General features: G+C 58.0%; 54 protein-coding genes (2 of these 54 cut by a window edge). 20 read left to right on the forward strand and 34 right to left on the reverse strand.

The features are described from left to right. The 5 genes from hycE to hycA form a co-directional block, all read right to left on the reverse strand. Positions 1-1,377, reverse strand: the 5' portion of a protein-coding gene (gene hycE / locus ACERY3_RS18775) for a formate hydrogenlyase subunit HycE (RefSeq protein WP_047059952.1). The gene continues 333 nt to the left of window position 1, outside the view; the window shows 1,377 of its 1,710 coding nt (coding positions 1-1,377); it begins with the start codon at positions 1,375-1,377; its stop codon lies off the left edge, out of view. 15 nt (positions 1,378-1,392) lie between these two features. Next, a complete protein-coding gene (locus ACERY3_RS18780) occupies positions 1,393-2,316 on the reverse strand; it encodes a respiratory chain complex I subunit 1 family protein (protein ID WP_373226239.1) in 924 nt (307 codons plus the stop codon). A gap of 1 nt (position 2,317) precedes the next feature. Continuing rightward, positions 2,318-4,132 carry a formate hydrogenlyase subunit 3 gene (gene hycC / locus ACERY3_RS18785; RefSeq protein ID WP_373226240.1) on the reverse strand — a complete coding sequence of 605 codons (1,815 nt, stop codon included), beginning with the start codon at positions 4,130-4,132 and terminating at the stop codon, positions 2,318-2,320. Beyond that, entirely contained in the window at positions 4,129-4,737 is a 609-nt protein-coding gene (locus ACERY3_RS18790) for a 4Fe-4S dicluster domain-containing protein (RefSeq protein WP_023308971.1), read from the reverse strand. Before ACERY3_RS18790 ends, hycC begins: the two co-directional genes overlap by 4 nt. Positions 4,738-4,807: 70 nt before the next feature. Continuing rightward, a complete protein-coding gene (gene hycA, locus ACERY3_RS18795; RefSeq protein ID WP_023333209.1) occupies positions 4,808-5,272 on the reverse strand; it encodes a formate hydrogenlyase regulator HycA in 465 nt (154 codons plus the stop codon). A gap of 211 nt (positions 5,273-5,483) precedes the next feature. Here hycA and hypA point away from each other — a divergent pair, with 211 nt between their 5' ends. The 10 genes from hypA (at position 5,484) to ACERY3_RS18845 (ending at position 15,416) form a co-directional block, all read left to right on the forward strand. Then, positions 5,484-5,834, forward strand: a complete 351-nt coding sequence (gene hypA, locus ACERY3_RS18800) for a hydrogenase maturation nickel metallochaperone HypA (protein WP_047059961.1) — start codon at positions 5,484-5,486, stop codon at positions 5,832-5,834. Between the two features lie 3 nt (positions 5,835-5,837). Then, positions 5,838-6,701 carry a hydrogenase nickel incorporation protein HypB gene (gene hypB, locus ACERY3_RS18805; protein ID WP_193139887.1) on the forward strand — a complete coding sequence of 288 codons (864 nt, stop codon included), beginning with the start codon at positions 5,838-5,840 and terminating at the stop codon, positions 6,699-6,701. Further along, positions 6,692-6,964 (forward strand): HypC/HybG/HupF family hydrogenase formation chaperone, encoded by a 273-nt coding sequence (locus ACERY3_RS18810; RefSeq protein WP_023308975.1) that lies wholly within the window; start codon positions 6,692-6,694, stop codon positions 6,962-6,964. The genes hypB and ACERY3_RS18810 overlap by 10 nt, the downstream gene beginning before the upstream one ends. A 2-nt stretch (positions 6,965-6,966) precedes the next feature. Continuing rightward, entirely contained in the window at positions 6,967-8,088 is a 1,122-nt protein-coding gene (hypD, locus tag ACERY3_RS18815) for a hydrogenase formation protein HypD (RefSeq protein WP_167818888.1), read from the forward strand. Further along, complete coding sequence (hypE, locus tag ACERY3_RS18820; RefSeq protein ID WP_193139890.1) at positions 8,085-9,095, forward strand: hydrogenase expression/formation protein HypE; 1,011 nt, start codon at positions 8,085-8,087, stop codon at positions 9,093-9,095. Before hypD ends, hypE begins: the two co-directional genes overlap by 4 nt. Positions 9,096-9,156: 61 nt before the next feature. After that, positions 9,157-11,229, forward strand: a complete 2,073-nt coding sequence (gene flhA, locus ACERY3_RS18825; protein ID WP_373226241.1) for a formate hydrogenlyase transcriptional activator FlhA — start codon at positions 9,157-9,159, stop codon at positions 11,227-11,229. 153 nt (positions 11,230-11,382) lie between these two features. Next, the gene (locus tag ACERY3_RS18830) at positions 11,383-12,381 is read left to right on the forward strand and encodes an ABC transporter substrate-binding protein (RefSeq protein WP_337038032.1); all 999 of its coding nucleotides are present in this window, start codon (positions 11,383-11,385) and stop codon (positions 12,379-12,381) included. Next, positions 12,381-13,418 carry a FecCD family ABC transporter permease gene (locus tag ACERY3_RS18835; protein ID WP_373226242.1) on the forward strand — a complete coding sequence of 346 codons (1,038 nt, stop codon included), beginning with the start codon at positions 12,381-12,383 and terminating at the stop codon, positions 13,416-13,418. Before ACERY3_RS18830 ends, ACERY3_RS18835 begins: the two co-directional genes overlap by 1 nt. Then, positions 13,418-14,179, forward strand: coding sequence for an ABC transporter ATP-binding protein (locus ACERY3_RS18840; protein WP_058841079.1), 762 nt, complete (start codon positions 13,418-13,420; stop codon positions 14,177-14,179). Before ACERY3_RS18835 ends, ACERY3_RS18840 begins: the two co-directional genes overlap by 1 nt. Before the next feature lie 16 nt (positions 14,180-14,195). Further along, positions 14,196-15,416: an MFS transporter gene (locus ACERY3_RS18845; RefSeq protein WP_058841078.1), complete on the forward strand. Its 1,221-nt coding sequence runs from the start codon at positions 14,196-14,198 to the stop codon at positions 15,414-15,416. 5 nt (positions 15,417-15,421) lie between these two features. Here the strand turns inward: ACERY3_RS18845 and ACERY3_RS18850 are convergent, their stop codons facing one another. Then, the gene (locus tag ACERY3_RS18850) at positions 15,422-15,766 is read right to left on the reverse strand and encodes a nitrous oxide-stimulated promoter family protein (protein ID WP_029739543.1); all 345 of its coding nucleotides are present in this window, start codon (positions 15,764-15,766) and stop codon (positions 15,422-15,424) included. 174 nt (positions 15,767-15,940) lie between these two features. Between ACERY3_RS18850 and ACERY3_RS18855 the strand changes: the two genes are divergently transcribed. Both ACERY3_RS18855 and mutS read left to right on the forward strand, forming a co-directional pair. After that, a complete protein-coding gene (locus ACERY3_RS18855; protein ID WP_023333217.1) occupies positions 15,941-16,171 on the forward strand; it encodes a SymE family type I addiction module toxin in 231 nt (76 codons plus the stop codon). 113 nt (positions 16,172-16,284) lie between these two features. Next, positions 16,285-18,846, forward strand: a complete 2,562-nt coding sequence (mutS, locus tag ACERY3_RS18860) for a DNA mismatch repair protein MutS (RefSeq protein ID WP_058841077.1) — start codon at positions 16,285-16,287, stop codon at positions 18,844-18,846. Between the two features lie 138 nt (positions 18,847-18,984). Here mutS and ACERY3_RS18865 read toward each other — a convergent pair whose 3' ends face one another. From ACERY3_RS18865 to ACERY3_RS18875, 3 genes are read right to left on the reverse strand one after another with little or no spacing between them, the layout of a single operon-like run. Next, the gene (locus ACERY3_RS18865) at positions 18,985-19,206 is read right to left on the reverse strand and encodes a non-oxidative hydroxyarylic acid decarboxylases subunit D (RefSeq protein WP_373226243.1); all 222 of its coding nucleotides are present in this window, start codon (positions 19,204-19,206) and stop codon (positions 18,985-18,987) included. 10 nt (positions 19,207-19,216) lie between these two features. Next, positions 19,217-20,644 carry a non-oxidative hydroxyarylic acid decarboxylases subunit C gene (locus ACERY3_RS18870; protein ID WP_182382627.1) on the reverse strand — a complete coding sequence of 476 codons (1,428 nt, stop codon included), beginning with the start codon at positions 20,642-20,644 and terminating at the stop codon, positions 19,217-19,219. Further along, complete coding sequence (locus ACERY3_RS18875; RefSeq protein ID WP_373226244.1) at positions 20,634-21,236, reverse strand: non-oxidative hydroxyarylic acid decarboxylases subunit B; 603 nt, start codon at positions 21,234-21,236, stop codon at positions 20,634-20,636. Before ACERY3_RS18875 ends, ACERY3_RS18870 begins: the two co-directional genes overlap by 11 nt. A 171-nt stretch (positions 21,237-21,407) precedes the next feature. Here ACERY3_RS18875 and ACERY3_RS18880 point away from each other — a divergent pair, with 171 nt between their 5' ends. Beyond that, entirely contained in the window at positions 21,408-21,815 is a 408-nt protein-coding gene (locus ACERY3_RS18880) for a MarR family winged helix-turn-helix transcriptional regulator (protein ID WP_033146401.1), read from the forward strand. Here ACERY3_RS18880 and ACERY3_RS18885 read toward each other — a convergent pair. After that, positions 21,812-22,699: a LysR family transcriptional regulator gene (locus tag ACERY3_RS18885; protein WP_373226253.1), complete on the reverse strand. Its 888-nt coding sequence runs from the start codon at positions 22,697-22,699 to the stop codon at positions 21,812-21,814. The genes ACERY3_RS18880 and ACERY3_RS18885 overlap by 4 nt on opposite strands. A 108-nt stretch (positions 22,700-22,807) precedes the next feature. Here ACERY3_RS18885 and ACERY3_RS18890 point away from each other — a divergent pair, with 108 nt between their 5' ends. Continuing rightward, a complete protein-coding gene (locus ACERY3_RS18890; RefSeq protein WP_373226246.1) occupies positions 22,808-24,010 on the forward strand; it encodes an MFS transporter in 1,203 nt (400 codons plus the stop codon). Next, positions 24,007-24,384 (forward strand): DUF4440 domain-containing protein, encoded by a 378-nt coding sequence (locus ACERY3_RS18895; protein ID WP_221703026.1) that lies wholly within the window; start codon positions 24,007-24,009, stop codon positions 24,382-24,384. The genes ACERY3_RS18890 and ACERY3_RS18895 overlap by 4 nt, the downstream gene beginning before the upstream one ends. A 52-nt stretch (positions 24,385-24,436) precedes the next feature. On the opposite strand, the gene rpoS is transcribed toward ACERY3_RS18895, so the two are convergent. From rpoS to cysG, 13 genes are all read right to left on the reverse strand, one after another. Continuing rightward, positions 24,437-25,429 carry an RNA polymerase sigma factor RpoS gene (gene rpoS / locus ACERY3_RS18900; RefSeq protein WP_008499600.1) on the reverse strand — a complete coding sequence of 331 codons (993 nt, stop codon included), beginning with the start codon at positions 25,427-25,429 and terminating at the stop codon, positions 24,437-24,439. 59 nt (positions 25,430-25,488) lie between these two features. Continuing rightward, entirely contained in the window at positions 25,489-26,613 is a 1,125-nt protein-coding gene (gene nlpD, locus ACERY3_RS18905; RefSeq protein WP_033146405.1) for a murein hydrolase activator NlpD, read from the reverse strand. Positions 26,614-26,729: 116 nt separating this feature from the next. Next, entirely contained in the window at positions 26,730-27,356 is a 627-nt protein-coding gene (locus tag ACERY3_RS18910) for a protein-L-isoaspartate(D-aspartate) O-methyltransferase (RefSeq protein WP_023333224.1), read from the reverse strand. Next, complete coding sequence (gene surE / locus ACERY3_RS18915) at positions 27,350-28,111, reverse strand: 5'/3'-nucleotidase SurE (RefSeq protein WP_023308990.1); 762 nt, start codon at positions 28,109-28,111, stop codon at positions 27,350-27,352. The genes ACERY3_RS18910 and surE overlap by 7 nt, the downstream gene beginning before the upstream one ends. Further along, entirely contained in the window at positions 28,092-29,141 is a 1,050-nt protein-coding gene (gene truD, locus ACERY3_RS18920) for a tRNA pseudouridine(13) synthase TruD (protein ID WP_033146407.1), read from the reverse strand. Before truD ends, surE begins: the two co-directional genes overlap by 20 nt. Further along, positions 29,138-29,617, reverse strand: a complete 480-nt coding sequence (gene ispF, locus ACERY3_RS18925; RefSeq protein WP_029741541.1) for a 2-C-methyl-D-erythritol 2,4-cyclodiphosphate synthase — start codon at positions 29,615-29,617, stop codon at positions 29,138-29,140. Before ispF ends, truD begins: the two co-directional genes overlap by 4 nt. Further along, positions 29,617-30,327: a 2-C-methyl-D-erythritol 4-phosphate cytidylyltransferase gene (ispD, locus tag ACERY3_RS18930; RefSeq protein WP_058841070.1), complete on the reverse strand. Its 711-nt coding sequence runs from the start codon at positions 30,325-30,327 to the stop codon at positions 29,617-29,619. Before ispD ends, ispF begins: the two co-directional genes overlap by 1 nt. A 19-nt stretch (positions 30,328-30,346) precedes the next feature. After that, on the reverse strand, positions 30,347-30,658 hold the full coding sequence (ftsB, locus tag ACERY3_RS18935; protein ID WP_008499609.1) for a cell division protein FtsB: 312 nt from the start codon (positions 30,656-30,658) through the stop codon (positions 30,347-30,349). 166 nt (positions 30,659-30,824) lie between these two features. Continuing rightward, positions 30,825-31,151 carry a DUF3561 family protein gene (locus ACERY3_RS18940; protein WP_008499610.1) on the reverse strand — a complete coding sequence of 109 codons (327 nt, stop codon included), beginning with the start codon at positions 31,149-31,151 and terminating at the stop codon, positions 30,825-30,827. A 58-nt stretch (positions 31,152-31,209) separates the two neighbouring features. Continuing rightward, on the reverse strand, positions 31,210-31,815 hold the full coding sequence (cysC, locus tag ACERY3_RS18945; RefSeq protein ID WP_010434543.1) for an adenylyl-sulfate kinase: 606 nt from the start codon (positions 31,813-31,815) through the stop codon (positions 31,210-31,212). Further along, complete coding sequence (gene cysN, locus ACERY3_RS18950; RefSeq protein WP_023308996.1) at positions 31,815-33,239, reverse strand: sulfate adenylyltransferase subunit CysN; 1,425 nt, start codon at positions 33,237-33,239, stop codon at positions 31,815-31,817. Before cysN ends, cysC begins: the two co-directional genes overlap by 1 nt. Positions 33,240-33,248: 9 nt before the next feature. Beyond that, positions 33,249-34,157 carry a sulfate adenylyltransferase subunit CysD gene (cysD, locus tag ACERY3_RS18955; protein WP_010434549.1) on the reverse strand — a complete coding sequence of 303 codons (909 nt, stop codon included), beginning with the start codon at positions 34,155-34,157 and terminating at the stop codon, positions 33,249-33,251. A 9-nt stretch (positions 34,158-34,166) separates the two neighbouring features. Then, positions 34,167-35,525 carry a siroheme synthase CysG gene (cysG, locus tag ACERY3_RS18960; protein WP_039263355.1) on the reverse strand — a complete coding sequence of 453 codons (1,359 nt, stop codon included), beginning with the start codon at positions 35,523-35,525 and terminating at the stop codon, positions 34,167-34,169. 237 nt (positions 35,526-35,762) lie between these two features. Between cysG and ACERY3_RS18965 the strand changes: the two genes are divergently transcribed. Further along, complete coding sequence (locus tag ACERY3_RS18965) at positions 35,763-36,806, forward strand: aminopeptidase (RefSeq protein ID WP_047650262.1); 1,044 nt, start codon at positions 35,763-35,765, stop codon at positions 36,804-36,806. A gap of 71 nt (positions 36,807-36,877) precedes the next feature. On the opposite strand, the gene cysH is transcribed toward ACERY3_RS18965, so the two are convergent. Genes cysH through cysJ form a run of 3 tightly spaced genes read right to left on the reverse strand, consistent with a single transcriptional unit; the run spans position 36,878 to position 41,145 of the window. Beyond that, a complete protein-coding gene (gene cysH / locus ACERY3_RS18970; RefSeq protein WP_023308999.1) occupies positions 36,878-37,612 on the reverse strand; it encodes a phosphoadenosine phosphosulfate reductase in 735 nt (244 codons plus the stop codon). Between the two features lie 15 nt (positions 37,613-37,627). Further along, positions 37,628-39,340 (reverse strand): assimilatory sulfite reductase (NADPH) hemoprotein subunit, encoded by a 1,713-nt coding sequence (gene cysI, locus ACERY3_RS18975; RefSeq protein WP_023309000.1) that lies wholly within the window; start codon positions 39,338-39,340, stop codon positions 37,628-37,630. Beyond that, complete coding sequence (cysJ, locus tag ACERY3_RS18980; protein WP_232938785.1) at positions 39,340-41,145, reverse strand: NADPH-dependent assimilatory sulfite reductase flavoprotein subunit; 1,806 nt, start codon at positions 41,143-41,145, stop codon at positions 39,340-39,342. Before cysJ ends, cysI begins: the two co-directional genes overlap by 1 nt. Before the next feature lie 306 nt (positions 41,146-41,451). Here cysJ and queD point away from each other — a divergent pair, with 306 nt between their 5' ends. Next, positions 41,452-41,814, forward strand: a complete 363-nt coding sequence (queD, locus tag ACERY3_RS18985) for a 6-carboxytetrahydropterin synthase QueD (protein ID WP_023309002.1) — start codon at positions 41,452-41,454, stop codon at positions 41,812-41,814. A 28-nt stretch (positions 41,815-41,842) separates the two neighbouring features. On the opposite strand, the gene queE is transcribed toward queD, so the two are convergent. The 3 genes from queE to ACERY3_RS19000 are packed head-to-tail and all read right to left on the reverse strand — an operon-like array spanning position 41,843 to position 44,835. Further along, positions 41,843-42,514, reverse strand: coding sequence for a 7-carboxy-7-deazaguanine synthase QueE (queE, locus tag ACERY3_RS18990; RefSeq protein ID WP_023333236.1), 672 nt, complete (start codon positions 42,512-42,514; stop codon positions 41,843-41,845). Between the two features lie 54 nt (positions 42,515-42,568). Then, positions 42,569-43,276 carry an N-acetylmannosamine-6-phosphate 2-epimerase gene (locus ACERY3_RS18995; RefSeq protein WP_064673513.1) on the reverse strand — a complete coding sequence of 236 codons (708 nt, stop codon included), beginning with the start codon at positions 43,274-43,276 and terminating at the stop codon, positions 42,569-42,571. Beyond that, positions 43,276-44,835, reverse strand: coding sequence for a PTS transporter subunit EIIC (locus tag ACERY3_RS19000; RefSeq protein WP_048976048.1), 1,560 nt, complete (start codon positions 44,833-44,835; stop codon positions 43,276-43,278). The genes ACERY3_RS18995 and ACERY3_RS19000 overlap by 1 nt, the downstream gene beginning before the upstream one ends. A gap of 166 nt (positions 44,836-45,001) precedes the next feature. On the opposite strand from ACERY3_RS19000, the gene ACERY3_RS19005 reads away from it, so the two are divergent. After that, positions 45,002-45,826 (forward strand): MurR/RpiR family transcriptional regulator, encoded by an 825-nt coding sequence (locus tag ACERY3_RS19005; RefSeq protein ID WP_048979251.1) that lies wholly within the window; start codon positions 45,002-45,004, stop codon positions 45,824-45,826. Between the two features lie 358 nt (positions 45,827-46,184). Beyond that, positions 46,185-47,294, forward strand: coding sequence for an SDR family oxidoreductase (locus tag ACERY3_RS19010; protein WP_182071554.1), 1,110 nt, complete (start codon positions 46,185-46,187; stop codon positions 47,292-47,294). A gap of 53 nt (positions 47,295-47,347) precedes the next feature. On the opposite strand, the gene eno is transcribed toward ACERY3_RS19010, so the two are convergent. From eno to rlmD, 5 genes are all read right to left on the reverse strand, one after another. After that, positions 47,348-48,646, reverse strand: a complete 1,299-nt coding sequence (gene eno / locus ACERY3_RS19015) for a phosphopyruvate hydratase (RefSeq protein WP_023309012.1) — start codon at positions 48,644-48,646, stop codon at positions 47,348-47,350. Positions 48,647-48,727: 81 nt separating this feature from the next. Further along, complete coding sequence (gene pyrG / locus ACERY3_RS19020; RefSeq protein ID WP_023309013.1) at positions 48,728-50,365, reverse strand: glutamine hydrolyzing CTP synthase; 1,638 nt, start codon at positions 50,363-50,365, stop codon at positions 48,728-48,730. Between the two features lie 223 nt (positions 50,366-50,588). Further along, positions 50,589-51,380, reverse strand: coding sequence for a nucleoside triphosphate pyrophosphohydrolase (gene mazG, locus ACERY3_RS19025; protein ID WP_039263346.1), 792 nt, complete (start codon positions 51,378-51,380; stop codon positions 50,589-50,591). A 67-nt stretch (positions 51,381-51,447) separates the two neighbouring features. Then, entirely contained in the window at positions 51,448-53,679 is a 2,232-nt protein-coding gene (relA, locus tag ACERY3_RS19030) for a GTP diphosphokinase (protein ID WP_029741552.1), read from the reverse strand. A gap of 51 nt (positions 53,680-53,730) precedes the next feature. Then, entirely contained in the window at positions 53,731-55,029 is a 1,299-nt protein-coding gene (gene rlmD / locus ACERY3_RS19035; RefSeq protein WP_373226249.1) for a 23S rRNA (uracil(1939)-C(5))-methyltransferase RlmD, read from the reverse strand. 57 nt (positions 55,030-55,086) lie between these two features. Here rlmD and barA point away from each other — a divergent pair, with 57 nt between their 5' ends. Continuing rightward, on the forward strand, positions 55,087-56,307 hold the 5' end (the start) of the coding sequence (gene barA / locus ACERY3_RS19040) for a two-component sensor histidine kinase BarA (RefSeq protein ID WP_373226250.1). 1,539 nt of this gene lie beyond the right edge of the window; the window shows 1,221 of its 2,760 coding nt (coding positions 1-1,221); its start codon is at positions 55,087-55,089; the stop codon falls past the right edge of the window.

Here is a 56,307-nt window from a genome sequence, read left to right on the forward strand (position 1 = left end):
CACCATCAGCGGGCCGCCCGGCAGGTTATCGAGGCCGTAGTCGATCATGTTCAGGGCGGTGAACACCTCGTTGATGCGCACCTTGAGGCGCGAGATGACGTCGCAGCCCTGCTCGCTGTGCACGGTCATCGGCAGCAGGCCGTAGCCGACGAACGGGTGATCGGCACGCGTGTCGCGGGCGTGGCCGCTGGCGCGCACCATCGGGCCGACGTTGCTGAAGTCGCGGGCGATTTCCGGGTCAAGGCGGCCGATGCCGACGGTGCGCTGCTCGATGTTGGGCGTGCTGAGCAGCATGTCCACCAGCTCCTGCACGTCGCGGCGCATCTGCTGCGCCAGCTGGCGGGTCTGGATCATGTCGTCCTTCAGCAGGTCGCGGCGGATCCCGCCGATCAGGTTCAGGCCGTAGGTTTTACGCGCCCCGGTGAGGATCTCCGCCATCTTCATCGACGCTTCACGCACGCGGAAGAACTGCATAAACCCGGAGTCAAAGCCGACGAAGTGGCAGGCCAGGCCGAGGTTCAGCAGGTGCGAGTGCAGGCGCTCCACCTCCAGCAGAATGGCGCGGATCATCTGCGCGCGCTCCGGCACCACGATCCCCATGCCGTTCTCCACCGAGGTGGTGTAGGCGGTGCTGTGGGCGAAGCCGCAGATGCCGCACACGCGGTCAGAGAGGAACGTCACCTCGTTGTAGCCCATGCGGGTTTCCGCCAGCTTTTCCATGCCGCGGTGGACGTAGAACAGGCGGTAGTCGGCGTCGATGATGTTCTCGCCGTCGACGAACAGGCGGAAGTGGCCCGGTTCGTCAGAGGTGACGTGCAGCGGCCCGATCGGCACCACGTTGTTCTTCTTGCTGCCCAGCTCGTTGATAAACTCGTAGGTTTCGCTATCGGTGGTCGGCGCCGGGCGCTGGCGGTAGTCCATGCTGTCTTTGCGCAGCGGATAGAGTTCGTCCGGCCAGTCGTCCGGCAGCACCAGGCGGCGCTCGTCCGGCAGGCCGACCGGCACCAGGCCGTACATGTCACGCACTTCGCGCTCGCCCCAGACGGCGGCGGGCACGCGCGGCGTGACGGACGGGTATTCCGGCTTAGCCGGGTCGACTTCGACGCGCACGGTGAGCCAGCACTTTTCGCCCTGCTCCATCGACATCACGTAATACACCGCATAGTTGCCGCACAGCTGGCGCTCGTCGTTGCCGAACAGCACCGACAGCCAGCCGCCCTGCTGGTAGTACAGAAACTCCACCACTTCCGGCAGATAGTTCACCTTAATGGTGACGGTTACCTGGTCTTTGGTTTGCCAGGACTCCTCCAGCACCACGCCGGGGAAAGCCTGATGCAACGCGGCGAGATACTGCTGACCTTTCTTTTCTTCAGACATAAATACTCTCTTTAATCACGCCACCAGCAAGGAGACGAACGCTAAAAATGCAAAACCAAAACCGGCCCAGGTGATGCGCGACGTTTCCACAAAACGCAGGCGCGCCATGCTGTTTTCAAACAGGGCAATCACCAGCACGCCGACCAGCAGCTTGAGGGCGGCAACCACGACGGTCAGCACCAGACCGCCTGCGGAGAAGTGCGTCATCTGCCCCCACGGGAAGAAGACGCCGACAAACATCTGCAGCACCACCAGCTGTTTGAGGCTGATGCCCCACTTCAGCACCGCGAAGCCGTAGCCGCTGTACTCGGTAAGCGGCCCCTCCTGCAGCTCCTGCTCGGCTTCCGCGAGGTCAAACGGCAGTTTGCCCATCTCAATAAACGTGGCGAACGCGCAGGCGCACAGCGCCAGCACCAGCGGGATCGAGCGCGCCACCGGCCAGTGGTAAACGGTGTGGGTGATAAAGCTGATGTGGGTGGAGCCCGCGACCTGCGCGGCGACCCACAGCCCCAGCAGCAGGATCGGCTCCACCAGCACGCCGAGCATCGCCTCGCGGCTGGCACCGATGCCGGTAAACGGGCTCCCGGTGTCCAGGCCCGCAATCGCAAAGAAGAAGCGGGCGATGGCGAAGAGGTAGATAAGCGTGATCAGATCGCCGAGCACGGGCAGCGGCGACGCCACCGTCACCACCGGCAGCGCGGTGGCGATGGTCAGCATGACGCCCACCATCACAAACGGCGTCAGGCGGAAAACCCAGCCTGCGGCATCCGGCGCGACGCTCTGACGGGAGAGCAGTTTAAAGAGATCGCGGTACTCCTGGAGCACCCCGGGCCCGCGACGGTTGTGCATCCGGGCGCGCGCCACGCGCGTGATGCCCGACAGCAGCGGCGCAGCGGCGAACAGCACCAGCGCCTGAAGAATGGCCAGTAACAAACTCATGTCAGGCTCCTCGTGAAATCACAATGACCACCAGCACCGCCAGCTCGATGACCGCCAGACGGCGGAACAATACGGGCGCGGCGGCACTCTGCCAGCCGGGTACCCAGCCCACCGGGTTCAGCCAGTGGCGCAGCTTCAGCACGGCGGCGAAGTTCTCCTTCACCGGCATGGCGAAACCGTGGGCGGTGATGACCATCGACTGTTCGTGTTCGTAGCCGCAGGCCCACGCCGCACCGCGCGAGCGGGAGGCGAGCCGGTCGCGTTTGAAGAACAGCATCAGGACGAGCGGCAGCAGCGGTGCGCCAATCAGCAGCAGCGCGATCATGGGCTGAGAGACGGTGGTATTCGCCACGGTCAGCGGCAGCGGAATGGCGTTGCCCAGCAGCGGCAGCAGCCACGGCGCGGCGACGCCCCCCGCGATACAGCACAGCGCCAGCGCGACCACGCTGATGCCCATCAACAAGGGTGCGCAGCAGGCGTTTTCCGCTTCGCGGGTGCGCGGCGCGCCGAGGAAGGTCACGCCGTAGACTTTCGCCATGCACATCACCGCCAGCGCCCCGGTAATCGCCAGCCCGACCGCCAGCAGCGGGCCGAGCAGGCGTGCGATAAATGCGTCGCTCTGGCCGAGCGCGAAGAAGGACTGATAGATCACCCACTCCCCGGCAAAGCCGTTCAGCGGCGGCAGCGCGGCCATTGCCATCAGCCCGACCAGCATCGCCAGCGAAATCACCGGCATCTTTTTGCCAATCCCGCCCAGCTTTTCGATATCCCGATGACCGGTGCGGAACCAGACGCTGCCCGCGCCGAGGAACAGGGTGCTTTTAAACAGGCTGTGGTTGACGAGGTGATACAGACCGCCGATAAACCCGGCGGCAATCAGCGCCGGATGATTGAGCGCCAGCCCGGTCACGCCCGCGCCCATTCCGAGCAGGATAATGCCGATATTTTCCAGGGTGTGGTACGCCAGCAGGCGCTGGATATTGTGCTCCATCAGCGCGTACAGGCCGCCGACGAACGCGGTAATCATTCCGGCGACCAGCAGCACGACGCCCCACCACAGCGGCGGCTGTCCGCCGGTCAGCGTAATCGCCAGAATCCCGAACAGACCCACTTTCATCACCACCGCAGAAAACAGCGCAGCGGCGGGCGCGGAGGCATTCGCATGCGCCTGCGGCACCCAGCCGTGCAGCGGGATGATGCCGGCGAGCAGGCCAAAGCCGATCACGCCCAGCAGCCAGACGTCGTTCCCCAGCGGATGGCCGTTGAGCGCAGCGAAGTCCAGCGTGCCGAAGCGGTGCCACACCAGCCAGCAGGCCAGCGCCAGCAGCAGCGTCCCGAGGCGTCCCAGCGCAAACCACAGCTTGCCGGAGGCGCTGCAGCCGGTCAGGAACACGCCGCACAGCGCCATGATTTCCGCCATCACCACCAGCGCGCCGAGGTTGCTGGCGATAACGGTGCAGACCGCCGCCGCCATCAGCAGGTTAACCAGCAGGCCGTTAGCCCTGGCGTGCGGATGGCGGTGCCAGTCGATATTGAACAGGCTGATAAACAGCCCGCACAGGCCAAACGTCACCAGCCAGATGGCGTTCAGGGGCGTGATCTCAACCGTGTGGCGAATCAGCGGCATCACGGCCTCTGCGGACTGGCCGCCGAGCAGGACAACGCCGCCTGCCGCCAGCGTCATCAGGCTAGCGGCTGCCCCGCCGATCCCGGCGATCGCGCCACTGAGGGCTTTATGGAATGAGAAAATCAGCGCCAGAACAGCGGCGCCAGCAAAACAGGCTACCGCGCTGGTAATCATTATCGCCGCGTTCATTTCGCCCCCTCGTTAAGCGCCTGTAGCAGAGAAAGGTCGCCAAAATCACTGTTGATGGTCAGCTCGCGTTTACGCTTGCTGGTACGGGCGATGTCGCGAATGTTAACCAGAATCAACGCCTTAGTCGGGCAGGTGCGCACGCAGGCCGGGCCCTGTTCATCGAAGCTGCACAGGTCGCATTTCACCGCAACGGCACGGATGCCGGGCACCCAGTCCAGCAGCGTGCTTACGCGTGCCGGAGCCGGTGGCGCGGGCGGGGCTTTTGGCGAGTTGGCGTTCGCCGGAATATGCAGCGGACGGCTGCCGGAAAATTCAATCGCGCCGAACGGGCAGGCAATGCCGCACAGCTTGCAGCTTACGCACAGGCTTTCGTTCAGCTGGACAGCGCCATCCACGCGGGTGATGGCATTCACAGGGCAGACGCCCGCGCAGGGGGCGTCTTCACAGTGATGGCAGAGCTGCGGGGCAGACTCTTTTTCATTACGCATGACGTGCAGGCGCGGCATGGACTGCAGCCCATGCAGGCGATGCGTTTCCGAGCACGCCGCCTCACAGGTTCGACAGCCAATACAGACCGTCGAGTCAGCAATTACAAAACGGTTCACCGGGTTATCCTCTGGTGATAGTCATTTTTGACGAAAAACTGTCTTGTCGACACTTCTCGACACGCAGGAGTCAGGCCACGTTCGCTGAGGCGTTTCCGTCCATCAGCTGCTTCAGGTTGACCGGAAGATCGTGTTCAACGGCGGCGTACAGGCCGTTATAGACCGGCGCGATTTTTTCCAGATAGTGCTCCAGCACCTGCTGGCGATCGCGGTTGCTGACGTGGCCGTCCACCATGCCATCGGCCATCAGCTGCGCCTTCGCAATACACTGTTTTTCGCCGTCTTTTGTCTCGAGGTGGTACTCAATGGTGTGGCTGTTGAAGTTATCCGCCAGGGTAACGTTGATGATGAAATGGCCGAACAGGACGAAGCGCATGTCGCCCTGCGCCGCACAGCTCATCGCGTGGTGAAGACGCGCTTTCGAGAGGGTTATGCCCTGAACCAGAGAGTTGCAGTAGAGGTGCCACTGGTCCTGCAGCTGCTGATGACGCTGCGCGATGTAATCCGCTTTTTCGCTGATTTCCCAAATAGTCATAGAAGGTATCCGTTTAGTGGAGATAGCGGCTGTTAAGCAGATTCCATGCCAGTTTTTATCCTAATGATTTTAAATGGGTTTAATTGCAAAACTGCTGTCAACGCCGCGGTGTCGACGTGTCATTTCGACAGCGTTGACATCGTCACGCCTTAACAAAAATCAAGCTGGCAGCGTTATTGCATTCAATGGCGCAATTCATTGAGGAGGCGTCATGCACGAAATCACCCTCTGCCAGCGGGCCCTGGAGCTTATCGAACAGCAGGCAGTGCAAAACCACGCGAAACGCGTCACCGGCGTCTGGCTGAAGGTCGGGGCGTTTTCCTGCGTCGAGCCCAGCGCCCTGCATTTCTGTTTTGAGCTGGTGTGTCGCGGCACGCTGGCGGAAGGCTGCGAGCTCCATATCGAAGAGCAGCAGGCGGAGTGCTGGTGCGAGCAGTGCCAGCAGTACGTCACCCTGCTGTCATCAAAGGTTCAGCGCTGTCCGCAGTGTCAGAGCACCGGTCTTCGCATCGTGGCGGACGACGGCATGCAGATCCAACGCCTCGAAATCGAGAAGGAGTAAAGTATGTGTAGCACCTGCGGTTGCGCCGAAGGCAACCTGTATATAGAAGGGGATGAACACCGTCCCCATTCCGCGTTTCGCTCCGCGCCCTTTTCGCCTGCCCCGCGGCCTGCTGCGGCTTTAACCGGTATCACCTTCGCCCCGCAGCGCTCCGCTGCGGGCGATCTGCACTACGGCCACGGCGAAGCGGGTACCCACGCGCCGGGCATCAGCCAGCGCCAGATGCTGGAAGTGGAAATCAACGTGCTGGACAAAAATAACCAGATCGCCGCCCGCAACCGCGCGCGCTTTGCCACCCGCAAACAGCTGGTGCTGAACCTGGTCTCCAGCCCCGGCTCCGGCAAAACCACGCTGTTAACGGAAACGCTCAAACGCCTGAACGGGCGCGTCTCCTGCGCGGTGATTGAAGGCGACCAGCAAACCGTTAACGACGCGGCGCGCATTCGCGAAACCGGCACCCCGGCGATTCAGGTCAATACCGGCAAAGGCTGCCACCTGGATGCGCAGATGATTGCCGACGCCGCCCCGCGTCTGCCGCTGGCGCATAACGGCATTCTGTTTATTGAAAACGTCGGCAATCTGGTCTGCCCGGCAAGCTTCGATCTGGGCGAACGCCACAAGGTGGCGGTGCTTTCGGTGACCGAAGGCGAAGACAAGCCGCTGAAGTACCCGCATATGTTTGCCGCCGCGTCCATCATGCTGCTGAACAAGGTCGACCTGCTGCCGTACCTGAACTTCGACGTGGATAAGTGCCTGTCCTGCGCCCGGGAAGTGAATCCGGAGATTGAGATCCTGCTGGTCTCCGCCACGCGCGGCGACGGCATGGACGCCTGGCTGAACTGGCTGGAGAGTGAACGATGTGCATAGGCGTACCGGGACAAATCCATTCCATTGACGGGAACCAGGCCAAAGTGGAGGTCTGCGGCATCCTGCGCGACGTGGACCTGACGCTGGTGGGCAGCAGCGATGAAACGGGCGCATCGCGTCTCGGCCAGTGGGTGCTCGTCCACGTGGGGTTTGCCATGAGCGTGATTAACGAAGCGGAAGCCCGCGACACGCTGGATGCCCTGCAAAACATGTTCGACGTGGAGCCTGACGTGGGCGCGCTGCTGTACGGCGAGGAGCGTTAGCCATGCGTTACGTTGATGAATACCGCGCGCCCGAGCAGGTGCTGCAGCTTATCGGGCACCTGAAAACGCGCGCGGCGCTGCTGGACTACACCAAAGAGAGACCGCTGCGGATCATGGAGGTGTGCGGCGGACACACGCACGCCATCTTCAAATTTGGCCTCGACCAGCTGCTGCCAGAGAACATCGAGTTTATCCACGGCCCCGGCTGCCCGGTGTGCGTGCTGCCGATGGGGCGCATCGACAGCTGTATCGAAATTGCCAGCCAGCCCGACGTCATTTTCTGCACCTTTGGCGACGCGATGCGCGTGCCGGGGAAAAACGGCTCGCTGCTGCAGGCGAAAGCGCGCGGGGCCGACATCCGGATCGTCTATTCGCCGATGGATGCCCTGACGCTGGCGGAGGACAACCCCGCGCGCAAGGTGGTGTTTTTTGGTCTGGGGTTTGAAACCACCATGCCCGCCACCGCCATCACGCTGCAGCAGGCGAAAGCGCGCGGCGTCGGGAATTTTTTCTTCTTCTGCCAGCACATTACGCTCATTCCCACGCTGCGCAGCCTGCTGGAAGAGCCGGGAAACGGCATTGACGCCTTTCTGGCACCGGGGCATGTCAGCATGGTAATTGGCACAGACGCCTACGGTTTTATCGCTGAACAGTACAATCGTCCGTTAGTGGTCGCTGGTTTCGAACCACTTGATCTACTGCAAGGTGTCACCATGCTGGTTGAGCAGAAAATAGCGGCCCTGAGTGCAGTGGAAAACCAGTACCGCCGCGTGGTACCGGATGCGGGAAATGAGCGGGCGCAGCAGGCGATAGCTGACGTGTTCAGCGTTGAGGGCGACAGCGAATGGCGTGGTCTGGGGCTGATTGCCGAATCCGGCGTGCGCCTGACGCCAGCCTATCGCGCGTTCGACGCCGAAGCGCATTTCCGCCCGCAGCCGCAGCAGGTTTGCGACGATCCCCGGGCCCGCTGCGGCGACGTGCTCACCGGTAAATGCAAACCGCATCAATGCCCGTTATTTGGCAATACCTGTAACCCGCAAACGGCGTTTGGCGCGCTGATGGTCTCCTCCGAAGGGGCGTGTGCCGCGTGGTATCAGTATCGCAACCAGGAGAGTGAAGCATGAATACGGTTGAAATGGCGCACGGCAGCGGCGGACAGGCGATGCAGCAGCTGATTAACCGGCTGTTTATGGAAGCCTTCAACAACCCCTGGCTCGCCGAACAGGAAGACCAGGCGCGCATTGACCTTGCAACCCTCACCGCGCAGGGCGACAGGCTGGCGTTCTCCACCGACAGCTACGTGATCGATCCGCTGTTCTTCCCCGGCGGCGATATCGGCAAGCTCGCCGTCTGCGGCACGGCCAACGACGTGGCGGTCAGCGGCGCCATTCCGCGCTACCTCTCCTGCGGGTTTATCCTCGAAGAGGGGTTACCGATGGAGACGCTCACGGCAGTGGTCAACAGCATGGCGCACACCGCGCGCGAGGCGGGGATAGCTATCGTCACCGGCGATACCAAAGTGGTGCAGCGCGGCGCGGCCGACAAGCTGTTTATCAACACCGCCGGCATGGGGGCGATCCCCGCCGATATTCACTGGGCGGCACAGCATCTTAGCGTGGGCGACGTGCTGATCGTGACCGGAACGCTGGGCTGCCACGGGGCGACCATCCTAAACCTGCGCGAAGGTCTGGGGCTGGACGGGGAACTGCGCAGCGACTGCGCGGTGCTCACCCCGCTGATCCAGACGCTGAGGGGTATTCCCGGCGTGAAAGCCCTGCGGGACGCGACGCGAGGCGGCGTGAACGCCGTGGTCCACGAATTTGCAGCAAGCTGCGGGTACGGGATTGAACTCACCGAGCGCAGCCTGCCCGTGAAGCCTGCCGTTCGCGGCCTTTGCGAACTGCTGGGCCTTGACCCGCTTAACTTCGCCAACGAAGGCAAACTGGTGATTGGCGTTGAACGCGCGGCCGCGGAAGCCGTTCTTGAACAGCTGCGGGCTCATCCGTCAGGAAAAGAGGCGGCGATGATTGGTGAAGTGGTTGAGCGCAAAGGGGTGCGCCTGGCCGGGCTATATGGCGTTAAACGGACGCTGGATCTGCCGCACGCGGAACCCTTACCCCGTATTTGCTAGAACCGCGCCAAAAGCGGTCAGCACTGAATCTCTTTTTTGCCAGTTTCTATTGGAAAGCAATATGCCGTATACACCGATGAGCGATCTTGGACAGCAGGGCCTGTTTGACATCACGCGCACACTTTTACAGCAGCCCGATCTCGGCGCGCTGAGCGATGCCCTGACGCGGCTGGTCAGGCAATCGGCGCTGGCGGACAGCGCCGCGATTGTGCTCTGGCATAGCGGAACGCAGCGCGCGAGCTACTACTCGACGCGTGATAATGGCAAAACGTTTGAATACGAAGACGAAACGTATCTTGCGCACGGCCCGGTGCGCCGCATACTCTCCCGGCCTGAAGTGCTGCACTGCAACTTTGCGGAATTCCGCCAGGCGTGGCCGAAGCTGGTGGAAAGCGACCTCTATCAGCCTTTCGGGCATTACTGCATGCTGCCGCTGGCGGCTGAGGGCCAGATTTTTGGCGGCTGCGAGTTTATCCGCACGACCGACCAGCCCTGGAGCGAGGCGGAATACGAGCGCCTGCACACCTTTACCCAGATTGTGGCCGTCGTCGCGGAGCAGATCCAAAGCCGCGTCACCAATAACGTCGATTACGACCTGCTGAGCCGCGAGCGCGACAACTTCCGCATTCTGGTCGCCATCACCAACGCCGTGCTCTCCCGCCTGGACATGGACGAGCTGGTCAGCGAAGTTTCGAAAGAGATCCACCACTATTTCAAAATCGACGCCATCAGCATTGCGCTGCGCGGGCATCGCAAGGGCAAGCTGAATATCTACTCCACGCACTATCTCGATGAAGCCAACCCGGCGCACGAGCAGAGCGAGGTGGACGAAGCGGGCACCCTTTCCGAGCGGGTCTTCAAGAGCAAAGAGATCCTCCTGCTCAACCTGAACGAGCAGGACCCGGTCGCGCCGTACGAGCGGATGCTGTTTAACACCTGGGGCAATAAAATTCAGACCCTGTGCCTGCTGCCGCTGATGTCCGGCAACACCATGCTGGGCGTGCTGAAGCTGGCGCAGTGCGAGGAAGGCGTGTTCACCACCGCCAACCTGAAGCTGCTGCGCCAGATTGCCGAGCGTATTTCCATCGCGCTGGATAACGCCCTCGCCTATCAGGAAATTCATCGTCTGAAAGAGCGGCTGGTGGATGAGAACCTGGCCCTGACCGAACAACTCAACAACGTGGACAGCGAGTTTGGTGAAATCATCGGGCGCAGCGACGCCATGTACAGCGTGCTTAAGCAGGTTGAGATGGTGGCGCAAAGCGACAGCACGGTGCTGATTCTGGGCGAAACCGGCACGGGCAAAGAGCTGATAGCCCGCGCCATCCACAACCTGAGCAACCGCAACAGCCGACGGATGGTGAAGATGAACTGCGCCGCAATGCCTGCGGGACTGCTGGAAAGCGATCTGTTCGGCCACGAGCGCGGTGCATTCACCGGGGCCAGCAGCCAGCGGCTGGGCCGTTTTGAGCTGGCGGACAAAAGCTCGCTGTTCCTCGACGAAGTGGGCGATATGCCGCTGGAGCTACAGCCGAAACTGCTGCGCGTCCTGCAGGAGCAGGAGTTTGAGCGCCTGGGCAGCAACAAGCTTATCCAGACCGACGTGCGGCTGATTGCGGCCACCAACCGTGACCTGAAAAAAATGGTCGCCGACCACGAGTTTCGCAGCGATCTTTACTATCGTCTGAACGTCTTCCCGATCTTCCTGCCGCCGCTGCGCGAGCGCCCGGAAGATATCCCCCTGCTGGTCAAAGCCTTTACCGCGAAGATCGCGCGCCGGATGGGGCGCAACATCGACAGTATTCCTGCCGAGACGTTGCGCACTCTTTCATCGATGGAATGGCCCGGCAACGTGCGCGAGCTGGAAAACGTCATCGAACGCGCGGTGCTGCTGACGCGCGGTAACGTGCTGCAACTCTCCCTGCCTGAGGTTACGCTTCCTGACGCGACCGCGCCCGCCGCCGAGACCGCAAAAGAGGGAGAAGATGAATATCAGCTCATTATGCGCGTGCTGAAAGAGACCAACGGCGTGGTCGCCGGGCCAAAAGGTGCCGCCCAGCGACTGGGGTTAAAACGCACCACCCTGCTGTCACGCATGAAGCGTCTCGGGATTGATAAAGAGAGCCTCATTTAAAATCTTATTCTGGCGGTGTTTTTCTGACACCGCCTTTTGTTCCCCAGCGTAATTGTCCCTCATTGACACAAAATCGTTTCCTCTGTATAAAATTCCGCCTTAATAATGAGTTTCATTTGCATCAATAATAATTTTAATGAAGGGTAGCGTTTCATGAAAAAGGTCATCTGCGCGTTAGGCCTGGCGATTGCGTCGGTCGGTTCTGCTCTGGCAACCACCTATCCCCTGACGATTGAAAACTGTGGCTACAAAGAGACGTTCGCCAAAGCGCCGGAACGCGTCGTGGCCCTGGGCCAGAACACCGTCGAAATTTTGCTCCTGCTGGGCCTGGAAGATAAGGTGAAGGCCAGCGCCTTCTGGCCGACCAAAGTGCTGCCGCAGCTGGCGGAACAGAACGCAAAAATCAAAACCCTGACGGTCGAAATCCCGACCCTTGAATCCGTTCTTGCGCAAAATCCTGACTTTGTCCCCGCGCAGTCCCCGCTGCTGCTGGGGCCTGAAAGTAAGGTCGCAAAACGCGAAGACCTGATGACCCTGGGCGTGAACAGCTACGTGTCGCCGGGCATGTGCGCGACCAAAAAAGCCACAGGCGATATGTACGGCAGCCGCCAGAAGCTGTGGGATATGACGTATCTCTATAAAGAGATTGAGGATTTCGCCAAAATCTTTAACGTTGAAGACCGCGGTCAGGCCGTTATTGCCGATTTCAAAAAACGCGAGGCCGACCTGCGTAAGGAATTCGGCAAGAGTAAAAAAGACCTTTCGTTTGTCTTCTGGTTCTCCAGTTCGTCCCCTTCTGCTGACGCCTACGTCGGCGGTAAAAATAGCCCCTCCGGGTTTATCGCCAGCCTGATGGGCGGCCATAACGCCATTACGTCCGAGACCGAATGGCCAACCGTAGGCTGGGAAAGCATTATTGCCGCCAATCCGGATGTCATTGTGGTGTCCAGCCTGGACCGCAACCGCTGGGCGCTGGATAACGCGGAAGAAAAAATCAAATTCCTGAAGAGCGATCCGGCGGTCAGCCAGCTGGACGCGGTGAAAAAAGGCCATATCGTGGTGATGGACGGCCAGGCGATGAACCCGACGATCCGTACGATTTACGGGGCTGAGCAGGTCGGCGAACAGCTCAGAAAGCTGGGGCTGAACTGATGACAACCGCCGTTCTTCAGGCCCGGCAGAGCCTGGTTCTGACGACCTCGGGTTTGCTCGCCCTGGTACTGTTATTTCTGACGATCGCGCTGAGCGTCAGCGTCGGCGAGCTGTCCATCCCGCTGGATAAGGTGTTTTACGCCATCAGCAATAAAATGGGGCTCACCGAGGTTCCGCTCACCCGCATCTATGAGAGCGTGATCTGGGACTTTCGCCTGAGCCGCGCGCTGGTGGCGGCCTGCTGCGGCGCGGGGCTGGCTATCTGCGGTGCCGTATTGCAGAGCCTGCTGAAGAACGCCCTGGCGGAACCTTACGTGCTCGGCGTGTCGGCAGGTGCCTCAACCGGAGCGGTGTCGGTCATCGTATTGGGGATTGGCACGGGTGCGGTGTCGTTGTCTGCCGGGGCCTTTGCCGGGGCGTTCGCCGCCTTTGCGTTTGTCGCGTTTCTGACGAACGGCGCGCGCGGGGGAAATGAACGTACCATTCTGGCTGGCGTTGCCGCCTCACAGCTGTTCAACGCCATTACGGCCTACACCATCAGCACCTCCGCCAGCGCGCAGCAGGCGCGCGACGTGATGTTCTGGCTGCTGGGCAGCTTCAGCGGCGTTCGCTGGCCTGAATTCCAGCTGGCACTGGTGGTGGTGCTGACTGGATTAGCCGTTTGCCTCTACTATTCCCGGGCGCTGGATGCCTTCACGTTCGGTGATGACGCCGCCGCCTCTTTAGGTATTGCCGTCCCGTGGGTGCGCCTGACGCTCTTTACCACTACCGCGCTGATTACCGCGACGATTGTCAGCATGGCGGGCTCAATCGGCTTTGTCGGGCTGGTGGTCCCGCACGTGATGCGTTTCCTGTTCGGGCCGCTGCACCGCACGCTGCTGATTGCCAGCGCGCTGGCAGGGGCGATCCTGATGGTGCTGGCAGACATTGCCTCGCGCATGCTGATTGCGCCGCAAAGCCTGCCCGTCGGCGTGGTCACCGCGCTGGTTGGCGTGCCTTTCTTTGCCGTGATTATCTACCGTTCAAGGAATAAGTGATGAGTATCTGCGCTGAAAATATTACCTGGAAGGTCGGCAAAAAGGTCATCGTTAACAACGTCTCGCTGAAGGTGTCACGGGGCGAAACGGTAGGGCTGCTTGGCCCTAACGGCTGCGGTAAATCATCGCTTCTGCGCATTCTGGCTGGTCTGCGCCGCCCGGATGCTGGCTGCGTTACCCTGGACGGCCAGGACATCTCCCGCATCGCCAAAAAGCAGCTGGCGCGCCGGGTCGCCTTCGTCGAGCAGCACGGCATGACGGACGCCAACATGCGCGTGCGGGACGTGGTGAAACTCGGGCGTATTCCGCACCACTCCGCTTTTTCCAACTGGAGCAACCACGATGACGAAACCGTCACCGCCGCCCTGCAGCGCGTGGATATGCTGGATAAAAGCGATCAGGGCTGGCTGAGCCTCTCCGGCGGAGAGCGCCAGCGGGTGCATATTGCCCGCGCGCTGGCTCAGACCCCAACGGAAATCCTGCTGGACGAGCCGACCAACCACCTCGACATTCATCATCAGATGCAGCTGATGCAGTTGATCAGCGAATTACCGGTCACCAGCATTGTCGCTATCCACGATCTCAACCACGCCTCGATGTTCTGCGACTCGCTGATTGTGATGCAGAAAGGACAAATTGTGGCGACGGGGACACCGCAGGATATCTTATCCGAGTCTTTGCTGTGGGATGTCTTCCGGGTCAAAACCAAAATTGAGATCTCGCCGTTCCATGGCAAAAAGCACATCCACTTTATCGTTTAGGGGCGAGTGAACGACGATGCCCCTTCGCCCTGCCGCCGCGCTCTGGCCGCCCGTCTTACTGGGTAGCCAGTTTGTTTTCAACATTGGCTTTTACGCCGTCGTTCCCTTCCTGGCGATATTCCTGCGCGACGACATGCTGCTCTCCGGCGGACTGATCGGGCTGATCCTGGGCCTGCGTACCTTCTCGCAACAGGGGATGTTTATCGTTGGCGGTGCGCTCTCGGACCGGTTTGGCGCGAAAGTGATTATCCTGAGCGGCTGTATTGTTCGTGTTTCAGGCTATCTGCTGCTGGCCTTCGGGGAATCCCTGTGGCCGATTATTCTGGGCGCGTGTCTGACGGGCGTTGGCGGCGCATTATTCTCCCCCTCGATTGAGGCACTGCTGGCAAAAGCAGGCACTCAAAGCGAGGCAAAAGGCAAACGCAGCCGCGCGGAGTGGTTTGCGCTCTTTGCCGTCTGCGGAGAGCTCGGCGCGGTACTGGGCCCGGCTGCTGGCGCTCTGCTCACCGGCCTCGGCTTTCGTCAGGTGGCGCTGGCGGGAGCTGGCGTCTTTATCATTGCGCTAGTGGTGCTCTTCTTTTGTCTGCCTGCTGCTGGCCACCGTTCACAGACGCTGAAAATACAGCCCTGGTGGACAACGTTCCGTCAGCCGCGCTTTGTCGCCTTTATCATTGCCTACAGTTCATGGCTGTTAAGCTATAACCAGCTTTATCTGGCGCTGCCGGTGGAAATCCAGCGTTCTGGCGGTAACGAGAAAGATCTCGGCCCGCTTTTTATGCTGGCCTCCGTTCTGATCATCACCTTACAGTTGCCGCTGGCGCGCTTCGCCCGTCGCGTGGGCGCGGTGAGAATTTTGCCGGTGGGATTTTTGCTGCTGTCAGCCGCCTTTGCGAGCGTGGCGACGTTCGCCCCGATGACGCCGCCGGAAGGCTGGCTGCGCTTACTGCCTTCGGTCTGTTTTGTGACGCTGTTGACGCTGGGGCAAATGCTGCTGGTGCCATCGGCTAAAGATCTGATCCCTCGGTTTGCGGAGGAATCCACGCTTGGCGCGCACTACGGCGCACTCGCCACCGCCGGAGGCATTGCAGTACTGGCAGGAAACCTGGTGTTTGGCAGCCTGCTGGACCGCGCGCTGGTGCCCTCAACGCAGGCGATGTATCCCTGGCTACTGCTTGCCCTCTTCCCGCTCTGCAGCGCGCTGGCCCTGAAGGTGATTTGCCGCCCGCTGAGACGCTGAACCGATCACTTTTTCGGACGGTATTTCTCCGGCAGTTCCGGCACGGGACGACGGTCATCCATCAGATGACGAACAGTAAGAATAGGATGACGCCATAACATACGCGGGCCTGCCCAGCGCATAACCTGCTTCATCTCTTCACGTCTGGCAGGCTGGTAGCAGTGTACGGGGCACTGCTTGCAGGCCGGCTTTTCCTCACCGAAAACGCATTTATCCAGGCGCTTATCGGCATACGCGTTGAGCGCCTGATAGTGCCCTTCCTCCTGAGAGGCCTGTGGACACTGCTTTTCATACAACGCGATCATTTTCGCGATGGTCTCTTTTTCTCGTGAGATGCGTTTACCGGACATAGCGGATTACCGAATAATAAAGTGCATCGATAATACACCTTTCAACACTGGATTTCAGCGGTTGCATTTCGTTTCCTGAAGGCTGATTCCAGTTTTAGCCCTGCACCAGCGAACAATCACTGGTATTTTATACAGCATCAGAAATGACCTTTGTCCGTGTTGTCTGGAGACCCTATGCAAGAGCTCACGATCGGCAAACCCTATCGCCATTTGAAAGTGGGATATTTTAGAAAGCGCCATGAAGACCGCAATACCAAGATACCAAAGCGCTACAGCGTGCATGCGGCGCTGAGCTTGAAAGGTGACTGGCTTGAAAAGGCGGGGTTTACGACCCATTCCCGAGTCAGGGTGGGCGTGGAGCATGGAAAAATTGTCATCGAATTAATGGCGGAAGATGCCTCGTAAAGCCACGACATTTTTCTGCGCCGGACCTTTTTTTCATGCGACAATAGAAGGAACAAACGGCCATTAAGCCCATCAAAACGGTTTATTTTCAAAGAAATGGACATCATAACTCCATGAGCACAATCGACAATTTCGACGCACATACGCCGATGATGCAGCAGTATCTGAAGCTGAAAGCACAGCATCCGGAAATCCTGCTGTTTTACCGTATGGGCGATTTTTACGAGCTGTTTTATGACGATGCTAAGCGTGCATCGCAGCTGCTCGACATCTCGCTGACCAAACGTGGCGCATCGGCAGGCGAGCCCATTCCTATGGCAGGTATCCCGCACCACGCGGTAGAAAACTACCTGGCGAAGCTGGTGAATCAGGGCGAGTCCGTTGCCATCTGCGAACAGATCGGCGATCCAGCGACCTCAAAAGGCCCGGTGGAACGCAAAGTCGTGCGCATCGTCACGCCTGGCACCATCAGTGATGAAGCCCTGTTACAGGAGCGCCAGGATAATCTGCTGGCAGCGCTGTGGCAGGACGATAAAGGGTTTGGCTACGCGACGCTGGATATTAGCTCCGGACGTTTTCGTCTGAGTGAACCGGCTGACCGTGAAACGATGGCCGCCGAACTGCAGCGCACCAACCCGGCAGAATTGCTCTATGCCGAAAATTTCGCCGAAATGGCGCTGATTGAAGGTCGTCGCGGGTTGCGCCGTCGTCCGCTGTGGGAATTCGAAATTGATACCGCGCGCCAGCAGCTGAATCTGCAGTTTGGCACCCGCGATCTGATTGGCTTTGGCGTTGAAAACGCACCGCGCGGGCTGTGTGCGGCCGGTTGTCTCCTGCAGTACGTGAAAGATACCCAGCGCACCGCCCTGCCGCATATCCGCTCTATCACCATGGAGCGCCAGCAGGATAGCATCATCATGGATGCCGCCACGCGCCGTAACCTGGAGATCACGCAGAACCTGGCGGGTGGCGGAGAAAATACGCTCGCGTCGGTCCTCGACAGTACGGTAACGCCAATGGGCAGCCGCATGCTGAAACGCTGGCTGCATATGCCGATCCGCGATACCGAGACGCTGGTTTGCCGTCAGCAGACGATTGCCGCGTTGCAGGATCGCTATACCGAGCTGCAGCCGGTTCTGCGCCAGGTGGGCGATCTGGAGCGTATCCTTGCGCGTCTGGCACTGCGAACAGCACGACCACGCGATCTCGCGCGGATGCGTCATGCTTTCCAGCAGCTGCCGGAACTGCGCGCGCAGCTGAGTGACGTTGACAGCGCGCCGGTACAGAAACTCCGCGAAACCATGGGCGAATTTACCGAGCTTCGCGAACTGCTGGAGCGCGCTATTATCGATGCGCCTCCGGTTCTGGTGCGTGATGGCGGCGTGATTGCCCCGGGCTACAACGAGGAGCTGGACGAATGGCGCGCGCTGGCCGACGGTGCGACGGACTACCTCGATAAGCTGGAAATCCGCGAGCGCGAGCGTCTTGGGCTCGACACCCTGAAAGTGGGGTATAACGCGGTACACGGTTACTACATTCAGATTAGCCGCGGGCAGAGCCACCTGGCGCCGATTCACTACGTGCGTCGCCAGACGTTGAAAAACGCCGAACGCTACATCATTCCTGAACTGAAAGAGTACGAAGACAAAGTCCTCACCTCGAAAGGCAAGGCGCTGGCCCTGGAAAAACAGCTGTATGACGAGCTGTTCGACATGCTAATGCCGCACCTGGGCGACCTGCAGCAGAGCGCCAGCGCGCTGGCGGAGCTGGACGTGCTGGTGAATCTGGCAGAACGCGCTGAAACGCTGAACTACACCTGCCCAACCTTTACCGACAAGCCCGGCATTCGCATAACCGAAGGCCGTCACCCGGTGGTAGAACAGGTGCTGAACGAACCGTTCATCGCCAACCCGCTGAGCCTGTCACCGCAGAGAAGAATGTTGATCATTACCGGTCCGAACATGGGCGGTAAGAGTACCTATATGCGTCAGACGGCGCTGATTGCGCTGCTTGCGTATATCGGCAGCTACGTCCCGGCGCAAAACGTGGAGATTGGCCCCATCGACCGTATCTTTACCCGCGTCGGGGCAGCGGACGATCTGGCGAGCGGTCGCTCAACCTTCATGGTCGAGATGACCGAAACGGCAAACATTCTGCATAACGCGACGGAGCACAGCCTGGTGCTGATGGACGAGGTCGGACGCGGAACGTCAACCTACGATGGTCTGTCGCTGGCATGGGCCTGTGCGGAAAGCCTTGCGAATAAAATCAAGGCCATGACGCTGTTTGCCACCCACTATTTCGAACTTACGCAACTGCCGGAGAAAATGGAAGGGGTTGCGAACGTTCATCTGGATGCGCTGGAGCACGGCGATACCATTGCCTTCATGCACACGGTGCAGGATGGCGCGGCGAGCAAGAGCTATGGCCTGGCCGTCGCGGCGCTGGCTGGTGTGCCGAAAGAGGTGATCAAGCGCGCGCGTCAGAAACTGCGTGAACTGGAAAGCCTGTCACCGAATGCGGCGGCGACGCAGATTGATGGTACGCAGATGTCGCTGTTGGTGCCTGCAGAAGAGACGTCGCCTGCGGTGGAAGCGCTGGAGAACCTCGACCCGGATTCACTGACGCCGCGTCAGGCGCTGGAGTGGATTTACAGGTTGAAGAGTCTGGTTTAGTTTTCTGCGGTCTGTTTTGTCGGGTGGCGGCTTCGCCTTACCCGACCTACAAAACCGTAGGCCCGGTAAGCGCAGCGCCACCGGGCAAAAGACCGCACGATGTTATAGCCCGGCAAGCGCAGCGCCACCGGGCTTTTTTTACAGCAGCGGCGGGATCGTCGGCACCTGCGGCGCCTCGTCAATATCCTTCTGCGTCATGCGGAACGCTTCCGGGTAATACTCGTGGCTGGTACGGCGAAGCGGTTCGGTATCGCACCAGGTATACAAACAATGCTGGCACTGGTAAACGGTCCAGACCCCTTTTACCGGCGACGTCGCCATCACTTCAATATGCTCATCGGCACAACGTGGACAAATCATCTTTTCCTCCTTATTGACGTGCTGCCAGCATCGCGGTCAGTTTTTCAGCCCAGGCTTTGGTTTCAGGCAGATCCTGTACCGGCTGGCTGTAGTGGCCCCGGGTGTCCGGCGCGACAGGCGTGGTGGCATCGATAATCAGTTTGTCGGTAATGCCAGCCGGGCTGGAGCCAGGATCGAGTTCAAGGACCGACATGTTCGGCAGTTGCACCAGATCGCCTGCCGGGTTCACTTTCGACGACAGCGCCCACATCACCTGCGGGAGGTTGAACGGATCGACATCCTCATCCACCATAATTACCATCTTCACGTAGCCCAGACCGTGCGGCGTGGTCATGGCGCGTAAACCCACCGCGCGGGCAAAACCGCCGTAGCGTTTTTTGGTGGAGATAATCGCCAGCAGACCGTGGGTGTACATCGCGTTCACCGCCTGCACTTCCGGGAATTCCGCTTTCAGCTGCTGGTAGAGCGGCACGCAGGTGGCCGGTCCCATCAGATAGTCAATCTCGGTCCACGGCATGCCGAGGTAAAGGGATTCGAAAATCGGCCTGGTGCGGGAAGAGACTTTGTCGATACGGACCACCGTCATGTTACGGCCACCGGAATAGTGTCCGGTAAACTCGCCGAATGGCCCCTCGATTTCACGCTTGCGGCCTTCAATCACCCCTTCCAGGATCACTTCAGACCCCCACGGCACATCGAAGCCGGTCAGCGGCGCGGTGGCAATCGGGTACGGGCTTTCACGCAGCGCGCCGGCCATTTCATACTCGGACTGATCGTATTTCAGCGGCGTGGCGCCCATCAGGGTGATGATCGGGTCGTTGCCCAGCGTAATCGCAATCGGCAGGTCTTCACCGCGCTCTTCCGCCTTGTGCAGATGCAGGGCGATATCGTGCATCGGAACAGGCTGCAGGCCGAGCTTGCGCTTGCCCTTCACTTCCATGCGGTAGATCCCGACGTTCTGCTTGCCGAAGTTGTCCGGGTCGAGCGGATCGCGCGAGACAACGCACGCTTTATCGAGATAAAAACCGCCGTCACCGTCGTTCAGACGAAACAGCGGCAGGATATCGAACAGGTTAATGTCTTCACCGTCCACCGTATTCTGCGCCCAGGCCGGGTTGGCGCGACGCTCCGGCGTGACGGGGAATTTATCCCAGCGGCGGATAAACTCGTCGATCTGTTTTTTTACCGGAGTGTTCGCAGGGAGCCCCATCGAAATGGCGTGGTTCTGCCAGGAGCCGATGGTGTTCATCACCACGCGGGCATCGGTAAAGCCACGAATGTTGTCGAACCACAGCGCGGGCGCGCCGTCACCAATGCGGCCGGTCGCGTTGGCTGCCGCCGCCAGATCGGGCTCGGCGTTAACCTCTTCCTCAATTTTCAGCAGCTGCCCTTGCTCATCGAGCGCCTGCAGGAAGCTTCTCAAATCATCAAATGCCATCTTTATTCTCCTGTGAAAAATGTTTCGCCTCCCGCAGCCCGTTCCAGCGGCGCGCCTTTTTATGCTCCAGCCCGAACTGATCGAGTACGCGGGTCACGATGTGCTGGGTAATGTCATCTGCGGTTTGCGGGTGGTTGTAATAGGCAGGCATGGGCGGCACCATCGCCACGCCCATGCGGGAAAGTGCAAGCATGTTCTCAAGATGAATGGTGCTGAGCGGCGTTTCACGCGGAACCTGCACCAGCTTGCGCCCCTCTTTCAGCACCACGTCAGCCGCGCGTCCCACCAGCCCTTCGGCGTAGCCCGCGCGGATCCCCGCGAGCGTTTTCATGCTGCAGGGAATGACGATCATACCGTCGGTGCGAAACGAGCCGGAGGAGATGGTGGCGGCCTGGTCAGCCGGACTGTGGACAACGTCAGCCAGGGCAGCAACGTCCTGCGCGGTGTAGGACGTTTCCAGCTCAATGGTGGTTTTTGCCCACTTAGACATGACCAGATGCGTCTCCACCTCCGGCATTTCCCGCAGCGCCTGCAGCAGCGCCACGCCCAGCGGTGCGCCCGTTGCCCCCGTCATTCCCACTATCAATCTCATTCATCACCTCAATATTTTGTTCGTGCACGAACATTATAAATAAGCTACTCCAGGATCGTTTACCTGACAAGATCGTTCGCATACGATCACACGAATGGCTAAATGATGCCGCGTTAAAATTGACAGCAATAGCGGCTATCATAGGGGGAGATTTTTTCCGTCGGAGTGTTCATGGAACTAAGACAAGAGGCGTTCCACCTGTTACGTCAGCTTTTTCAACAGCATACCGCGCAGTGGCAACATGCCTTACCGGAACTGACCAAGCCACAGTATGCGGTGATGCGCTCTATTGCCGAGCATCCGGGTATTGAGCAGGTGGCGTTGACCGAAGTGGCGGTCAGCACGAAAGCAACCCTGGCGGAGATGCTCAGCCGCATGGAGGCGCGCGGGCTGGTCAAACGCGAGCACGATCCGGCCGACAAGCGCCGCCGGTTTGTCTTCCTGACCCCAGAAGGTGAAGCCCTGCTTGCAGGCTGTAAACCGCTTGGCAACGAGGTGGATGAGGCGTTTTTAGGACGTCTTAACAAGGCCGAGCGGGAGCAGTTCTCTGCGCTCATCAAAAAGATGATGCACGATTAATTCACGCTGGTGCGCATAAAATCGATAAACGTGCGCACCTTCGCCGTCACGTGCCGGGCATCGGGATAAACCGCATAGATGCCCTGCAGCGCAAAGGTATATCCCGGTAAAACCGGGACCAGTTTTCCCGCATCAAGCGCATCGCGCGCCAGCCATTCCGGCAGTAACGCCACGCCTCCGCCCGCGAGTGCAAAGGCCATAAGAGCCTGTGCGCTGTCGGCAAACAGGCGCGGCGCCTTTTTTATCTCCAGCGTTTCGGGCGCACCGCGGGCATCCTTCACCTGCCAGCGCAGCGGCGAGGCCAGGCGCTCGTGAATAATCCAGTCCGCGTTGGCAAGGTGCGCAAGCGTTTCGATCGGATGGTTAACGAGCCACCCGGGCGTCGCGACGGGGAGAATGGAGAAGTGCGAAATCAGCGCGGCGTGGTTGCGCGAATCGGCAAGCGTTCCCAGCCGGATAGCTACGTCAAAGCGCTCCGAGATAAGGTCGGCGTGCAGGGAGGACGAAACATGCCGCACGCGAAGATCCGGGTGCTGCTGGCTAAACCTGGCCAGCAACGGCACCACCACCTGTGAGCCATACTCGGGCGTCGTCGTGATCCGCAGTTCGCCAGTAAGCCCCGCATGATTCGCGCGGACATCATCCTGCAGCCGTTCCGCATCCTTCAGAAGCGCCACGCTGCGTTGATGAAAAAGCGCGCCCGCCTCGGTTAACGTCAGACGGCGGGTGGAGCGCAGCAGCAGCGTAACGCCCAGCTCATCTTCAAGCTGGCGAATATTGAAGCTGACCACGGCTTTTGTCAGCCCCATTGCCTCGGCTGCGGCAGTGAAACTGCCGGTATCGGCCACCGCGACAAACATCTGCGCTCGCTGTAGGTTAATCATCATCACGCCTTTTACTGTCAAAATATTTTTGACAGTATATCGCGCTTTGTCAGGTTTATCCGTGCTTCCCGGATCGATACGATACGCCACCTCACCGGAGGATCCACCATGACGTATCGCAGCAAAGTCGCCGTTGTTTACCTGCTGGGCTTTTTTCTTGATTTGATCAACATGTTCATTGCCAGCGTCGCCTTCCCGGCAATTGCTCACGCCTTTAACACCACGCCTTCAGCCCTTGCCTGGGTCAGTAACGGGTACATTGCCGGCCTGACGCTGGTGATCCCGTTCAGCAGCGTGCTCACGCGCCGCATCGGGCCAAAGCGAGTCATCTTGCTCTCGCTTTTTCTGTTCAGCGCTGCCTCCGCTGCGGCGGGCTTGTCTGCAACGCTTGAAAGTCTGATCGCCTGGCGAGTACTCCAGGGCGTGGGAGGGGGCTTACTGATCCCCGTCGGACAGGCGCTGACCTGGCAACAGTTTAAGCCTCACGAGCGGGCCCGACTCTCCTCGGCGGTGATGCTGGTCGCGTTGCTTGCCCCGGCCTGCTCTCCTGCGATAGGAGGACTGCTGGTGCAGACGCTCAGCTGGCGATGGATATTTTTCGCCACGCTACCGGTCGCTGTCGTGACCTTTGTTTTGGCCTGCCTGTGGCTTAAACACGAAATGCCCGCGATGAAAGCGGCCAGACTGCTAAACCTGTCGTTGCTCGCGGACCCGCTTTTGCGTTTTTCCATGCTCGTTTATATCTGCGTACCCGGCATGTTTATTGGGGTGAACGTCACGGGCATGTTTTATCTTCAGCACGTGGCGAACATGAGCCCAGCCGCAACGGGGATGCTCATGCTGCCGTGGTCCGTGGCATCGTTTATCGCCATCACGGCAACGGGACGCTATTTTAACCGTATCGGCCCCCGACCGCTGATCGTCATCGGCTGCCTGCTGCAGGCGACGGGTATTCTGCTTTTGATTAACGTCAGTTCGGCTACGCTGCTGCCTGCCATTGCGTTTACCTTAATGGGCGCGGGGGGAAGCCTGTGCAGCAGTACGGCTCAGAGCAGCGCTTTTCTGACGACGCGCCGGGAAGAGATGCCGGATGCCAGCGCGCTGTGGAATCTTAATCGGCAGCTGAGCTTTTTTGCCGGCGCCCTGCTGCTGGCGCAGGCGCTTAGCCTGGCGCAGACCCGGCTGACACCGCTCGCCGCATGGCACGGAATGTTTATTTTTGCCGCAGGCATGACCTTTCTGCCTGTACCGTACGTTTTTCGTCTTAACAATACGCAGGTGCTCACCCAGCTGCGACAGGAGAATTCATGACGCCTTTCGAACACGACATTATCGACCTCCACATTGCGCTTGAAAACTGGTTAGGCAAAGGTGAAGGAGATCCCGACGCCCTGCTCGCCCGCTTCAGCCCGGATTTTCTGATGATCCCGCCGGGCGGCGTTCAGATCGACTATATCGGTCTTGCCAGTTTTCTGGAAAACCAGCGCGGAAGCCGTCCAGGACTGAAGATCGTCATTGACGAATTGTCCACGATCCAGCGCTGGGATCGTGGCGCGGTGCTCCACTACCAGGAGACGCAAACCCGGCCGGACCTGCCCGTCAACGTGCGCTGGTCAACCTCGGTGCTCAATCAGGAAGGCGATCGGATAGTGTGGCGTCTGCTGCACGAAACGGCTAAGCCGTAGCGCAAAAGAAAAAGGCCCGTCTCACGACGGGCCTTTTTTGACGAAAGGTTGCTTATTCGCGGAACAGCGCTTCGATGTTCAGACCTTGCCCCTGCAGGATTTCACGCAGGCGGCGCAGACCTTCAACCTGAATCTGACGAACACGTTCACGGGTCAGGCCAATTTCGCGGCCGACGTCTTCCAGTGTCGCAGCTTCATACCCCAGTAAACCGAAACGACGTGCCAGCACTTCACGCTGTTTGGCGTTCAGTTCGAACAGCCATTTGACAATGCTCTGCTTCATGTCATCGTCCTGCGTGGTGTCTTCCGGACCGTTGTCTTTTTCATCGGCCAGGATGTCCAGCAGCGCTTTTTCGGAGTCGCCACCCAGCGGGGTGTCAACGGAGGTAATGCGCTCGTTGAGACGCAGCATACGGCTTACGTCATCAACCGGTTTATCGAGTTGCTCAGCAATCTCTTCTGCGCTTGGCTCGTGGTCCAGTTTATGGGACAACTCGCGCGCGGTGCGCAGATAAACGTTCAACTCTTTGACGATGTGAATCGGCAGGCGGATCGTACGGGTCTGGTTCATGATAGCCCGTTCGATGGTCTGACGAATCCACCAGGTCGCGTAGGTTGAGAAACGGAACCCGCGTTCCGGGTCAAACTTCTCAACTGCGCGGATGAGACCTAAGTTGCCCTCTTCAATCAGATCCAGCAGAGCCAGACCACGATTGCCGTAACGGCGGGCAATTTTCACGACCAGTCGCAGGTTACTTTCAATCATGCGACGACGCGAGGCTACATCACCACGCAAAGCACGACGTGCGAAATAGACTTCTTCTTCGGCCGTTAGCAGTGGGGAGTAACCAATCTCCCCAAGGTAAAGCTGAGTCGCGTCCAGTACACGCTGTGTGGCACCCTGCGATAACAGCTCTTCTTCAGCCAAATCGTTATCACTGGGTTCCTCTTCTACTAAGGCTTTTTCGTCAAAAGCCTCTACTCCGTTCTCATCAAATTCCGCGTCTTCATTTAAATCATGAACTTTCAGCGTATTCTGACTCATAAGGTGGCTCCTACCCGTGATCCCTGAACGAGACACCCTGGCTGGCATGCCCCGTCAAATTATCGCTGCGGCAAATACTGCAGCGGGTTTACGGATTTCCCCTTGTAACGAATTTCAAAATGCAAGCGTGTAGAACTGGTTCCGGTGCTACCCATGGTAGCGATTTTTTGCCCCGCCTTAACTTCTTGTTGTTCCCGGACCAGCATTGTGTCGTTATGGGCGTAGGCACTCAGGTAATCATCGTTATGTTTGATGATAATAAGATTACCGTAACCGCGCAGAGCGTTACCGGCATACACAACGCGCCCGTCTGCGGTCGCGATGATAGCCTGTCCTTTACTCCCTGCGATGTCGATCCCTTTATTTCCCCCCTCGGAGGAAGAGAAGTTCTCGATAACCTTGCCGTCAGTTGGCCAGCGCCATGCAGAGATTGGCGAACTGGAGGTCATACTGCTGGCAGTCGGTTCAGTAGAGCTAACCACAGGTGCCGTCACCGGTGCTGTGACAACAGTCGCAGTCCCTTTATTATTCGGCAACATTTTGTTAGCAGTCTGATCACCTGAATCCTCAGAATACGTAATTACAGGTTGTGAAGCAACCACCGTGGTGGATTTTTGTGCAGGCTTAACGCTGTTATTTTGAGCCGTCACATCGGCCGCTGAAACGGTGTTGCCAGGCGTAAGCGGCGTGCCCGTCGCGTTGCCAACCTGGAGCGTTTGCCCGACTTCCAGACCGTATGGGGCCTGGACGTTATTGCGCTGCGCGAGGTCACGGAAATCGTTCCCGGTAATCCACGCAATGTAGAACAGCGTATCCCCGCGTTTCACGGTATAGGTGCTGCCACCGGTATAGCTGCCTTTCGGAATGTTCCCATACTGACGGTTATAGACTATGCGGCCATTCTGGGTCTGAACAGGCTGTTCCACTGGCTGAATCTGCGTCGGCTGCGTCATTGGACGCTGAACCGGCTGGATTGGCGGATTTTGTTGCGCCGTAGAGGTACCCATTTTAGGCGGAGGAGTGATCAACATTCCGCCGGACGTGTTACCCGAGCCGCTGTTTCCGCCGACAGAACTGACGGGCGCAGGCGCGTTATTAGAACTTGTACAGCCTGCCAGCCAGAGCGAAACCAGTGATAATGCCGCAACACGGCTGATGGTGAATTTAGGGCTTCCCGCGCTCATTTATCCCCCAGGAATGTGTTAACTACCAGTGACTTAAAATTTACCGTGATGGCACGAATCTTTCGCGCCACACCATACGCTGAATTTGCCTTAATAACCCTGGATAATTCCGAGTCTCAGGCCAACTCCCCCTTTACCAGAGGCACAAAGCGCACGGCTTCCACGGTGTCGATAATAAACTCGCCGCCGCGCCGACGAACGCGCTTCAAAAGCTGCTGCTCGTCCCCGACGGGCAGAACAAGAATCCCCCCCTCATCCAGCTGCGACAACAGGGCCGCAGGAATTTCAGGCGGGGCCGCCGTCACGATGATCGCGTCAAACGGCGCGCGCGCCTTCCAACCCTGCCATCCATCACCGTGTCGTGTCGAAACATTATGTAAATCAAGTTGTTTCAGGCGACGACGCGCCTGCCACTGTAAACCTTTAATCCGCTCAACGGAGCATACATGATGAACCAGATGCGCCAGGATCGCGGTCTGATACCCCGACCCGGTGCCAATCTCCAGCACGCGGGAGTCGGGAGTCAGCTCCAGCAGCTCCGTCATGCGCGCCACCATGTAAGGCTGCGAAATCGTCTGGCCCTGTCCGATGGGCAGCGCCACGTTTTCCCACGCTTTGTGTTCAAACGCCTCGTCTACAAATTTCTCACGCGGAACCTGAGCAAGCGCTTCAAGCACGTGCTCGTCGCGGATCCCCTGCGCGCGGAGTTGTTCCAGAAGAGTTTGTACACGTTTGTTTACCATTGCGCGTTCACTCCTGCGCGATCCAGCCAGCCCGACACCACATCATGCGCGCTATACGCGGTTAAATCTACGTGCAGCGGGGTAACCGAAACATAGCCTTCATCCACGGCGGCAAAGTCGGTATCCGGACCCGCATCGCACTTATCGCCGGGAGGGCCAATCCAGTAAAGCGTGTTGCCGCGAGGATCCTGCTGCGGGATCACCTGATCGGCAGGATGTCGGCTTCCGCAACGGGTGACGCGAATGCCTTTAATTTCATCGAGAGGAAGATCCGGCACGTTGATGTTGAGGATGCGCCCGGTACGCAACGGCTCGCGGCCGAGCGCCCGCAGGATCGAACAGGTCACCGCGGCGGCGGTGTCGTAGTGCGTGTGGCCGTTCAACGAGACCGCCAGCGCCGGGAACCCCAGATGGCGCCCTTCCATTGCGGCCGCCACGGTACCGGAGTAAATCACGTCATCGCCGAGGTTAGGACCGGCGTTAATGCCGGAAACAACGATATCCGGACGCGGCCGCATCAGCGCGTTCACGCCCAGAAAAACGCAGTCGGTTGGCGTGCCCATCTGCACGGCAATATCGCCATTTTCAAAGGTAAAGGTGCGAAGCGACGACTCCAGCGTCAGAGAGTTAGACGCTCCACTGCGGTTACGATCGGGCGCCACGACCTGCACGTCCGCGAATTCGCGGAGGTGTTTCGCCAGGGTCTGAATGCCTGGCGCGTGGATACCGTCATCGTTACTCAGCAATATTCGCATAATCACCCGAGGTGTTGATAAGTTCCCTGACAACACTGGTGGCAAAGCTACCTGCCGGTAGCCAGAAGCGTAACTCGACGGTCACGTCATCCCACCAGTTCCAGCTTAACTGCTGCGGATAGAGCAGCATCGCGCGGCGTGCCGCTTCGACTTTTTCCCGCACCAGCAAGGATTGCAATTCTGGCGCATCCGCTACGGCTAACTGCTCGGCAGCCAGCGCGTCGCCCTGCGTTCCCCAGTCGCCCGTACCGGGCAGCGCGGCGGTAATCATCAGCGCTTTTGCGTCCACGCGCGACTGCACATCGGCCATTTCTTCGGCCGTTGCCACAAACCAGCTCCCGCGTCCCGCTAATTGTAGCGCATCGCCAACAACAACTTGATTCGCGTCCGGTTTTTTCAGCCTTTCGCTCACAATCTGATTAAACAACGCGCTGCGGGCCGCCGACAACCAAAAACTGCGTTTATTCCTGTCGCGCACCGGGGCATCGCTTTGCGCCCAGCGCAGCGCACCCTGCAGGTTGCTGCCGCCAATGCCAAAGCGCTGCGCGCCAAAGTAGTTCGGTACGCCGCGTTCACTGATCGCGTTCAGACGTTTTTCAACGTCTTCGCGGTGAGACACTTCACGCAGCACCAGCGTAAAGTCGTTCCCCTTCAACGCCCCCAGACGCAGTTTGCGCTTGTGGCGGGCGAATTCCAGTACCTTACAGCCTTCAAGCTCAAATTTGCTTAAATCAGGCATCGTATTGCCGGGAACGCGCGCGCAGAGCCACTGTTCCGTGACGGCGTGTTTATCTTTCTGTCCGGCAAAGCTCACTTCGCGGGCATGGATTTTGAGGAATTTTGCCAGCGCGTCGGCCACAAAGCGGGTATTGCAGCCATTTTTCAGAATACGCACCAGGATATGTTCGCCTTCGCCATCCGGCTCAAAGCCCAGATCCTCCACCACGAGGAAATCTTCCGGGCTGGCTTTCAGCACCCCGTTCCCCTGTGGTTTACCGTGCAGGTACGTCAGGTTGTCGAAGTCCGTCATTTGCTCGCCTTCAGCAGCAGCGCCACGGCTTCACAGGCAATCCCTTCGCCACGCCCGGTAAAGCCCAGCTTCTCGGTCGTCGTCGCTTTGACGTTCACGTCGTCCATATGGCAGCCCAGATCTTCTGCAATAAACACGCGCATCTGCGGAATATGCGGCAGCATTTTCGGGGCCTGGGCAATAATCGTCACGTCGACGTTGCCGAGGGTGTAGCCTTTCGCCTGGATGCGGCGCCATGCTTCGCGCAGCAGCTCGCGGCTGTCCGCCCCTTTAAATGCCGGGTCGGTGTCCGGGAACAGCTTGCCGATATCACCCAGCGCGGCAGCGCCCAACAGCGCGTCGGTCAGCGCATGCAGTGCCACGTCGCCATCAGAATGCGCCAGCAGTCCTTTTTCATAGGGAATGCGCACGCCGCCAATGATAATTGGGCCTTCTCCGCCAAAAGCGTGTACATCAAAACCGTGTCCAATTCGCATTATGCCTTCTCCTGATGGGTCGAACGGGTAAGATAAAATTCCGCAAGCTGTAAATCTTCCGGACGCGTCACTTTAATATTATCAGCGCGTCCTTCAACAAGCTCAGGGTGGAAACCGCAATACTCCAGCGCGGAGGCTTCGTCCGTGATGGTCGCACCTTCTTTAAGCGCACGCGTTAGGCAGTCGTGGAGTAATTCGCGGGGAAAAAATTGTGGCGTCAGCGCGTGCCATAAATCGACGCGATCGACGGTGTGGGCGATAGCCTGTTTGCCCGGCTCGGCGCGCTTCATGGTGTCGCGCACCGGTGCGGCCAGAATCCCGCCAACCTTGCTCGTTTCGCTCAGCGCCAGCAGGCGCGCAAGATCGTCCTGATGCAGGCACGGACGCGCTGCGTCATGCACCAGCACCCACGACGCGTTTCCGGCGGCCTGAATGCCCGCCAGCACGGAATCGGCGCGCTCGGCGCCACCGTCAACGACGGTAATGTTTGGATGATTTGCCAGCGGCAGCTGCGCGAAGCGCGCATCGCCAGGGCTGATAGCGATGATCACACGCGTCACCCGCGGGTGCGCCAGCAGCGCGGCCACGGCGTGCTCGAGGATCGTTTTATCGCCAATAGAGAGGTACTGCTTGGGACATTCTGTCTGCATGCGCCGGCCAAAACCTGCGGCCGGCACCACGGCGCATACGTCCGAAAAAGTTACTGCCATGTCGTAATCCTGGGCCTGATTATCGATTGTTTTGTGCTGAGCCCTGATTGCGTTTAGACGCATCCGGAACCAGACGATAAAAGGTTTCGCCCGGCTTAGTCATACTGAGTTCATTGCGTGCGCGTTCCTCAATCGCCTCTTGCCCGCCATTGAGGTCATCAATTTCAGCAAAGAGTTGATCGTTTCGCGCCTTAAGTTTGGCGTTTGTTGCCTGCTGAGCCGCGACGTCATCGCTCACCCGGCTATAGTCGTGCAGTCCGTTCTTACCGAACCACAGCGAATATTGCAGCCAGATTAGCAAAGCCAGCAACAGCAGCGTTAGTTTACCCATCCTGCCCCCTGAAAAACGGCATCATCATCCCAAGACTTCCCCAGAGCACTACGCCGGGGTAACAGAGATGCCGCAACATCGCGGGCAAATGTACCACATTTTTTCCGCAGAATCGTCCTGCTCAATATCGTTACACAGTTGGTTACGGTTTGAATTATGGCTGAAGTTAGCCCATGAGCCACAAAAATAACAGACCAAACATGAGAACCACCGTCACAATCGTGACCACGGTGCTGTACAGGAGCTTACCGTTGAGCAGCGAGTGCAGCGCAATGCCGACGACAACCGCCACGGGCATCAACGCCAGAAAGAAAGGCCAGGTGTAGAGAAAGAAGAACAGCGTGTTGCCGCCGTAGATGAGAAACGGAATGCCAAGCGCCAGCAGCCATGAGACGAAGCCAATGATGGCCCCAGGAAATGACCAGGTCGTTTCGTCGTCGGTCGCTAGCGGCTCCGACCCGGTGGTGGTGATGTAATGTTCACTGTTGCGCATAGCTAATCCTGTGACCGTGACTCATCGTTCGGGAAGACAGCTCCCGAACGATACCGCCTCAGGATCTGATAATATCGTCCCGTCTGAGCAGGTCTAATAATTGGCTTACTAAATTTGTTACCAATTGTTGACCTTCCAGGTGAATTTCAGGCGATTCAGGCGCTTCGTATACCGCGTCAATTCCGGTGAAGTTGCGCAGTTCTCCGGCACGCGCTTTCTTGTACAGCCCTTTCGGGTCGCGCGCTTCGCAAATCTCCAGCGGCGTATCGACAAACACCTCGATAAAGCGATCCTGGCCCACGCGTTCGCGCACCATCTGGCGCTCGGCGCGGTGCGGAGAGATAAACGCGGTCAGCACCACCAGCCCGGCGTCAGCCATCAGGCTGGCGACTTCGCCCACCCGGCGGATGTTCTCTTTGCGGTCATCGTCGCTAAACCCTAAATCGCTGCACAGGCCGTGACGCACGTTGTCGCCATCCAGCAGGTACGTGCTTACGCCCTGCTGATGCAACGCCTCTTCCAGCGCGCCGGCCACCGTCGATTTACCCGAGCCGGACAGCCCGGTAAACCACAGCACAACCCCACGATGACCGTGGAGCTGTTCGCGCTGGGCGACGGTGACCGGATGAGGATGCCAGACGACGTTCTCATCATGGGCGGCCATTACTTGCCTCCCAGCAGATCGCGTGCACCCCAGTGCGGGAAGTGTTTACGCACCAGCGCGTTCAGTTCCAGCTCGAAGGCGCTGAATTCAGACGTCGCGGCAGCCTGTTTAATCGGTTCGCGAACCATACCGGCCCCGACGGTAACGTTGGTCAGCCTGTCGATAAAGATAAGACCTCCCGTGACCGGATTCTGCTGATACGGATCCAGCACCAGCGGTTCGTCGAAGGTCAGATCGACCAGACCAATGCCGTTCAGCGGCAGCTCGGTGACGTCACGCTGGGTCAGGTTGTTGATATCCACCTGGAACTGAATACCGTCCACGCGGGCGCGGGTTTTCTTGCCGGCAATTTTGATGTCATAGCTCTGGCCAGCGGTCAGCGGCTGTTCGGCCATCCACACCACGTCCACAGAAGCCCCCTGCACTGCCGCCAGCGTTTCCTGCGCGTCGACCAGCAGGTCGCCCCGGCTGATATCAATTTCGTCTTTCAGCACCAGCGTTACGGCTTCACCGGCGCCCGCTTCCTGCAGGTCACCGTCGAAGGTGACGATGCGGGCGATAGTCGATTCCACGCCGGATGGCAGCACCTTGACGCGCTGACCTACCTTCACGGAGCCTGATGCGAGGGTACCTGAGAAGCCGCGGAAATCGAGGTTTGGACGGTTCACGTACTGCACCGGGAAGCGCATCGGCTGGGTATCGACCACGCGCTGAATTTCAACGGTTTCCAGCACTTCCAGCAGCGTCGGACCGCTGTACCACGGCATGTTCGCGCTCTGGGAGGCGACGTTATCCCCTTCCAGCGCCGAGAGCGGTACAAAGCGAATATCCAGGTTGCCCGGCAGCTGTTCGGCAAAGGTCAGATAGCTCTGGCGGATCTCCTCGAACTTCTCTTCGCTGAAGTTGACCAGATCCATCTTGTTGACCGCCACCACCAGGTGTTTGATCCCCAGCAGCGTCGAGATAAAGCTGTGACGACGGGTCTGATCCAGCACGCCTTTACGCGCGTCCATCAGCAGGATCGCCAGGTCGCAGGTGGACGCGCCGGTCGCCATGTTACGGGTGTACTGCTCGTGCCCCGGGGTGTCGGCGATAATAAATTTGCGCTTCTCGGTAGAGAAATAGCGGTAGGCCACGTCGATGGTGATGCCCTGCTCGCGCTCCGCCTGCAGGCCGTCCACCAGCAGCGCCAGGTCGAGTTTTTCACCCTGGGTGCCGTGACGCTTACTGTCGTTATGCAGGGAAGAGAGCTGATCTTCGTAAATCTGGCGCGTATCGTGCAGCAGGCGGCCAATCAGGGTACTTTTCCCGTCATCCACGCTGCCGCAGGTCAGAAAACGCAGCAGGCTTTTGTGTTGTTGCGCGTGCAGATACGCTTCCACGCCGCCTTCGTTGGCAATTTGTTGAGCAATAGTGGTGTTCATGGCGGCTCCTTAGAAATAACCCTGACGTTTCTTCAGCTCCATGGAGCCTGCCTGGTCGCGGTCAATCACGCGCCCCTGTCGCTCGCTGGTGGTGGACACCAGCATCTCTTCAATGATCTCCGGCAGCGTCTGCGCGCTGGATTCCACCGCGCCGGTCAGCGGCCAGCAGCCGAGAGTACGGAAGCGCACCATCTGTTGTTTGATCACTTCGCCCGGCTGCAGGTCGATGCGATCGTCGTCGATCATCATCAGCATGCCGTCGCGCTCCAGCACCGGGCGCTCGGCGGCCAGATACAGCGGAACGATTTCGATGTTTTCCAGATAGATGTACTGCCAGATATCCAGCTCGGTCCAGTTGGAGAGCGGGAAGACGCGAATGCTTTCTCCTTTGTTGATCTGGCCGTTGTAGTTGTGCCACAGCTCCGGACGCTGGTTTTTCGGATCCCAGCGGTGGAAGCGGTCGCGGAAGGAGTAGATACGCTCTTTGGCGCGGGATTTCTCCTCGTCACGGCGCGCGCCGCCGAAGGCCGCGTCAAAACCGTATTTGTTCAGCGCCTGCTTCAGCCCTTCGGTTTTCATGATATCGGTGTGCTTGGCGCTGCCGTGCACGAACGGGTTAATGCCCATCGCCACCCCTTCCGGGTTTTTATGCACCAGCAGCTCGCAGCCGTAGGCTTTCGCGGTACGGTCGCGGAACTCGTACATTTCGCGGAATTTCCAGCCGGTATCCACGTGCAGCAGCGGGAACGGCAGCGTGCCCGGATAAAACGCTTTACGCGCCAGATGCAGCATGACGCTGGAATCTTTACCGATGGAGTACATCATCACCGGGTTAGAAAACTCGGCGGCCACTTCGCGGATAATATGGATACTCTCCGCTTCGAGCTGCCGCAGGTGTGTAAGACGTTTTTGGTCCATAACCGTTCCTTAAGCCAAATTTACGACAGAAGAACCAAAGCCTTCTGTATCGGTTGTGTGTTGGAACCAGGCGAGCGTGCTGTGCAGCTGCACCACTTCACCCACCACGATCAGTGCGGGCATCGGGGCGTCTTTCGCCAGGGTTGCAAGATGTTCCAGCGTGCCCGTCGCAACGTGCTGATCGACGCGCGTGCCGCGAGAAATGACGGCAACGGGCGTCGTCGCCTCGCGACCGTGCTGAATAAGCTGTTCGCTGATGTCCGCCGCCTTCATCGTGCCCATGTAGATCGCCAGCGTCTGGCGGCTCTGGGCGAGATGCGACCAGTCGAACGGCGTGCTGTCGGCCTTGTAGTGGCCGGTCACAAAGGTCACGCTTTGGGCGTAATCGCGGTGGGTCAACGGGATACCGGCGTAGGCCGTTACCGCAGAGGCTGCCGTAATGCCCGGCACCACCTGGAACGGTATGCCCGCTTCGGCTGCCGCCTGCAGCTCTTCGCCGCCGCGGCCGAAGATAAACGGATCGCCCCCTTTCAGGCGCACCACGGTTTTACCCGCTTTGGCGGCGTCAACCAGCATCTGGTTGGTGTCGTGCTGCGGCACCGAGTGCTCGCCAGCCCGTTTGCCGACGCAGATTTGCTCCGCGTCGCGACGGATCAGCTCGCGCACGCCGTCGGTGACCAGATGGTCGTAGAACACCACGTCCGCGTCCTGCAGCACCTGCAGGCCGCGCAGCGTCAGAAGCCCGGCATCGCCCGGCCCTGCGCCCACCAGAATGATCTCCCCGCCCGTACTGCCGGGGTTATCCAGTTCGTCCTCGAGAATTTTCTGCGCTGCCGTCTCATTACCGGCATGCATCAGGCTGGCAAAGCGGCCGCGAAACACGCGTTCCCAGAAGCGACGGCGCTCCGTTACGCTGGTCAGGCGCGTTTTCAGGTGGTTGCGCCAGTAGCTGGCTTTTTCCGCCATGCGCCCGAGGCTGGTCGGCAGCAGCGCTTCGATTTTTTCACGCAGCACGCGCGCCAGCACCGGTGCGGTACCGCCGGAGGAGATCGCCACCAGCAGCGGAGAACGGTCAACGATCGACGGGAAGATGAACGAACATAACGGCTGGTCGTCCACCACGTTCACCAGGCGGTAACGGGCCTGAGCGGCGTCGGAAATCCGCCGGTTCAGGTCGCGATCTTCGGTCGCCGCAATCACCAGCACGACGCTGTCGATTTGCGATTCGTCAAAATCCGCTTCTGCCACTACCCGCACCTGCGCCCCTGCGCGTTGCAAAAACGCAATTTTGCGATCGGCAATTTCACCCGTGCCAACAACCAGCACCGGCTTCTCTTTTATCGCGGCAAATAAGGGCAGATAGTCCACAAGCAACAACTCACTAACAACGAGGAATAAAGGGACTATAGGGGGCGGCTTAGACCGAATGAAATTACGAATTGGAATGAGTAGTTACTCAATGGAATAACGCCGTGAAAAAGCTAATACCAAAAAGTGCTTAACACGCGAAATTTCGGGCATTTAAGACCAATTCAAATTGTGTATGGACGATCACAGTTTCATACTAGGCGGGTTATTATTTTGCTCAGTTTTTAAGGACTCACTATGTTTTCCGCAACGCGCCACCGTATTGCTGCCCTGGCGCTCGGCGTTTGCTTTATTCTTCCTGCCCAGGCAAAAAACCAACCTTATGGTGAAATCGCCACTATGCAGGCGCGGCATATTGCCACCGTCTTTCCAGGCCGCATGACCGGTTCCCCTGCGGAGATGCTCTCTGCGGACTATCTTCGCCAGCAGTTTGCCGGGATGGGCTACCAGAGCGATATCCGGTCGTTTCACAGCCGCTACGTTTATACCTCCAGAAATAAAACGAAAAACTGGCATAACGTGACCGGAAGTACGGTTATCGCGGCGCATGAAGGTCGCGCGGCTGAACAGATTATTATTATGGCGCACCTTGATACCTACGCCCCGATGAGCGATGCCGATACGGATAACAACCTCGGCGGGCTGACGCTGCAGGGCATGGACGACAACGCGGCGGGCCTGGGCGTGATGCTCGAGCTGGCCGAGCGGATGAAAGATATTCCAACCCAGTATGGCATTCGTTTCGTGGCCACCAGCGGTGAAGAAGAGGGCAAACTCGGGGCTGAGAATCTCCTTAAACGCATGAGCGCTGAGGAGAAGAAAAATACGCTGCTGGTGATCAACCTCGATAACCTGATCGTCGGCGATAAGCTTTATTTCAACAGCGGACAGAGTACGCCGGGCCCCGTGCGGAAACTGACGCGCGACCGGGCGCTGGCGATTGCCCGCAGCCATGGCGTTTTTGCCACGACCAATCCGGGCGGGAATCCTGCTTTCCCACGCGGAACAGGCTGCTGCAACGACGGGGAAGTCTTCGATAAGGCGGGCATTCCGGTGCTGTACGTGGAAGCGACAAACTGGGCATTGGGCAAGAAAGATGGCTATCAGCAGCGGGCTAAATCGAAAGCCTTCCCGGACGGGACAAGCTGGCACAACGTGATGCTGGATAATCAGCAGCACATTGACAGCGCGCTGCCGCAGCGGATTGAGCACCGCAGTCGTGATGTGGTGAAGGTCATGCTGCCGCTGGTGAAGGAGCTGGCGAAAGCGGGGAAAGCCTGAGGTCGTTAAGCATAGGGCGGCCTGATGCCCTCACCCCAACCCTCTCCCACAGGGAGAGGGAGGATAAAGGATTACCCTTCGTGCAGCCCGCACTCGCGCTTCAGCCCAAAGAATCGCGTCTCTTCTTCCGCCATTCCCGGTTCCCATTTGCGCGTGGTGTGGGTGTCGCCCACCGACAGATAGCCCTGGTCCCACAGCGGATGGTACTTCAGCCCGTGTTTTTGCAGATACTGATACACCGTACGGTTATCCCAGTCGATAATCGGCAGCACTTTAAATACCCCGCGCTGGACCGCCAGCACCGGTAAGGTTGCACGGCTGCCGGACTGCTCGCGGCGCAGCCCCGCAAACCACGTCTGCGCATTGAGTTCTTTCAGCGCCCGGTTCATCGGCTCAACTTTGTTGATCTCATTGTATTTCTCAATGCCCTCTACGCCCTGTTCCCAGAGCTTACCGTAGCGCGCCTCCTGCCAGGCCGCGCTTTCCGTCGCACGGTACACTTTGAGGTTCAGCTTGAGCTTGTCCGTCAGCTCGTCAATAAACTGGTAGGTTTCCGGGAACAGGTAGCCGGTATCGGTGAGGATCACCGGAATGTCCGGACGGATCTGATTCACCAGATGCAGGCTGACCGCCGCCTGAATACCAAAGCTCGACGAGAGCACATAGTCTCCCGGCAGGTTTTCCAGCGCCCACGCCACGCGCCCTTCGGCGTCCAGCTTTTCAAGGTGGGCATTGGTTTCTGCCAGCGCCAGAATGCGTTCGACTTTAGGCAGATCGTTAAGGGCGTTTAGATCGAGTACGGACATAATTACCTCTCGTGGTTACTCCCAGAAATCCCTTGCGGGATCGAGCACCGGGCGAATGATGCCCGCACGCACCGTAAAGTCGCCGAAGCCTTCACCCGCTTCGCGCTCTTTCGCCCAGCGCCCGACAAGCTCGTCGATGGAATCAAGGATTTCCGGCTCGGTAATGTTCTCGCGGAACATACGCGGAATGCGCGTGCCGATACGGTTACCGCCCAGGTGCAAGTTGTAACGACCCGGCGCTTTCCCCACCAGACCCAGTTCGGCCAGCATCGCGCGGCCGCAGCCGTTCGGGCAGCCGGTGACGCGCATAACAATATGCTCGTCCGGAATACCGTGTTTTTCCAGAATCGCCTCCACTTTGTCAGTAAATGACGGCAGGAAACGTTCCGCTTCGGCCATCGCCAGCGGGCAGGTCGGGAACGACACGCAGGCCATCGAGTTTTCACGCTGCGGCTTAACCGCATCCATTAACCCGTGGTCGCGCGCCAGCTTCTCGATCTTCGCCTTCTGGCTTTCCGGCACGCCGGCAATAATCAGATTCTGGTTAGCGGTAATGCGGAATTCGCCTTTATGGATCTTAGCAATTTCCAGCAGGCCGGTTTTCAGCGGTCGACCCGGATAATCCAGAATACGGCCGTTTTCGATAAATAGCGTCAGGTGCCATTTATTATCGATACCTTTCACCCAGCCAATGCGATCGCCGCGACCGGTGAATTCGTAAGGGCGGATCGGCTCAAATTTGATGCCCGCACGACGCTCCACTTCCTCTTTGAACGTCTCAACGCCCACGCGCTCCAGGGTGTATTTGGTTTTCGCGTTTTTACGGTCGGTACGGTTGCCCCAGTCGCGCTGCGTGGTCACTACCGCTTCCGCCACGGCCAGCGTGTGCTCCAGCGGCAGGAAGCCGAACTCGCTCGCGGTGCGGGCGTAGGTTTTCTTATTACCGTGTTCAATGGACAGGCCGCCGCCCACCAGCAGGTTAAAGCCAATCAGCTTGCCGTTTTCGGCAATCGCCACGAAGTTCATGTCGTTGGCGTGCAGGTCGATATCGTTCTGCGGTGGGATCACGACCGTGGTTTTAAACTTACGCGGCAGATAGGTCTGGCCAAGGATCGGTTCTTCGTCCGTGGTCGCGACTTTTTCCTGATCGAGCCAAATCTCCGCATAGGCGCGGGTGCGCGGCAGCAGGTGCTCAGAGATCTTCTTCGCCCACTCATAGGCTTCGGCGTGCAGCTCGGACTCATACGGGTTCGAGGTGCAAAGCACGTTACGGTTCATGTCGTTGGCGGTCGCCAGCGCGTCCAGCCCGACCGAGTGCAGCATCTGATGCACCGGCTTCACGTTCTTCTTCAGAATACCGTGGAACTGGAAGGTCTGACGGTTGGTCAGGCGGATGCTGCCATAAATCGTGTTTTCACCGGCAAACTTGTCGATGGCCTGCCACTGTTTGGTGGTGATCACCCCGCCCGGCAGGCGGCAGCGCAGCAGCATCGCATGGCGCGGCTCCAGCTTCTGTTCGGCACGCTCGGCGCGGATGTCGCGATCGTCCTGCTGGTACATGCCGTGGAAGCGGATCAGCAGGAAGTTGTCGCCTTTGAAGCCGCCGGTGAGACCGTCATTCAGATCTTCAGCAATGGTGCCGCGCAGATAGTTGCTTTCCAGCTTCATGCGCTCGGCGTCTGTCAGTTTACCTTCGACCACCAGTGGCCCTGGATGTTTTTCGCTCATTAGTAGACATCTCGCTGATAACGGCGCTCAACGCGCAGCTCACTTAAAAATTCATCCGCCGTTTCGGCATCCATACCGCCGAATTCGGCAATCACTTCCAGCAGTGCCTGCTCAACGTCCTTCGCCATGCGATTGGCGTCGCCGCAGACATAAATGTGGGCACCGTCATTGATCCAGCGCCACAGCTCTGCGCCCTGTTCGCGCAGTTTATCTTGTACGTATACTTTTTCTTTCTGGTCGCGGGACCAGGCCAGATCGATGCGGGTCAGTACGCCTTCTTTCACATAGCGCTGCCACTCAACCTGGTAGAGGAAATCCTCGGTAAAGTGCGGGTTGCCGAAGAACAGCCAGTTTTTACCCGGCGCTTCATCTGCCGCGCGCTGCTGCATGAAGGCGCGGAACGGCGCAATGCCGGTGCCTGGGCCAATCATGATGACCGGCGTTTCCGGGTTCGCCGGCAGGCGGAAGTTGTCGTTGTGCTCAATAAAGACGCGCACTTCGCCCTCTTCTTCCACGCGATCCGCCAGGAAGCTTGATGCCCCACCCGCACGGGCGCGGCCTTCGATGTCGTAGCGCACCACGCCGACGGTAATATGCACTTCACTCTCCACTTCGGCCTGCGAAGAGGCGATGGAGTACAGGCGCGGCGTCAGCGGTCGCAGCAGGCCGATCAGCGCATCGGCATCCAGCTGAGCCGGAGAGAAACGCACCATATCGACAATTGGCGTCGTCGCGGCGTAATGCTGCAGCTTCGCCTTGTCGCCCACCAGCGGCAGCAGGGATTCGCTGCGCGTTAAGGTGGCATAATTTTCGACGATATTCGGGGTGTTCACCGTCAGCTCGAAATGCCACTGCAGCGCCTCTGCAAGCGGCTGGATTTTGCCGTCAACGGTGACGGGCTCGTCACCCTTCAGCCACAGCAGCTCAACCAGCTCTTTCACCAGAGCCGGATCGTTCTGATACCAGATACCCAGCGCGTCGCCCGGCTGATAGCGCAGGCCAGAGTCGCCGAGATCGATCTCGATATGGCGCACGTCTTTTTCCGAATCGCGGCCGGTGATTTTCTGGTTCACCGACAGGCTCGCCGTCAGCGGCGCCTCTTTGGTGTACGGGCTGGTGTGGATGTCGTTGACGGCACCCGTCGCGGTGAACGCGGCCTGCGCCGACGTCTCTTTCGGCACGCGCGCTTTCAGCACCTCAACGATGCGCGCACGCCATTCGGCGGCGGCGGTCTGGTATTCAACATCCGCGTCAACGCGGTCCAGCAGGCGCTCCGCGCCCAGCTCCGCCAGCCTGCTGTCGAAGTCTTTACCGGACTGGCAGAAGAATTCATACGAGGTATCGCCAAGGCCAAATACGGCAAACGCCGTGCCATCCAGCTTCGGCGCTTTTTTCGAGAACAGGAACTTATGCAGGGCCACCGCTTCTTCAGCAGGTTCACCTTCACCCTGCGTAGAGGCGACCACCACCAGCAGTTTTTCTGACGCGATTTGCTTAAATTTATAATCCCCGGCGTTGACCAGGTTCACGTTCAGTTTGGCGGCCAGCAGGTCGTCACGCAGCGCTTCGGCCACGCGGCGCGCATTGCCCGTCTGCGAGGCGGAAATCAGGGTAATGGCCGGAATTTCAACGGCCGTTACCGGTGCACCCGCCACAGCGCCAGGCTGCTGATTGAGCATTCCCCAGAAATAACCGGAGACCCAGGCAAGCTGAGTGGGAGAAAAATCAGAGGTGGCAGCCTGAAGGCGCGCCAGTTGCTCCGGGTTCAGGGGAAGCAAATTTGAAGGTGGGGCCTGTGTTGTCATGCGTCGTTATGTTCCAGTAGCCAAGCGGACTTTAAGCGAATAAATCCAAACTGAAGATAAGGTTAACGGCGAGGATAATAACAATTAAAGAAGGGATGGAAATAATAAATAACCAAATGGACTAACCTGTTTTAGTTGTCATACTTAGCGATAAAACCGATTAATTAACCCTCTGAAAATTATCGATAAAAGCATCAAAAAACGCCTGTTAACGAGACGCCAGGCTTCAGAGCCGTTTTAGTTAATGCTAAAAATTGTGCTTTCCGGTACTATGCGGCGGTTTTTTCCGCATTACTGAGAGCGATCATGTCCACCACACTGTTTAAAGATTTCACCTTCGAAGCCGCCCACCACCTTCCGCATGTCCCTGAAGGGCATAAATGCGGCCGTCTGCACGGGCATTCGTTCATGGTGCGTCTTGAGATCACCGGTGAAGTTGATCCGCATACCGGTTGGATCATGGATTTTGCCGAACTGAAGGCGGCGTTTAAGCCGACCTACGATCGTCTGGATCATTACTACCTGAATGATATCCCGGGCCTTGAAAACCCGACCAGCGAAGTGCTGGCGAAATGGATTTGGGATCAGATGAAGCCGCTGGTACCGCTGCTGAGCGCGGTGATGATTAAAGAGACCTGTACCGCCGGCTGTATCTATCGCGGGGAGTAAAAAAAGCCCGGCTAAACCGGGCTTTTTTTTAGGCAATATTCAGGTATTTGTGCGTCTGCATCGACAGGCGCCAGTTGCGCGCAATACAGGTTTCAATGCACAGGCGCGTCGCGTCGTCTTTCTGGCTGATCGGCTGTAGCGCAATGACGCGCTGCTTTTCATCCGTCAGCGTTGCCAGCAGTTCATCCAGCGCTTCGATATCACGCACGCGCCCAACCGGGTGCTTAATCTCATCCGCGCGTTCCAGCGCCTGAGACAGCACGTCATACCCGCCGCGCATATTCACTTTTGGCGATACCGTCACCCAGGTGGTGTGTGAACAGCGCACTTCATGGGTGCCGCTGGTTTCAATCTGGCAGCTGTAGCCGTTCTTTTCGAGCAGCTCGGTCAGCGGCGTCAGATCGTGGATGCAGGGTTCACCGCCGGTGATCACGACGTGGCGCGCCGTCCAGCCCTGACGACCAATAATGGCCAGCAGATCTTCTGAACTGCCCGCGCCCCACTTATCGCTCTCTTTGGTTTTCGCCAGAATGCTAAACAGCGACACTTCCCGATCTGCGAGCTTATCCCACGTATGTTTGGTATCACACCAGGCACAGCCAACCGGGCATCCCTGTAAACGAATGAAAATAGCGGGAACGCCGGTAAAGTAACCCTCGCCTTGCAGGGTCTGGAACATCTCGTTAATCGGGTACTGCATAGTCATCTCAGTAAAGGGGATAAACGATAAGTATCGCAGATCCCCGCCTGATGGTCATGCTCCATCGGTGCTTTGCGCGCCAATCGCCGCCATAAAACGCTCGGTAATTTGCTGTGGACGGGTGATGGCGCCGCCGACGACGACCGTATGCGCGCCCAGCGCCAGGCATCTGGCCGCGCGTTCAGGCGTATCCACGTTGCCTTCGGCAACCACGGGAACCGTCACGGCAGCCAGCACGCCCTTCAGGAACGCGCAGTCGTTCTCCGGAAGCGAATGGCCCGCCGTTTCCGCCGTATAGCCGTAAAGCGTGGTGCCGACACAGTCAAAGCCAAGCGCCTGTGCCGTCACGGCTTCGCCCACGGTGGAAATATCCGCCATCAGCAGTACCGCGGGATAGCGCGAGCGGATGCGCGCGACCAGCGTTTCCAGGGATTCTCCACCGGGACGCTCCCGCGCCGTCGCATCAAGCGCAATGATTTCCGGAGAGACGGTCATGAGCTCATCCACCTCTTTCATCGTGGCGGTGATAAACACCTCGCTTTCCGGGTAATCCCGTTTGATGATGCCGATAACAGGCAAAGAGACCTGCTGCTTAATGGCCTCGATATCCACCACGCTGTTGGCACGAATGGCAGCGGCTCCGCCCTGCGCCGCCGCCAGCGCCATCCGCGACATAATAAACGGGCTATGCAGCGGTTCATTTTCCAGCGCCTGACAGGAGACGACCAGTTTTCCCTTCAGGTTATCCAGTACAGTTTTCATTACGATAAGATCTCTTCCACTTCGTTTTTGATAATCGTGACGTGCGGGCCATAAATGACCTGAACCCCGTTACCGCGCACGATAACGCCGCGCGCGCCGGTGGCTCTCAGCGCCGCGTCATTCACTTTGCTGCCGTCTTTCACCGTGACGCGAAGCCGCGTGGCGCAGCAGTCCACCTCTTCCAGATTGTCTTTTCCGCCTAACCCCGCGATCACCGCAACGGCGCGCTCGCTCTGCGAGAAGGTCACCTCACTGGCCATCGCCTCCTTTTCCCGACCCGGCGTGGCAAAATCAAAACGGTTAATCAGATAGCGGAAGGTGAAGTAGTAAAGGAAGAACCACGGCACGCCCACCAGCGGAACGAACATCCAGTTGGTTTTGGCCTCTCCCTGCAAAATGCCGAACAGCACGAAGTCAATAAAACCGCCGGAGAAGGTTTGCCCGATGGTGATATGCAGCATGTGCGCGAGCATGAACGCCAGCCCGTCAAACAGCGCATGAATGACGTAAAGCACCGGTGCAATGAACAGGAATGAGAACTCGATAGGCTCGGTAATCCCGGTCAGGAACGAGGTTAGCGCCGCAGAGAGCAGCAGCCCGGCAACGCGCTTTTTGTTCTCCGGTTTTGCCGTGTGGTACATCGCCAGACACGCGCCGAGCAGGCCAAACATCATCGTAATAAAGCGCCCGGACATGAAGCGCGACGTGCCCTCATAGAAATGCTGCGTGTTCGGGTCGGCCAGCTGGGCGAAGAAGATCCGCTGTGTGCCCTCGACGAGGTGACCGTTAACAATCTCACTGCCGCCGAGCGCGGTGGTCCAGAACGGCAGATAGAAGATGTGGTGCAAACCAAACGGGCCCAGCATGCGTAAAATAAAGCCGTACAGCAGGGTGCCCAGATAGCCGGTGGCATCCACCAGCCCGCCGAGACCAAAAATCAGCTTCTGGAAATGCGGCCAGACCACGGTCATGAGCGCGCCGACGAGTATCGCCGCCAGCGAGCTGATGATGGGAACAAAGCGCGAGCCGCCAAAGAACCCGAGGAACTGCGGAAGCGCAATTTTATTAAACCGATGATGGAGCGTGCAGGTCACCAGACCAATCACCACGCCGCCAAACACGCCGGTTTCCAGCGTCTGGATCCCCAGCGTCATGCCCTGCCCAACTGCACCCGGATTCTCATGCGCCAGTTTGCCGGTGAGGATCAGCAGCGCGTTGATGGTGGCATTCATCACCAGAAACGCGAGCAGCGCCGCCAGCCCAGCCGTGCCCTTATCGCTTTTTGCCAACCCGACGGCTACCCCAACCGCAAACAGCACCGAGAGGTTCGCAAACACGATTGAACCTGCGCTGCTCATGATGGTGAAAATAGCCTGAAGCCAGCCCACATCTAAAAACGGATAAGCCGCCAGCGTATTGGGATTCGATAACGCGCCGCCTATCCCCAGCAGCAGGCCCGCCGCGGGCAGCACGGCGATAGGCAACATAAAGGATTTACCAAAGCGCTGCGCTTTTTCAAACCATCCCCCCGAAGAAGCGCCACTGAACATTTGCATCATTTTTTTCATCTCCCCGTTAAACGATGAAAATTTTTACCATATAAATATATCACAGTGAAAATTATCATCAAAAACCAGGAAGCCGATCATACTTTTTCAAAATGACTGGCATCTTTCCCCTCCTTTCCGCCACACTAGTCGCAGCGAAACACATTAAGGACGTGGCATGTCGGACCATGAAAATCTGCTGCTGAAGCTCCGCCAGGAGGCTTCCGGGTACAGCCCAACGCAACAAAAACTCGGTGAGTTTGTCCTCAGCGATCCTGCCCGGGTGCTCTACCTGACGATCACTGAACTGGCGCGCGAGAGCCGCACCAGCGAAGCCAGCGTCACGCGCCTTTGCCGGACGCTGGGCTGCAAGGGCTATAACGAATTTAAAATGGCGCTTGCGCTGGATATTCAGCAGGGCCAGCCCGCGCGTCAGGCGGGGGATGAGATTGATAACGTCGTGGATGAGTCGGTGCAGGCTTTGCAGGATACCGCCAGACTCCTCGATCGCGCGCTGCTTGAAAAGGCGGCGCTGGCGCTGCACCAGGCGCAATCCGTGCAGATTTATGGCGTCGCGGCCAGCGCGATCCTCGGCGAGTATCTGCATTACAAGCTGCTGCGGCTGGGCAAACCCGCACAGCTGTTTAGCGATATGCACCGCGCGGCCATGAATGCGACAACGCTTTCGAAAGATACGCTGGTTGTGGCCATCTCCAGTTCGGGTTCAACGCGGGATTTACTCCACGTGGTGAAGCTTGCCCGCAAGCGCGGCGTTAAGGTTCTGGCACTCAGCAATACGCCCCGCAGCCCGCTGGCCTCTCTGAGCGACATCCAGCTGGTTGCCGCCAAACCAGAAGGCCCTCTAAGTGCAGGCGCGCTCAATGCGAAGGTTGGAGTCATGCTGCTGGTCGAGCTGCTGACCACATCCATGATTGCGCTGGATGGTCATTACGGCGACGTTAGCCAGCAAACAGCCAGCGCCACGCTTCCCCTTTTGCTCTGAAAATCATTCGCAGGCTAAATAAATCGGCCTGCGATTTATGTTGTCTGATTTGAGTTAAGGGGTATTTAAAACATTTATTGAATAAATGTTTGGTGTAACAAATTATTATATTTATTACATTTTGAATTACGTTCACCATTCGGCACAGACTTCATAAAAACATTTAAATTCAATTAGTTAAAATTTAAATCTTAATAGAGTGAATTTTTACCCTTGCGATAATGTCCAATATCTCCACCTGATTTCCTTTCCTTAAAATAAGCTTAAGACGCCATTGATTTCGGCGTTTTATTATTTAAATGCCGTTTACTTTTGCACGCCTACAATCCGCCTCATCAATCATAATGAGACGGTATTAATGAAGATGTTATTGATTACAGGCGTGACCGGATTTCTGGGTGGTGCAGTTCTTGAAAAAATCCTGACCAGCGATCAACCCGCAAAACTCCTTTTGCTTGCGCGCGCCAGCGATCCGCAGAGCGGGCTGGATCGCGTGCTGGAGAACATGCGCAAGTTCAACGTTCCCGAGGACAAACTGGCCTCACTGGGCGTGGATAATATCCTGATTGGCGACCTCAGCCAGCCGGATGCCTTCCTGAACGATCCCCGTCTGGATCGGGTCACGCACGTGATTAACTGTGCGGCCGTGGCCTCATTTGGTAATAACCCGCTGATCTGGAAGGTCAACGTTGAAGGTACGCTCGCGCTGGCGCGCCGTATGGAGCAGGTTACAGGACTGCAGCGTTTCCTCCACGTCGGCACCGCAATGTCATGCACGCCGGAGCAGGATTCACTGGTCGCCGAAAGCGCTGAATTCAGAGAGAATGCTGAACACCTGGTGGAATACACGTTTTCGAAGTCAACCATCGAACAGCTGATGCGCCAGGAGTGCCCTAACCTGCCGCTGCTCATCGCCCGTCCGTCCATCGTTGTCGGCCATACCCGTCACGGCTGCACGCCGTCGAGCAGCATTTTCTGGGTCTTTAGCATGGGCCTGATGCTGCAGAAGTTTATGTGCTCAATGGAAGACCGGATTGACGTTGTTCCGGTGGATTATTGCGCCGACGCGATGTTAATGCTGCTCAACAGCAATGCTCGTCCGGGAGAAGTGGTACACATTTCTGCGGGAGAAGAGAACAGCGTTCGCTTTGCGGATATCGATCAGGCAATGGCGCAGGCGCTGGAGAAAGCCCCCGTCGGGGATAAATATGCGCAGGTCAGCTACGAAACGCTGGTCAGAATGCGCCGCGAGCTGAAACATATTTTTGGGCCGTGCAACGAACGTCTGATGCTGAAAGCCATGCGTTTATACGGTGCATTTGCCACGCTTAACGTGCGCTTCAGCAACGATAAACTGCTGAGCATGGGGATGCCGAAGCCGCCCCGGTTTACGGATTACATCGCCCGCTGCGTGCAAACCACCCAGGGGCTGACCATTCCGGAGCAAATGGCGGTCGATTTTAAATAGCCAAAAAAAATGCCAGTCATTCGACTGGCATTTTCGTTTTAAGGCTTAAGCAATTATGCCTGGCCTTTGATCTCTTTCAGACCGTTGTATGGTGCTTTTTCGCCCAGCGCTTCTTCGATACGAATCAGCTGGTTGTATTTAGCAACACGGTCAGAACGGCTCATAGAACCGGTTTTGATCTGGCCTGCAGCGGTACCTACAGCCAGGTCGGCAATGGTAGCGTCTTCAGTTTCGCCAGAACGGTGAGAGATAACAGCGGTGTAGCCAGCGTCTTTCGCCATTTTGATCGCAGCCAGAGTTTCGGTCAGAGAACCGATCTGGTTGAATTTGATCAGGATGGAGTTAACGATGCCTTTCTCGATGCCTTCTTTCAGGATCTTGGTGTTGGTTACGAACAGGTCGTCACCAACCAGCTGGATTTTGTCGCCCAGTACTTTAGTCTGGTATGCGAAGCCAGCCCAGTCAGACTCGTCCAGACCGTCTTCGATAGACACGATTGGGTACTGTTTGGTCAGGTCTTCCAGGAAGTGAGTGAACTCTTCGGAGGTGAACGCTTTGTTGCCTTCGCCAGCCAGAACGTATTTACCGTCTTTGTAGAATTCAGATGCTGCACAGTCCATCGCCAGGGTGATGTCTTTGCCCAGCTCGTAGCCAGCAGCTTTAACTGCTTCTGCGATAACGGCCAGCGCTTCTGCGTTAGAACCCAGGTTTGGCGCATAGCCACCTTCGTCACCAACAGCAGTGTTCATACCTTTAGCTTTCAGAACTTTAGCCAGGTTGTGGAACACTTCAGAACCCATACGTACCGCTTCTTTCAGGGATTTCGCGCCAACTGGCTGAATCATGAATTCCTGAATATCAACGTTGTTGTCTGCGTGCTCACCACCGTTGATGATGTTCATCATTGGTACAGGCATGGAGTATTTGCCTGGGGTGCCGTTCAGTTCAGCGATGTGCTCGAACAGTGGCATACCTTTCGCAGCAGCAGCCGCTTTGGCGTTCGCCAGAGAAACAGCCAGGATTGCGTTCGCACCGAAGTTAGATTTGTTTTCAGTACCGTCCAGATCGATCATGATCTTGTCGATGCCAGCCTGGTCTTTGGCGTCTTTGCCAAGGATTGCCTGAGCAATAGGACCGTTTACAGCGCCAACCGCTTTCAGTACGCCTTTGCCCAGGAAGCGGGATTTGTCGCCATCGCGCAGTTCCAGCGCTTCGCGAGAACCAGTAGAAGCACCTGATGGAGCAGCAGCCATACCAACGAAACCACCTTCCAGGTGAACTTCGGCTTCAACGGTCGGGTTACCACGGGAGTCGATGATTTCACGACCGATGACTTTAACGATTTTGGACATTAGATTTTCCTCAGTACAAGTTAAACTAAAACTCCAGACAAACAACGCGTACCAAAGGTACGCGTTGCCGTTCTAACTTTTTTACTTCGCCTGACGCTTCTGGTAGTCGCTGGCGGCCTTCACGAAGCCTGCAAACAGCGGATGCCCGTCACGTGGCGTTGAAGTAAATTCCGGGTGGAACTGGCAGGCGACAAACCACGGATGGTTTGGCACTTCAATGATCTCGACTAACTGATCATCCCCGGAGCGGCCCGCAACACGCAGGCCCGCGGCTTCAATAGGTTTCAACAACATGTTGTTGACTTCATAGCGGTGACGATGGCGCTCGGTGATGACCGGCTCGCCGTACAGCTTGCGAACCACGCTATCGTCAGACAGCTGGCAGGCCTGTGCGCCAAGACGCATGGTGCCACCCAGATCGCTCTTCTCGGTACGGACTTCGACGTTACCTTCTTCGTCACGCCATTCAGTGATAAGCGCCACAACAGGGTACTTACAGTCTGGCACAAATTCCGTAGAGTTCGCGTTTTCCATTCCCGCTACGTTGCGCGCAAATTCGATCAGCGCAACCTGCATACCCAGACAGATGCCGAGGTATGGAATATTGTTTTCACGCGCATAGCGCGCGGTGGCGATCTTGCCTTCTACACCACGGTAGCCAAAGCCGCCAGGGATGAGGATAGCATCCAGATCTTTCAGGATTTCAACGCCACGCGTTTCAACATCCTGCGAATCAATCAGCTTGATGTTCACGGAAACACGGTTCTTCAGACCACCGTGTTTCAGCGCTTCGATCACTGACTTATAGGCATCCGGCAGTTCAATGTATTTGCCGACCATACCGATAGTCACTTCGCCTGCCGGGTTGGCTTCTTCATAAATAACCTGTTCCCATTCAGACAGGTTCGCTTCCGGACAGTTCAAGCTGAATCGTTTACAAATATAATCGTCCAGGCCCTGCGATTTCAACAGGCCCGGGATTTTATAAATGGAATCGACATCTTTCATTGAAATAACGGCTTTTTCAGGCACGTTACAGAACAATGCAATTTTCGCACGTTCGTTCGCCGGAACCGCACGATCGGAGCGGCAAACCAGGATATCTGGCTGAATACCAATGGAGAGCAGCTCTTTCACAGAGTGCTGAGTCGGCTTGGTTTTCACTTCACCTGCGGCGGCCATGTACGGCACCAGGGTCAGGTGCATGAACAGCGCGTGCTCACGGCCAATATCTACCGCCAGCTGACGAATCGCTTCCAGGAATGGCAGGGATTCGATATCACCCACGGTACCGCCGATTTCAACCAGCACCACGTCGTGGCCTTCGCCACCCGCAACAATGCGTTCTTTGATTGCGTTAGTGATGTGCGGGATAACCTGAACGGTTGCACCCAGATAGTCACCACGGCGCTCTTTACGCAGAACGTCGGAGTAGATGCGGCCAGTCGTGAAGTTATTACGACGGGTCATTTTGGTGCGGATGAAACGCTCGTAGTGGCCAAGATCCAGATCGGTTTCAGCGCCGTCTTCAGTAACGAACACTTCCCCGTGTTGGATTGGGCTCATGGTGCCCGGATCGACGTTGATGTACGGATCCAGTTTCATCATGGTCACATTGAGGCCACGGGCTTCAAGAATGGCTGCGAGGGAGGCTGCGGCAATGCCTTTACCCAGAGAGGATACGACCCCGCCGGTCACAAAAATATAGTTCGTTGTCATGCTGAACCTGAGAAGTTAGGGTGAAACGATGGAATAACCAGGACGGGAAAGTAGTATACCCGAACACGGCGAGCGCCACAAACTTTCATTCTCCGTCTCCATTCCAGGCCATGACAAACATAAGGAGTGAGAAAATAGCCCCTTTTGGGTAAATGTTTTTGACGCAAATCAAGCGCTTGTCATTTAAAAAATCACACAAATTGCGCTTGATCGCAAAATCTCGTTAGAGATCAGATTCCTGGCGCTTTACTTCCTGCCAGACTTCTTCCATTGCCTCGAGGTCAATTCCGCTCATTTCCAGGCCTCGCGAGGCGACAATCCGCTCAACTTCGCGAAAGCGTCGTTCGAATTTTAGGTTGGCTTTTTGCAGGGCGGTTTCCGCTTTTACACCCAGATGGCGAGAAAGGTTGACGGTCGCGAACAGCAGGTCGCCCATCTCTTCCTCAAGCTTTGCTTCATCCACCACCGCCTGCTGCGCTTCGTGCATAACTTCATCAATCTCTTCGTGCACTTTATCCAGCACCGGGCCGAGGGAGGTCCAGTCAAAACCGACGGCGGAGCAGCGTTTCTGGATTTTATGCGCGCGCATCAGCGCGGGCAGGCTCAGCGGAATATCATCCAGCGCCGAGTGCTGGGATTTTTCAGCCCGCTCGGCGCTTTTGATCTGCTCCCAGCGGGCCAGCACCTCAGCGCTGTTCTCTGCGGTGGCATCGCCGAAGATATGGGGATGACGGCGCTCAAGCTTGTCGCTGATGGCAGCGCAGATATCGTCAAAGTTAAAGCGCCCCTCTTCCTGCGCCATTTGCGCATAGAACACCACCTGGAACAGCAGATCGCCCAGCTCGCCGCGCAGGTCGTCAAAATCTTCGCGGGAAATGGCGTCCAGCACCTCGTAGGTCTCTTCGAGGGTATAAGGCGCGATGGTGGCGAAAGTCTGCTCTTTGTCCCACGGGCAGCCGTTTTCCGGGTCGCGCAGGCGTTTCATGATGCCGAGCAGGCGGTCGATTTGAGTCATAGTGTTTTCCATTAAAAAAACAAGCCGGGTGGCGGCAAAGCCTTACCCGGCCTACAGGAGAGTGTGTTTAACCGCCGTGCAGACGACGCGCGTCAATCACATCCGGCACCTGGTTCAGTTTACCGAGCACGCGGCCCAGCACCTGCAGGTTGTAGATTTCGATGGTCATATCGATGGTGGCAAGCTGCTCGCGGGTATCGCTGCGGCTGGCGACCCCCAGCACGTTGACCTTCTCGTTGGCGAGAATGGTCGTGATGTCGCGCAGCAGGCCGCTGCGGTCGTTGGCAGTGACGCGCACCACCAGCGAGTAGCCGGCAGAATAGCTCTCACCCCAGACCGCTTCCACGATGCGCTCCGGCGCATGCGACTGCAGCTCGGCAAGCTGGTCACAGTCGGAACGGTGAATGGAAATCCCACGCCCCTGGGTGATAAAGCCGACGATATCGTCGCCCGGAATAGGCTGGCAGCAGCGGGCAATGTGGTGCATCAGGTTACCTACGCCTTCAACCACCACGCGGCCGTTGTCTTTGCTGCGCTGCTGCGGGGCGTAGGTTTTCTGCTGCAGCTGCTTCAGCGCCGCCGCGTCCTGCTCTGCCGCGCTTGGCTTATTGAACTGCGCCTGCAGGAAGTTCACCATCTGATTCAGACGGATATCACCGCCGCCAATGGCCGCTAGCAGCTCGTCAAGCTCGTTGAAGTTGTAGCGCGGCAGCAGGAATTTCTCCGCCTCTTTCAGGCTTATCCCGATATGCTCCAGCTCGTCGTCGAGGATCTGGCGACCGGCAAGAATGTTCTTGTCACGATCCTGTTTACGGAACCAGGCGTGAATTTTCGAGCGCCCGCGGCTGGTGGTGACGTAGCCCAGGTTCGGGTTAAGCCAGTCACGGCTCGGGTTGGGCTGCTTCTGGGTAATGATTTCAATCTGGTCCCCCATCTGCAGTTGATAGGTGAACGGTACGATACGTCCGCCAATTTTCGCCCCGATGCAGCGGTGCCCCACATCGCTGTGGATGTGGTAGGCAAAATCGAGCGGCGTAGAGCCCGCAGGCAGGTCGACAACGTCCCCTTTTGGGGTAAAGACGTACACCCGATCGTCAAAGACCTGGCTGCGCACTTCGTCGAGCATCTCGCCGGAGTCGGCCATCTCTTCCTGCCACGCAATCAGCTTGCGCAGCCAGGCAATGCGGTCTTCGTGGCCAGAACGCGCTCCGCCGGACGTGCCTTCTTTGTATTTCCAGTGCGCGGCCACGCCCAGCTCGGCGTCCTCGTGCATCTGTTTGGTGCGGATCTGAATCTCGACCGTTTTGCCGCCAGGGCCAAGCACAACGGTATGGATAGACTGATAGCCGTTCGGTTTGGGGTTGGCGACATAGTCATCGAACTCATCGGGCAGATGACGGAAGTGAGTGTGTACTATCCCCAGCGCGGCGTAGCAGTCCTGCAGACGCTCCGCCACGATACGCACGGCGCGCACGTCAAACAGCTCGTCAAAGGCGAGGTGCTTCTTCTGCATTTTGCGCCAGATGCTGTAGATATGCTTAGGCCGGCCGTAGACTTCGGCGCGCACGTTCTCTTCTTTCATCGCCTGGCGCAGGCCGCCGACAAATTCCTCGATATAATGCTCGCGGTCGATACGGCGCTCGTGCAGGAGTTTGGCAATACGTTTATATTCCGCCGGGTGCAGATAGCGGAAGCAGTAATCTTCCAGCTCCCATTTCAGCTGACCAATCCCTAAGCGGTTCGCCAGCGGCGCGTAGATATTTGTACACTCTTTGGCCGCCAGTACGCGCTCGTCTTCCGGCGCATCCTTCACCTCACGCAGGTGGGCAATCCGCTCGGCAAGCTTGATAACCACGCAGCGGAAGTCATCCACCATGGCCAGCAGCATCCGGCGTACGTTATCGACCTGCTCAGAGGAGACGGAATCGGTGTGCGCGGCTTTGAGCTGGCGAATGGCCGCCATATCGCGCACGCCGTGGATCAGCTCGACGACGGATTTCCCGACGCTGTCGCGCAGCACGTCTTCGCTGACCACGTCCGCATCCGCTAGGGGGAAGAGAAGCGCGGCCTGCAGCGTTTCAATATCCATGTTCAGCATGGATAAGATTTCCACCATCTCCACGCCGCGCCACAGGAGAAGATCGGCGTCGGGATGCCCCTGCGTGGTGCGCAGACAATAGGCCCAGGTTTCGGTTAAGCGTTCACACGACTGCTGGCTGGAAATTCCCAGACTTGCGATCCATTTTTGTGGGTCAAATTCCCCAGCTTTATTGAGATGTGCACTTCTTACCGCAACCATTGTCCTCTCCTTTAGGGACCTGGGCCTGTCGAAGTCGACAAGCCAAACAAATTAGATGTGCTCGAACAACACCATCGATTCCAGATGTCCAGTGTGCGGGAACATGTCCAGCATTGCCAGACGCTGAATCTGGTAACCCGCGCTGATTAATGCCTCACTGTCCCGGGCAAGCGTTGCCGGGTTACAGGAAACATAGACCACACGCTTCGGCGCGAGTTTAATAATATGTGCCATCACACCCGGGGCACCGGCACGCGCCGGGTCGAGCAAAATTTTATCAAAGCCCTGTTTTGCCCACGGCTGTTGGGTGACATCTTCCTCAAGATTTTGATGAAAGAATGTCACATTTTGCAAGCCGTTCTGCTGCGCGTTCTCCTGCCCTTTAGCCACCAGCGCCTCAACGCCTTCCACGCCGACGACGCTGGCCGCTTTTCGCGCCAGCGGCAGCGTGAAGTTGCCCATTCCGCAGAACAGATCGAGCACCCGATCGCTTTTCTGAACATCCAGCCACGTCAGCGCTTTCTCAACCATCAGTTGGTTAACGCCGTCATTCACCTGAATGAAATCCCGCGGGCTGAACGTTAAGCGTAGCCCGTTTGACGCATACCAGGGCGCCTCACCGGTAACCTGCTCAAGTATCTCGCTTTGTGGTGCAAGGAAAAGCGCCAGGTCGTGGGAATGCGAAAAGCGTTCCAGTTTTTCGCGATCTTTTTTCGACAGCGGCGCGGTATGGCGCAGCACCATCAGCGGTCCATTGTTGGCCATGACCAGTTCGACATGCCCGAGGTGGCGAACGCCGTCCAGCCCGGAGAGACAGGTGCGCACCTCCGGAAGCAATGCCTCAAGATGGGGCGCCAAAATGGGGCACTGCTGCACATCGACGATGTCACTGGAACCGGCCTTGCGAAACCCCATCTCCAGCCGCGCCGTTTTTGGCTGATAGCTGAGGCTCAGGCGCGCGCGTCGCCGATAGCCCCAGGGCGCATCGGCGAGAATTTCGTTAACGTCATGTTTAAGCTGACGCGCCAGCGCGCGGCTTTTGCTTTTTTGCTGTAATTCTGTGCTCGCATGCTGTTGCTGGCAGCCCCCGCAAACGCCAAAATGTGGGCATCGCGGCTTCACGCGCTCCGGGCTATCGTTGAGGCGACGCTTAACCTGTCCGCGCGCGAACTGGCGTTTATCTTCCGTCAGCGTAATTTCTGCTCGTTCTGTCGGCAGTAAACCTGTTATAAACAGAGCCTTACCGTTGTGACGTGCCACTCCCTGACCAAACGGATCGAGGTCCGTGGCTTCAACAGTAATGATTTGACGCGTCGTCACGCGTCGCTTTGCAGAGTAGAATTGCGCCATCGCCGAGATTTTTCTCACATAAACATAATTATCTTAATTGTCCCATAACGGAACGCCATGACCAACTACAGCCTGCGCGCGCGCATGATGATTTTGATCCTCGCCCCCACCGTTCTCATCGGTTTGCTGCTGAGTATCTTCTTTGTGGTGCACCGCTATAACGATTTGCAGCGACAGCTTGAAGATGCAGGCGCCAGCATTATCGAACCGCTTGCCGTTTCCAGCGAGTACGGCATGAACCTGCAAAACCGCGAATCCATTGGCCAGTTAATCAGCGTGCTCCACCGCCGTCACTCGGACATCGTACGCGCCATTTCCGTTTACGACGAACATAACCGCCTGTTTGTCACCTCGAATTTTCATCTCGATCCGGCGGCCCTGAAGATCCCGGACGGTACGCCGTTCCCGCGCCACCTCACCGTCTTGCGGCGCGGCGATATCATGATCCTGCGCACGCCGATCGTGTCGGAAAGCTATTCACCCGATGAGTCAGCGCAATCCGACGCCAAATCCAGCAACAATATGCTGGGATACGTGGCGCTGGAGCTGGATCTCAAGTCGGTCCGGCTACAGCAGTACAAAGAAATTTTCATCTCGGGCGTGATGATGCTGTTCTGCATTGGCATTGCGCTGATCTTCGGCTGGCGCCTGATGCGCGACGTGACGGGCCCCATCCGCAACATGGTTAATACGGTTGACCGCATCCGCCGGGGGCAGCTCGACAGCCGGGTGGAAGGGTTTATGCTGGGCGAGCTGGACATGCTGAAGAACGGCATCAACTCAATGGCCATGTCGCTGGCGGCATATCACGAAGAGATGCAGCACAACGTTGACCAGGCCACCTCCGACCTGCGCGAAACGCTGGAGCAGATGGAGATCCAGAACGTTGAGCTGGATCTGGCGAAAAAGCGCGCTCAGGAAGCGGCACGTATTAAGTCGGAATTCCTTGCCAATATGTCGCACGAGCTGCGTACGCCGCTCAATGGCGTGATCGGCTTTACCCGCCTGACGCTGAAAAGCGAGCTCAACCCGACTCAGCGCGATCACCTGCACACCATTGAACGTTCGGCTAACAACCTGCTGGCGATCATCAACGACGTGCTGGATTTCTCCAAGCTGGAAGCGGGCAAGCTGATCCTGGAAAGCATTCCGTTCCCGCTGCGCAGTACGCTCGATGAGGTGGTGACGCTGCTCGCGCACTCGTCGCACGACAAGGGCCTTGAGCTGACGCTTAATATTAAAAACGACGTGCCGGATAACGTCATTGGCGATCCGCTG

It is taken from the genome of Enterobacter cloacae complex sp. ESBL7, from assembly GCF_041679625.1.
GTDB lineage: Bacteria > Pseudomonadota > Gammaproteobacteria > Enterobacterales > Enterobacteriaceae > Enterobacter > Enterobacter asburiae_B.

Bases quoted from the DNA above. Each gene is read 5' to 3' on its own strand.
- ACERY3_RS18940 (WP_008499610.1), bottom strand. From the start codon at position 31,151: ATGCGCAACAGTGAACATTACATCACCACCACCGGGTCGGAGCCGCTA.
- rlmD (WP_373226249.1), bottom strand. From the start codon at position 55,029: ATGGCGCAATTCTACTCTGCAAAGCGACGCGTGACGACGCGTCAAATC.
- hycC (WP_373226240.1), bottom strand. From the start codon at position 4,132: ATGAACGCGGCGATAATGATTACCAGCGCGGTAGCCTGTTTTGCTGGC.
- ACERY3_RS18885 (WP_373226253.1), bottom strand. From the start codon at position 22,699: ATGATTAACCTACAGCGAGCGCAGATGTTTGTCGCGGTGGCCGATACC.
- eno (WP_023309012.1), bottom strand. From the start codon at position 48,646: ATGTCCAAAATCGTTAAAGTCATCGGTCGTGAAATCATCGACTCCCGT.
- queE (WP_023333236.1), bottom strand. From the start codon at position 42,514: ATGCAGTACCCGATTAACGAGATGTTCCAGACCCTGCAAGGCGAGGGT.
- ispD (WP_058841070.1), bottom strand. From the start codon at position 30,327: ATGGCAGTAACTTTTTCGGACGTATGCGCCGTGGTGCCGGCCGCAGGT.
- ACERY3_RS18780 (WP_373226239.1), bottom strand. From the start codon at position 2,316: ATGAGTTTGTTACTGGCCATTCTTCAGGCGCTGGTGCTGTTCGCCGCT.
- ACERY3_RS18845 (WP_058841078.1), top strand. From the start codon at position 14,196: ATGCCCCTTCGCCCTGCCGCCGCGCTCTGGCCGCCCGTCTTACTGGGT.
- mutS (WP_058841077.1), top strand. From the start codon at position 16,285: ATGAGCACAATCGACAATTTCGACGCACATACGCCGATGATGCAGCAG.
- ACERY3_RS18855 (WP_023333217.1), top strand. From the start codon at position 15,941: ATGCAAGAGCTCACGATCGGCAAACCCTATCGCCATTTGAAAGTGGGA.
- cysC (WP_010434543.1), bottom strand. From the start codon at position 31,815: ATGGCCGCCCATGATGAGAACGTCGTCTGGCATCCTCATCCGGTCACC.
- hycA (WP_023333209.1), bottom strand. From the start codon at position 5,272: ATGACTATTTGGGAAATCAGCGAAAAAGCGGATTACATCGCGCAGCGT.
- ACERY3_RS18890 (WP_373226246.1), top strand. From the start codon at position 22,808: ATGACGTATCGCAGCAAAGTCGCCGTTGTTTACCTGCTGGGCTTTTTT.
- ftsB (WP_008499609.1), bottom strand. From the start codon at position 30,658: ATGGGTAAACTAACGCTGCTGTTGCTGGCTTTGCTAATCTGGCTGCAA.
- ACERY3_RS18880 (WP_033146401.1), top strand. From the start codon at position 21,408: ATGGAACTAAGACAAGAGGCGTTCCACCTGTTACGTCAGCTTTTTCAA.
- ispF (WP_029741541.1), bottom strand. From the start codon at position 29,617: ATGCGAATTGGACACGGTTTTGATGTACACGCTTTTGGCGGAGAAGGC.
- rpoS (WP_008499600.1), bottom strand. From the start codon at position 25,429: ATGAGTCAGAATACGCTGAAAGTTCATGATTTAAATGAAGACGCGGAA.
- ACERY3_RS18895 (WP_221703026.1), top strand. From the start codon at position 24,007: ATGACGCCTTTCGAACACGACATTATCGACCTCCACATTGCGCTTGAA.
- hypB (WP_193139887.1), top strand. From the start codon at position 5,838: ATGTGTAGCACCTGCGGTTGCGCCGAAGGCAACCTGTATATAGAAGGG.
- ACERY3_RS18810 (WP_023308975.1), top strand. From the start codon at position 6,692: ATGTGCATAGGCGTACCGGGACAAATCCATTCCATTGACGGGAACCAG.
- ACERY3_RS18840 (WP_058841079.1), top strand. From the start codon at position 13,418: ATGAGTATCTGCGCTGAAAATATTACCTGGAAGGTCGGCAAAAAGGTC.
- ACERY3_RS18850 (WP_029739543.1), bottom strand. From the start codon at position 15,766: ATGTCCGGTAAACGCATCTCACGAGAAAAAGAGACCATCGCGAAAATG.
- ACERY3_RS18835 (WP_373226242.1), top strand. From the start codon at position 12,381: ATGACAACCGCCGTTCTTCAGGCCCGGCAGAGCCTGGTTCTGACGACC.
- cysD (WP_010434549.1), bottom strand. From the start codon at position 34,157: ATGGACCAAAAACGTCTTACACACCTGCGGCAGCTCGAAGCGGAGAGT.
- relA (WP_029741552.1), bottom strand. From the start codon at position 53,679: ATGGTTGCGGTAAGAAGTGCACATCTCAATAAAGCTGGGGAATTTGAC.
- ACERY3_RS18870 (WP_182382627.1), bottom strand. From the start codon at position 20,644: ATGGCATTTGATGATTTGAGAAGCTTCCTGCAGGCGCTCGATGAGCAA.
- hypA (WP_047059961.1), top strand. From the start codon at position 5,484: ATGCACGAAATCACCCTCTGCCAGCGGGCCCTGGAGCTTATCGAACAG.
- hypE (WP_193139890.1), top strand. From the start codon at position 8,085: ATGAATACGGTTGAAATGGCGCACGGCAGCGGCGGACAGGCGATGCAG.
- ACERY3_RS18875 (WP_373226244.1), bottom strand. From the start codon at position 21,236: ATGAGATTGATAGTGGGAATGACGGGGGCAACGGGCGCACCGCTGGGC.
- ACERY3_RS18865 (WP_373226243.1), bottom strand. From the start codon at position 19,206: ATGATTTGTCCACGTTGTGCCGATGAGCATATTGAAGTGATGGCGACG.
- ACERY3_RS19005 (WP_048979251.1), top strand. From the start codon at position 45,002: ATGTCGGACCATGAAAATCTGCTGCTGAAGCTCCGCCAGGAGGCTTCC.
- cysJ (WP_232938785.1), bottom strand. From the start codon at position 41,145: ATGACAACACAGGCCCCACCTTCAAATTTGCTTCCCCTGAACCCGGAG.
- ACERY3_RS18910 (WP_023333224.1), bottom strand. From the start codon at position 27,356: ATGGTAAACAAACGTGTACAAACTCTTCTGGAACAACTCCGCGCGCAG.
- pyrG (WP_023309013.1), bottom strand. From the start codon at position 50,365: ATGACAACGAACTATATTTTTGTGACCGGCGGGGTCGTATCCTCTCTG.
- cysH (WP_023308999.1), bottom strand. From the start codon at position 37,612: ATGTCCGTACTCGATCTAAACGCCCTTAACGATCTGCCTAAAGTCGAA.
- ACERY3_RS19000 (WP_048976048.1), bottom strand. From the start codon at position 44,835: ATGATGCAAATGTTCAGTGGCGCTTCTTCGGGGGGATGGTTTGAAAAA.
- ACERY3_RS18830 (WP_337038032.1), top strand. From the start codon at position 11,383: ATGAAAAAGGTCATCTGCGCGTTAGGCCTGGCGATTGCGTCGGTCGGT.
- flhA (WP_373226241.1), top strand. From the start codon at position 9,157: ATGCCGTATACACCGATGAGCGATCTTGGACAGCAGGGCCTGTTTGAC.
- ACERY3_RS18965 (WP_047650262.1), top strand. From the start codon at position 35,763: ATGTTTTCCGCAACGCGCCACCGTATTGCTGCCCTGGCGCTCGGCGTT.
- mazG (WP_039263346.1), bottom strand. From the start codon at position 51,380: ATGACTCAAATCGACCGCCTGCTCGGCATCATGAAACGCCTGCGCGAC.
- queD (WP_023309002.1), top strand. From the start codon at position 41,452: ATGTCCACCACACTGTTTAAAGATTTCACCTTCGAAGCCGCCCACCAC.
- cysN (WP_023308996.1), bottom strand. From the start codon at position 33,239: ATGAACACCACTATTGCTCAACAAATTGCCAACGAAGGCGGCGTGGAA.
- surE (WP_023308990.1), bottom strand. From the start codon at position 28,111: ATGCGAATATTGCTGAGTAACGATGACGGTATCCACGCGCCAGGCATT.
- ACERY3_RS18995 (WP_064673513.1), bottom strand. From the start codon at position 43,276: ATGAAAACTGTACTGGATAACCTGAAGGGAAAACTGGTCGTCTCCTGT.
- cysI (WP_023309000.1), bottom strand. From the start codon at position 39,340: ATGAGCGAAAAACATCCAGGGCCACTGGTGGTCGAAGGTAAACTGACA.
- hypD (WP_167818888.1), top strand. From the start codon at position 6,967: ATGCGTTACGTTGATGAATACCGCGCGCCCGAGCAGGTGCTGCAGCTT.
- ACERY3_RS19010 (WP_182071554.1), top strand. From the start codon at position 46,185: ATGAAGATGTTATTGATTACAGGCGTGACCGGATTTCTGGGTGGTGCA.
- nlpD (WP_033146405.1), bottom strand. From the start codon at position 26,613: ATGAGCGCGGGAAGCCCTAAATTCACCATCAGCCGTGTTGCGGCATTA.
- truD (WP_033146407.1), bottom strand. From the start codon at position 29,141: ATGACGGACTTCGACAACCTGACGTACCTGCACGGTAAACCACAGGGG.